The 43,031-nt window shown below is 46.2% G+C and carries 40 protein-coding genes (1 of these 40 cut by a window edge); 36 read left to right on the top strand and 4 right to left on the bottom strand.

The genetic code is table 11. From position 1 onward, the window contains the following. Positions 1 to 451: N-formylglutamate amidohydrolase (locus BUA83_RS05595; RefSeq protein ID WP_072935219.1), on the top strand; the 451-nt coding region annotated here is incomplete at its 5' end. Positions 452 to 563: 112 nt separating this feature from the next. After that, a complete protein-coding gene (locus tag BUA83_RS05590; protein WP_072935218.1) occupies positions 564 to 1,235 on the top strand; it encodes a hypothetical protein in 672 nt (223 codons plus the stop codon). A 46-nt stretch (positions 1,236 to 1,281) separates the two neighbouring features. On the opposite strand, the gene BUA83_RS05585 is transcribed toward BUA83_RS05590, so the two are convergent. Further along, positions 1,282 to 2,352 carry an HD-GYP domain-containing protein gene (locus BUA83_RS05585; protein ID WP_234988273.1) on the bottom strand — a complete coding sequence of 357 codons (1,071 nt, stop codon included), beginning with the start codon at positions 2,350 to 2,352 and terminating at the stop codon, positions 1,282 to 1,284. A 235-nt stretch (positions 2,353 to 2,587) separates the two neighbouring features. Between BUA83_RS05585 and BUA83_RS05580 the strand changes: the two genes are divergently transcribed. The 11 genes from BUA83_RS05580 (at position 2,588) to ftsH (ending at position 16,614) form a co-directional block, all read left to right on the top strand. Continuing rightward, positions 2,588 to 3,622 (top strand): calcium/sodium antiporter, encoded by a 1,035-nt coding sequence (locus tag BUA83_RS05580; RefSeq protein WP_072935217.1) that lies wholly within the window; start codon positions 2,588 to 2,590, stop codon positions 3,620 to 3,622. 86 nt (positions 3,623 to 3,708) lie between these two features. Next, entirely contained in the window at positions 3,709 to 7,026 is a 3,318-nt protein-coding gene (gene mfd, locus BUA83_RS05575) for a transcription-repair coupling factor (protein WP_072935216.1), read from the top strand. Continuing rightward, positions 7,027 to 8,487 carry a bifunctional methyltransferase/pyrophosphohydrolase YabN gene (gene yabN, locus BUA83_RS05570; RefSeq protein WP_072935215.1) on the top strand — a complete coding sequence of 487 codons (1,461 nt, stop codon included), beginning with the start codon at positions 7,027 to 7,029 and terminating at the stop codon, positions 8,485 to 8,487. A 14-nt stretch (positions 8,488 to 8,501) separates the two neighbouring features. Continuing rightward, the gene (locus BUA83_RS05565; protein ID WP_072935417.1) at positions 8,502 to 9,251 is read left to right on the top strand and encodes an SDR family NAD(P)-dependent oxidoreductase; all 750 of its coding nucleotides are present in this window, start codon (positions 8,502 to 8,504) and stop codon (positions 9,249 to 9,251) included. A gap of 84 nt (positions 9,252 to 9,335) precedes the next feature. After that, positions 9,336 to 10,469 (top strand): MGDG synthase family glycosyltransferase, encoded by a 1,134-nt coding sequence (locus BUA83_RS05560; protein WP_072935214.1) that lies wholly within the window; start codon positions 9,336 to 9,338, stop codon positions 10,467 to 10,469. Between the two features lie 113 nt (positions 10,470 to 10,582). Further along, positions 10,583 to 11,389: a hypothetical protein gene (locus tag BUA83_RS12810; protein WP_234988271.1), complete on the top strand. Its 807-nt coding sequence runs from the start codon at positions 10,583 to 10,585 to the stop codon at positions 11,387 to 11,389. 106 nt (positions 11,390 to 11,495) lie between these two features. Continuing rightward, positions 11,496 to 11,783, top strand: coding sequence for an FtsB family cell division protein (locus tag BUA83_RS05550; protein WP_072935213.1), 288 nt, complete (start codon positions 11,496 to 11,498; stop codon positions 11,781 to 11,783). 78 nt (positions 11,784 to 11,861) lie between these two features. After that, entirely contained in the window at positions 11,862 to 12,368 is a 507-nt protein-coding gene (locus tag BUA83_RS05545) for a S1 domain-containing RNA-binding protein (protein ID WP_072935212.1), read from the top strand. A 64-nt stretch (positions 12,369 to 12,432) separates the two neighbouring features. Beyond that, a complete protein-coding gene (tilS, locus tag BUA83_RS05540) occupies positions 12,433 to 13,833 on the top strand; it encodes a tRNA lysidine(34) synthetase TilS (protein ID WP_144340507.1) in 1,401 nt (466 codons plus the stop codon). A 24-nt stretch (positions 13,834 to 13,857) separates the two neighbouring features. Beyond that, the gene (hpt, locus tag BUA83_RS05535; RefSeq protein ID WP_200795993.1) at positions 13,858 to 14,394 is read left to right on the top strand and encodes a hypoxanthine phosphoribosyltransferase; all 537 of its coding nucleotides are present in this window, start codon (positions 13,858 to 13,860) and stop codon (positions 14,392 to 14,394) included. Positions 14,395 to 14,628: 234 nt separating this feature from the next. Beyond that, a complete protein-coding gene (ftsH, locus tag BUA83_RS05530; RefSeq protein ID WP_072935210.1) occupies positions 14,629 to 16,614 on the top strand; it encodes an ATP-dependent zinc metalloprotease FtsH in 1,986 nt (661 codons plus the stop codon). Between the two features lie 52 nt (positions 16,615 to 16,666). Here the strand turns inward: ftsH and BUA83_RS05525 are convergent, their stop codons facing one another. Both BUA83_RS05525 and BUA83_RS05520 read right to left on the bottom strand, forming a co-directional pair. Then, complete coding sequence (locus BUA83_RS05525) at positions 16,667 to 17,452, bottom strand: tRNA 2-thiocytidine biosynthesis TtcA family protein (RefSeq protein ID WP_072935209.1); 786 nt, start codon at positions 17,450 to 17,452, stop codon at positions 16,667 to 16,669. Positions 17,453 to 17,540: 88 nt separating this feature from the next. Beyond that, a complete protein-coding gene (locus tag BUA83_RS05520) occupies positions 17,541 to 18,524 on the bottom strand; it encodes a site-specific integrase (RefSeq protein WP_072935208.1) in 984 nt (327 codons plus the stop codon). Positions 18,525 to 18,750: 226 nt separating this feature from the next. Here BUA83_RS05520 and BUA83_RS05515 point away from each other — a divergent pair, with 226 nt between their 5' ends. Then, positions 18,751 to 19,536 (top strand): response regulator, encoded by a 786-nt coding sequence (locus BUA83_RS05515; protein WP_072935207.1) that lies wholly within the window; start codon positions 18,751 to 18,753, stop codon positions 19,534 to 19,536. A gap of 47 nt (positions 19,537 to 19,583) precedes the next feature. Here BUA83_RS05515 and BUA83_RS05510 read toward each other — a convergent pair whose 3' ends face one another. Continuing rightward, the gene (locus BUA83_RS05510) at positions 19,584 to 23,099 is read right to left on the bottom strand and encodes an ATP-binding protein (RefSeq protein ID WP_072935206.1); all 3,516 of its coding nucleotides are present in this window, start codon (positions 23,097 to 23,099) and stop codon (positions 19,584 to 19,586) included. A gap of 354 nt (positions 23,100 to 23,453) precedes the next feature. Here BUA83_RS05510 and rpsB point away from each other — a divergent pair, with 354 nt between their 5' ends. From rpsB to aroQ, 22 genes are all read left to right on the top strand, one after another. Continuing rightward, positions 23,454 to 24,182: a 30S ribosomal protein S2 gene (gene rpsB / locus BUA83_RS05505; RefSeq protein ID WP_072935205.1), complete on the top strand. Its 729-nt coding sequence runs from the start codon at positions 23,454 to 23,456 to the stop codon at positions 24,180 to 24,182. Between the two features lie 89 nt (positions 24,183 to 24,271). After that, positions 24,272 to 25,144, top strand: coding sequence for a translation elongation factor Ts (tsf, locus tag BUA83_RS05500; protein ID WP_072935204.1), 873 nt, complete (start codon positions 24,272 to 24,274; stop codon positions 25,142 to 25,144). A gap of 145 nt (positions 25,145 to 25,289) precedes the next feature. Further along, on the top strand, positions 25,290 to 26,012 hold the full coding sequence (pyrH, locus tag BUA83_RS05495) for a UMP kinase (protein WP_072935203.1): 723 nt from the start codon (positions 25,290 to 25,292) through the stop codon (positions 26,010 to 26,012). Then, positions 26,009 to 26,566 carry a ribosome recycling factor gene (gene frr / locus BUA83_RS05490; RefSeq protein ID WP_072935202.1) on the top strand — a complete coding sequence of 186 codons (558 nt, stop codon included), beginning with the start codon at positions 26,009 to 26,011 and terminating at the stop codon, positions 26,564 to 26,566. Before pyrH ends, frr begins: the two co-directional genes overlap by 4 nt. Positions 26,567 to 26,784: 218 nt before the next feature. Beyond that, a complete protein-coding gene (locus BUA83_RS05480; protein WP_072935200.1) occupies positions 26,785 to 26,955 on the top strand; it encodes a DUF362 domain-containing protein in 171 nt (56 codons plus the stop codon). A 58-nt stretch (positions 26,956 to 27,013) separates the two neighbouring features. Further along, positions 27,014 to 27,802 carry an isoprenyl transferase gene (locus BUA83_RS05475; protein WP_072935199.1) on the top strand — a complete coding sequence of 263 codons (789 nt, stop codon included), beginning with the start codon at positions 27,014 to 27,016 and terminating at the stop codon, positions 27,800 to 27,802. A gap of 13 nt (positions 27,803 to 27,815) precedes the next feature. Beyond that, a complete protein-coding gene (locus BUA83_RS05470) occupies positions 27,816 to 28,646 on the top strand; it encodes a phosphatidate cytidylyltransferase (protein WP_072935198.1) in 831 nt (276 codons plus the stop codon). Between the two features lie 4 nt (positions 28,647 to 28,650). Further along, positions 28,651 to 29,802, top strand: a complete 1,152-nt coding sequence (locus BUA83_RS05465) for a 1-deoxy-D-xylulose-5-phosphate reductoisomerase (RefSeq protein WP_072935197.1) — start codon at positions 28,651 to 28,653, stop codon at positions 29,800 to 29,802. Positions 29,803 to 29,846: 44 nt separating this feature from the next. Then, on the top strand, positions 29,847 to 30,884 hold the full coding sequence (rseP, locus tag BUA83_RS05460) for an RIP metalloprotease RseP (RefSeq protein ID WP_072935196.1): 1,038 nt from the start codon (positions 29,847 to 29,849) through the stop codon (positions 30,882 to 30,884). Between the two features lie 15 nt (positions 30,885 to 30,899). Then, positions 30,900 to 31,967, top strand: a complete 1,068-nt coding sequence (ispG, locus tag BUA83_RS05455; protein WP_072935195.1) for a flavodoxin-dependent (E)-4-hydroxy-3-methylbut-2-enyl-diphosphate synthase — start codon at positions 30,900 to 30,902, stop codon at positions 31,965 to 31,967. 33 nt (positions 31,968 to 32,000) lie between these two features. After that, entirely contained in the window at positions 32,001 to 33,707 is a 1,707-nt protein-coding gene (locus BUA83_RS05450; protein ID WP_072935194.1) for a proline--tRNA ligase, read from the top strand. A gap of 99 nt (positions 33,708 to 33,806) precedes the next feature. Beyond that, positions 33,807 to 35,876 carry an ATP-dependent DNA helicase RecG gene (recG, locus tag BUA83_RS05445; protein ID WP_072935414.1) on the top strand — a complete coding sequence of 690 codons (2,070 nt, stop codon included), beginning with the start codon at positions 33,807 to 33,809 and terminating at the stop codon, positions 35,874 to 35,876. Between the two features lie 50 nt (positions 35,877 to 35,926). Then, positions 35,927 to 36,619, top strand: coding sequence for a TVP38/TMEM64 family protein (locus BUA83_RS05440; RefSeq protein ID WP_234988269.1), 693 nt, complete (start codon positions 35,927 to 35,929; stop codon positions 36,617 to 36,619). 96 nt (positions 36,620 to 36,715) lie between these two features. Beyond that, entirely contained in the window at positions 36,716 to 37,507 is a 792-nt protein-coding gene (dapB, locus tag BUA83_RS05435; RefSeq protein WP_072935193.1) for a 4-hydroxy-tetrahydrodipicolinate reductase, read from the top strand. 25 nt (positions 37,508 to 37,532) lie between these two features. After that, positions 37,533 to 38,564 (top strand): aspartate-semialdehyde dehydrogenase, encoded by a 1,032-nt coding sequence (locus tag BUA83_RS05430; RefSeq protein ID WP_072935192.1) that lies wholly within the window; start codon positions 37,533 to 37,535, stop codon positions 38,562 to 38,564. A gap of 66 nt (positions 38,565 to 38,630) precedes the next feature. Continuing rightward, the gene (locus BUA83_RS05425; RefSeq protein WP_072935191.1) at positions 38,631 to 38,894 is read left to right on the top strand and encodes an IreB family regulatory phosphoprotein; all 264 of its coding nucleotides are present in this window, start codon (positions 38,631 to 38,633) and stop codon (positions 38,892 to 38,894) included. Between the two features lie 4 nt (positions 38,895 to 38,898). After that, positions 38,899 to 39,321, top strand: a complete 423-nt coding sequence (ruvX, locus tag BUA83_RS05420; RefSeq protein ID WP_200795996.1) for a Holliday junction resolvase RuvX — start codon at positions 38,899 to 38,901, stop codon at positions 39,319 to 39,321. A gap of 65 nt (positions 39,322 to 39,386) precedes the next feature. Continuing rightward, on the top strand, positions 39,387 to 39,728 hold the full coding sequence (locus tag BUA83_RS05415) for a DUF1292 domain-containing protein (RefSeq protein WP_072935412.1): 342 nt from the start codon (positions 39,387 to 39,389) through the stop codon (positions 39,726 to 39,728). A 62-nt stretch (positions 39,729 to 39,790) separates the two neighbouring features. Further along, complete coding sequence (gene mltG / locus BUA83_RS05410) at positions 39,791 to 40,864, top strand: endolytic transglycosylase MltG (protein ID WP_072935411.1); 1,074 nt, start codon at positions 39,791 to 39,793, stop codon at positions 40,862 to 40,864. Further along, positions 40,864 to 41,490 carry an O-methyltransferase gene (locus BUA83_RS05405; protein ID WP_072935189.1) on the top strand — a complete coding sequence of 209 codons (627 nt, stop codon included), beginning with the start codon at positions 40,864 to 40,866 and terminating at the stop codon, positions 41,488 to 41,490. Before mltG ends, BUA83_RS05405 begins: the two co-directional genes overlap by 1 nt. Then, complete coding sequence (locus BUA83_RS05400) at positions 41,480 to 42,706, top strand: peptidase U32 family protein (protein ID WP_072935188.1); 1,227 nt, start codon at positions 41,480 to 41,482, stop codon at positions 42,704 to 42,706. The genes BUA83_RS05405 and BUA83_RS05400 overlap by 11 nt, the downstream gene beginning before the upstream one ends. A gap of 16 nt (positions 42,707 to 42,722) precedes the next feature. Continuing rightward, positions 42,723 to 43,031, top strand: partial view of a type II 3-dehydroquinate dehydratase gene (gene aroQ, locus BUA83_RS05395; protein WP_072935187.1) — the 5' portion only. The gene runs 138 nt beyond the window's last position; 309 of the gene's 447 nt are visible here — the first part of the coding sequence; the start codon lies at positions 42,723 to 42,725; its stop codon lies off the right edge, out of view.

The raw sequence follows: 43,031 nt of genomic DNA, 5'->3' as shown, positions 1-43,031 counted from the left end.
GTTTTCCGAGGAAAAGAGGGAAGAGATTTTGACACGTTATTATGACCCGCACCACGGAAGACTTGCCGCTGCTGTGGCAGAAAGGCTGAAAACTCACGGAGAATGTCTCATCATCGACGGCCATTCCTTCTATCCTGTGCCGCTGCCCTATGAGCTTGACCGCGAGGATAACCGTCCTGATATCTGTATCGGTACTGATGACTTCCATACTCCGAAGGCTTTGGTGGAGAAATGGGTAGATTACCTGAAGGGCTGCGGACTCTCGGTGAAAATCAATTCTCCCTTTGCAGGGGCTCTTGTTCCTATGGAGTATTACATGCGCGATGCCCGCGTCGGTTCCGTAATGATTGAGGTAAACCGCAGGCTTTACATTGATGAGAAAGGACAGAAAACCGCTGATTTTGACAGGGTGAAGAAGGTTCTTAATGACATGATTCTGATGGCGGAATAAGAGACGCGTAAGATATACAATAGTAAGAAAAGATAGGAAAATAGCCAATGATGAATGTTTCGGCTGCAATGCGTATGGTAAAATAAGAAAGAATGAAAGGGGGACGGGTGTATTGCCCGTGCTTGATATGAAGAGATTGTGTATGATTATGATTGCCGCGTGTGTCCTGTTTTTGGGGCACACGGCGGAGGCTTACAGGCTGGATGTCCGCACGCCCGGCGGGCAGACAGTATCTATCCTCAGACTTAGGATTGTGCTTTTTGTCAAGGATTATTATGGCGACAGCAAGTTCAGCCTGTTTTATGACGAGAATGAGCGTGCGCTTTATTTTGATTGTCATGGAAGCAATGACGGGAAAATTCATTTTCAGGAGAGGAGGGAGTCTATCCCGGACACGGTAGACAGGAAGATTCTTGAGTTTTATTCTTCTGTAAGCGACCTTCCGATTGATAAGATATATTTGATGTCCTGCTATCAGGCATCACGTCATAAGAAGAACCCGAAGGAGCTGTATATCGGGGAGTCAAAGGCTTTCCGCTGTCCTATCGTAGAGATGTTTCAGTTTTACGGTGTGCTGACTTCTGTATGGGAGAGTAATAAAACGCATTTCTATGCAATCTGCTATGACGGTGATTATAACGATTTGTCGGATAAGTATTACAGGAAAAATTTCAATGCAGTAATGGATGCTGCGAAGGATGCCAAACTGAAGTGGGCAGTCAGAATGCTGCGGAATATCAAAAAGGGCAGACTGAAAAATCATGATTTTGAGGAAGCTTATTAAAAAAGGACTCGCAATGAATTGTTCATTGCGAGTCCTTTTGCTGTGTTCAGTTTTTCGGATTGTACTCGATAATTTTCATATCAGGGTACTGGTTGAGGTCGAGGATATCGTCCTGTGTCAGGCGGACGAGAGGCCGTGCCGCGAAATCGTTTCTGTAGCGTACGATTGTTCCGACTAAGCCGTTCTGGAGCATGACACGGGAGCCGAGGAAGGCTTCTTTGATGTGTTCGAGGAAGGGAACGCAGACAGTCGGGTCAAGCTTCGTATACATATCGGCTGTTATGCGGTCAATTGCCTCGAACGGGGTGCTCTTGCGTGCTCCTTCACGTTCTGTTGTGATATTGTCGTACAGGTCGCAGACTGCGACAATGCGCGCGTAGAGGTGGATATTATCCGCACCGGACAGATTGAAGGGGAACCCTGTGCCGTCCATGCATTCATGATGCTGCATTGCTGTAAGCTTTACTCCGTCGGAGAGGTTGGGGCTTGAGTTCAATATCTGCTGACCGTCCATAGTATGCTGAATATATGCATCAAGGTCGTCTCCGCGAAGGTTTTCTATCTGTTTGTCAATGAGGCGCTGCGGGAATTTTGTTTTGCCGATATCGTGAAGGAATCCGGCAAGAATGATATCCTGTGTTTCTGCAGCACTTTTGTGCATCCATTTTGCAAGAACGCCGGCAAGTATGGAAACACGTACGGAATGGTTATAAACATCTGTAGCCAGATGATTTACCTCAAGCAGGTAATCAATGGCGCCGCTTTCCTTTGCCATTGGAGCCAGAGTGCTCGCGACCATTTCACGTGATTTTTCTACAGGAGCCTGATTTGATTTTGCTGTCTCATCAAAAATAGAACGCGCAGTGCTAAGAACCTCTTTGTACTCAGTTACGAATGCGTTGCTGGGATTGAACATTGCTGAAACATTCTGGAATGTTTCACTAAGCTCATATTCGTCCTTAATATAGACAGTAGGTATGTCCAAAAAACCTAAACGTGTGATGTGAGCTTTTGTCAGGAGTGTTCCTTCCGAAAGCACGACGACCATGTCGTCATTGATGATGGAGCGTGCGAGGATCATACCGGGACTGAGTTCTTCCAGAGATACAGAACGCACAATTATTCCCCCTTTATGAGATATATTTTCACTAGCTTCAAAATAAAAACACTTCAACAAATACTATATTCGTCAGAAATTTAAGAATTCCTTTTTTTATAATAAAATTTTTTGTAACTTCATAAATATCACTAAAATAATTGTATCGAAACAATAAGACAAACATATTCTTGTTTGTTAAAATTCTATGTGATAGAATGGTACGAGTTGTTTATTATCATAAGGAGAGTGCAAGATGCTGACATCAATTATTACGTCCGTAATATCACTTGTGGTCGGATTTATGTTTCTTATTAAGGGGGCAGATGCTTTTGTAGATGGAAGCTCTGCTGTTGCAAAGAGGTTGAATGTCCCGCCGCTTATTATAGGTTTGACTATCGTATCTCTCGGCACAAGCCTTCCGGAGCTGGCGGTAAGCGTTACGGCTGCGCTTGCGGGAAGCAATTCACTGGCAATCAGTAACGTTATCGGCTCTAACATGTTTAACACGCTCGTCGTTTTGGGAATGAGTGCTGTTTTTGTGCCGCTTGTTGTTGATGGCTCCACGCGGTCCTTTGATATTCCGTTTTCGATTTTAGTTTCTGTCGCCATGATTGGTCTTGCTCTGACCGGTGCGGCACCTGAGGACGGCTCGGCAGGTATGCTTGACCGCATGGACGGTATCGTTCTTTTACTGCTTTTTGCATTCTTTCTTGTCAGGACGGTATATTCTGCATTGAAGTTCAGAAGCGCAAAGATGCAGATGGAAGCAGAACAGATGGAGGAGGATATAACCTCCGAGGGCCCGAAGTCCATGGGTACGGCTGCTGTTTACATCGTACTTGGAATTATTGCGATTATTGCCGGCGGTGACCTCGTTGTCGGTGGAGACCGTATGGTGTTCGGGATGGAATTTCACTATGGTGCAACAACTCTTGCCCGTCTCTTCGGTTTGTCGGAAACGCTTATCGGTCTTACTATTGTGGCCTGCGGCACAAGCCTTCCTGAGCTTGTTACATCCGTTGTTGCCGCAAAAAAGGATGAGGTGGATATGGCAGTAGGAAATGCCGTGGGTTCAAATATTTTCAACGTATTGGGAATCCTTGGCGTGGCGACGGTAATCCAGCCGGTTGCTCTTATTGCTGAAAATATTATTGATGCAGGGGTTCTGCTGGCAGTCAGTGTGATGCTTCTTGTGTTTGCATGGACAAAGGGAACAATTTCACGCAATGAAGGTATTTTGATGCTGGCCACATATATGATATATTTAATGTATATCTGTATGCGTTGATTTGCGCTGCGGTTTTAACATATTTGTAAAAAACGGACTACTGATAAATTTATCAGCAGTCCTTTTGGTGTTTCGGGAGGAAAGTAATGAAGGCTCTTTTTGCTGCGATGCGGCAGGATAAAAATATAGCTGAAATATGTGAGGCATTTGCAGGGAAAAACCGGCAGAATTTCGTGTACGGTCTTGCAGATGCTCCGAAGCATGCGGTTTTCGCTGCTGCCTATGATGAGGCTGACCGCCCCTGGGTTATAATTACTCCCGACCAGGCGGCTCTTTCCGAGTGGAGGGAGAATCTGGCGTGGCTGCTTCCGAAGACAAAGGTAGTGGAGCTTCCTGAGGTGGATCAGGCAAATTTTGCGGTTGCCGCAAAAAGTATTGAGCTGATGGCAAAAAGGATGGATGTTCTCGGACGTCTGATGCGTCATGAGCCTGTCGTTGTGCTGTCAACGGCGGCTGCTGCTGTTCAGAAGGGAATGTCAAGGCAGGAATTTGCGCGGCTCAGTCTTTCGCTGAAGCTGGGAGACGTCATGAAAAGAGAGGAGCTTATGCGGCGCCTTTCAAATCTTGGGTATGAGCATGCGCCTGAGGTTGAGCGCATGGGACAGTTCAGCGCCCGCGGAGGTATTGTTGATGTTTTTCCAATCAATCTGCTTCGTCCTGTACGTATTGAGTTTTTTGATGATGAAATAGATTCTTTAAGAGAGTTTGAAATAGATTCGAAGCGCTCGACAAATAATATCGGTGAGCTTCGTGTTCTTCCACTGGCTGATACTGATGCCGCCGGGCGTCCTGAGATTTTTCTTTCATATCTTGAAGGTAACGGAGTCGTTCATTTTGACGAGCCGATGCGCATACGTGAAAGCATCCGTCAAAGTGTGCGTGAAAATCCTGATATCAAATCCCGTATATTTTCATGGGAAGAGCTCATCGAATCAAGTGCCCCGAACAATGTTTTCTTTTCCGCGCTCATGCTGCAAAAGGTACACAATGCGGAGCCTGACGCAATCTACAGTGTTGTAGTAAAAGCAGTCGCACCGTATCAAAAGCAGTTTGACCTTTTTACGGGAGACGTAAGAGAGTGGCACGGCAATGGCGGAAAAGTACTGATTCTCCTCGGTGACAATGTAAAATGCTCCTCGATGAGAGAGCTGCTGGCTAAAAACAGGATTCCCTCGGCGGTGATTCCAAATCCCGATACCATTGAAGCCAAGCTTGTAAATGTGGCGGAAGGATTCTTGTCGGGAGGCTTTGAGTTTCCTGATGCAGGTCTGGTTGTTATTACTGAAAAGGATATTTTCGGGCATCAGAAAAAGAAGCGCAGAATTTCGTCTTCCTCAGAGGGAAGTAAAATATCCCACTTCCGGGAAATCCGTGTCGGGGATTACGTGGTACATGTAAATCACGGCATAGGAAAATATCTCGGTGTAATCACGTTGGATGTAGGAGGAGTGAAGAAGGATTATCTCCACATAAAATATGGCGGAGATGATAAGCTCTTTGTACCAACGGACCAGGTGCAGCTTCTCCAGAAATATATAGGTTCGGAGGGTGAAACACCGCGCCTGCATAAAATGGGTGGCACGGAATGGGCAAAAGCCAAGGCGAAGGCAAAGGCTTCAGCGGAGGATATTGCCCAGGACCTTATAAAGCTTTATGCAAAGCGCAGAGAAACTACGGGTTTTGCATATCCTGAGGATACGCCTTGGCAAAAGGAGTTCGAGGATGCATTCCCGTACGAGGAAACACCTGACCAGCTTGCAGCCATACGGGATATAAAACAGGACATGGAAAAGCCTGTTCCTATGGACCGCCTTCTTTGCGGTGATGTTGGTTTCGGCAAAACCGAGGTTGCAATTCGTGCGGCATTTAAGGCCGTTATGGGCGGAAAACAGGTAGCTGTGCTTGTGCCTACGACTGTTTTGGCACAGCAGCATTATCAGACCTTCTCCGAGCGCTTTATGAAATTCGGCCCGAATGTTGATGTTATCTGCCGTTTCAGGACTGCAAAGGAACAGAAGGAAACGCTGGAAAGAACTGCAGAGGGACGGGTAGATATTCTCATAGGAACTCATGCGCTCCTGAACTCCCGAAAAGTAAAATTCCGTGAGCTCGGTCTTTTGATTGTGGACGAGGAACAGCGTTTCGGTGTTAAACAGAAGGAAAAGATAAAAAAATTATCCGCAGGGATTGATGTACTTACCCTGTCGGCTACTCCGATTCCGCGCACGCTGCACATGTCTCTGGTGGGGGCAAGGGACATGAGTATTATTGAAACGCCCCCTGCAGAGAGGTTCCCTATACAGACCTATGTCATTGAATCCAACGAAAGCATTATCGCAGGAGCTATAAGACGTGAGCTCAAGCGTGGCGGACAGATTTATTTCATATACAATCGTGTTGAAACAATAGACCGTATGAGGCAGAAGCTGGAAGAGCTGGTTCCTGAAGCAAGAATACAGACTGCACACGGGCAGATGCCTGAGGACATGCTTGAACGGGTGATGATGGACTTTTACGAAGGAACCTATGATATTCTTCTGGCAACGAGTATTGTTGAAAACGGTCTCGATGTTTCAAATGCCAATACTATTATTGTATATAATGCTGACTATTTCGGATTGTCACAGCTTTATCAGATGAGGGGACGTGTCGGACGAAGCAGGCGCATGGCGTTCGCGTATTTCGTTTATCAGAGGGATAAGGTGCTCACTGAAACGGCTGAAAAAAGACTGCAGGCAATGAAGGAATTTGCTGAGCTTGGCGCAGGCTTCAAGATTGCCATGAGGGATCTGGAAATACGCGGAGCAGGAAATCTTCTGGGTTCTCAGCAGCACGGTCATATTGCCAGCGTAGGCTTTGAGATGTACTGTCAGCTTCTGGATGAAGCCGTGCAGCAGCTTCGTACAGGAAAACCGATTGTTGAGAAGCCTGAGCCTGTGATAGAGCTTGCGGTTGAGGCTTATCTTGATGGCGGATATATTGACGATGCCATGCACAAAATAGAAATCTATCAGAGAATTGCTGCTGTAAGAAATGAAACTCAGATTTCACGCCTGATAGATGATTTGATAGACAGATTCGGAGAGCCTTCAAAGCCTGTTATGCGGCTTATTGAGGTTGCGCGCATAAAAAATTATGCAAGAGAGCTTGGAATCCGTTCAATGGTGCAGAAGGGAGTTTTGCTGGAGCTTGTTCTTCTGCCTGAGCATAAAATCGCACCTGAGCATCTGATGGGGCTGAAAAACAAACTTGGTACGGCACTGAAGCTGCTGCCGCTCCAGCAGACGCTGCGGATACGCATGACTGAAAATCAGAAAGCAAACGTGTTGTTCTTCCTGAAGGCAGTTATTCTGAATCTGTCAGGTGAAGAAGCAGAGCTTTCAAAAAGAAAGGAGAAACGGTGAATGGGAAGTATTACGGTAGTCGGAATGGGCCCCGGCTCCTTTGGGCTTATGTCGATGGAAGCCTGGGAGCTTATGCAGAATGCCCCTCAGCTTGTGCTTCGCACGGCAGTTCATCCGACAGCGGATGAGCTGAAAAAGAAGGGAATACGTTTTTCTTCATTTGACGAACGATATGAAAGCGCAGATGACTTCGAATCTCTGTACAATTCTATAGCCGAGGAGCTTACAGACAGAGCTGCTGAAGGAGAGGAGCTTGTTTATGCTGTGCCCGGAAGCCCGCTTGTTGCGGAACGGACTGTTGTTTTGCTGCGGGAAAAAGCGGAGAAGAAGCATGTTGAGCTTAAGATTCATCCTGCTATGAGCTTTGTAGAGGTATTGTATACGCGCCTTGGAATTGATCCTATCAGCGGTCTTACAATTGTGGATGCTGCGGACCTGGAACGCCTGCCGCTGGATATACCGACAGGCATTGTTATTACTCAGGTATACAGCCCGATGATCGCATCTGAAGCCAAGCTGAGTCTTATGGAGCTTCTGCCGGATGAGTTTGAGATAATTTATACGCATAATCTCGGTCTTCCTGATGAATCAATCCGTAAAATTCCTTTGTATGAGCTGGACCGTCAGCCGGATATAGATCATCTCACGAGTGTCTACATTCCTGCAAGAGAAAAAGATGAGCGATTCGATTTCGCTCCGTTTACGGAAATAATGCGCCGTCTGCGTGAACCTGGCGGATGTCCCTGGGACCGTGAGCAGACACCTGAATCTCTGAGAAAGCATATTCTTGAGGAAGCCTATGAGGTAATCGAGGCAATCGACAAGGGAGATAAGGAGCTTCTCTGCGAGGAGCTGGGAGACCTTCTTCTGCAGATTGTTTTCCAGGCGCGTATTGCCGAGGAAACAGGACATTTTTCAATGCAGGATGTAATCGATGGAATTGCAGATAAAATGATACGCCGCCATCCCCATATTTTTGGAGATATTGAGGCGTCTGACGCGGCGGCTGTTATGGTGAATTGGGAAGCTATCAAACGCAGGGAGAAACCTGAAAGAAGCTCCGCTATTGACGGACTTCCTCCTGAGCTTCCGGGGCTTATGGCTGCGGCCAAGCTTCAGCAGAGGGCGGCAAGTGTGGGCTTCGAGTGGCCGGTCATAGATGATGCCTGGGCAAAATGCAGGGAAGAAGCAGAAGAGCTGAGGGAGGCTGTCAAGAACGGCGAGAAAGCCCATATTGAAGAAGAAATGGGAGATCTCCTGTTTGCATGTGTCAATCTGGCGAGACTTCTTGATGTTCCGGCTGAGCTTGCGGTAAACAAAGCGAACAGGAAATTCAGAAGCCGCTTCTCATATGTTGAGAAAAAGGTTCATGAACACGGAAAACGCTGGGAGGATTTTGACGTTGATGCTTTGATATCCTTTTGGGAGGAAGCAAAAGCACAGGAAAGGATTTCCATTTAAGGGATAGTGATATGATGGAAAGAAAAGCGGTTTTAATCACCGGGGGGACCTCCGGAATAGGTCTTGCTGCCGCAAAAATTTTTCTTAAAAAAGGCTATGCGGTATCTATCGCCGGACGTGATGAGAAAAAGGGGCAGGATGCGGAAAGTTTGTTGAAAACTGAATCCGAGAATGTCAGCTTTATAAGACTCGATGTCAAAAATCCGAAGGAATGCGAAAAAGCCGTTCGGGATGCGGAAATAAAGTGGGGACGGCTCGATTGTCTGGTGAATTCGGCAGGTGTCTATCTTGAAGAAAGTGCTGAGGAGCTTACGGAAGAATCCTATTCCCATATTATGGACACAAACATAAAAGGGACTATGTTCATGTCAAAATATGCGCTGCCGCTCTTAAAAAAGCAAAAGGGAAATATAGTCAATGTTTCATCCGACGCAGGGCTTCACGGCAATTTCGGCTGCAGTCTTTACTGCGCCTCCAAGGGAGCAGTTACGCTTTATACCAGGGCACTGGCATTAGAGGCGGCGCCTTACGGCGTGCGTGTTAACTGCATCTGCCCGGGGGATATTATGACACCGCTGACGGAGAAACAGATTGAGAATGAACCGTCGAAGGAAGAGGCGCTGCGTGAAATGGCTTCTGTATATCCCGTTGGCCGTATAGGTACCGCAGAAGAAGCTGCAGAGGTAATCGTGTTTCTGGCATCGGCAGAAGCGGCCTTTGTGACAGGTGCGGCATGGTCGGTAGACGGCGGTATAACCGCATGACTATATATTAAGTTTCTGTTTACGTGCTTTGCGTGATTATGCTAAAATTACTTGGCGGAATTTTTGAGTTTTACGGAGGAAAGCATGAAGAGAAGAAGTATTCTCATCATTGCCGCTTCAATCGGTTCGGGACATATAAAAGCAGCCGAAGCAGTTTCTGATGAACTTAAAATACAATATCCGGATGCATCAATTGAGATAGTTGACTTCACAAAATGGAAGATATCCTGGGCAACAGCCTTCATGAAGGCGTGCTATCTGTTCATGCTGAGATTTATTCCGAATCTTTACGATTTAATGTACCGCTTCACCGGCGGAAAGTCGGGCGGTATTTCTGTTCAGAGCTTAATATCCGCGATAACCTCTGCTGATATTGCATCACTTGTAAAAAAATATCAGCCGGATGTTATACTGTGTACCCATCCTTTTCCGGCAGGCGCAGCCTCATGGAGAAAGAAACGTCATCCCAATGAGTTTCTTTTTTCCACGGTGATAACAGATTACTCGGTTCATCAGATGTGGATTTACAAGAACGTAGACTGTTATTTTGTGGCACGGGAAGCAATGAAGACTGACCTTATAACAGCAGGTCTTCCGGCAGAAAATGTATGGGTTACGGGGATTCCTGTAAAGGCGGGCTTTCATCAGGCGGCTGATAAAGCTGAGGTGCTTTCTGACCTCGGTCTTGAGGCAGGTATTCCAACAGTACTGATTATGGGCGGCGGTCTCGGCCTTGGAGGAATGGAATATACTCTAAAGACTCTTGGGAAAATCGAAACAAAGCTGCAGCTTATTGTAATTGCCGGGCGGAATGAAGAACTGAAACGCCGTATGGAAGAATCATCAAAGGACTGCCGGCACTCTGTCTGTGTGCTTGGATTTACCCAGCGTGTACGGGACTATATGATGGCGGCAGATTTGCTGATAAGCAAGCCCGGCGCTCTTACCATAACAGAAGCTCTTTCAGCGGAGCTTCCTATGGTGCTTCATGAGCCTATTCCGGGGCCTGAGACTGAGAACGCGGTTTATATCGCACGTCTGGGGGCTGCGGTCTGGGTTAATAAAGAAAGCCGTCTCGAAGAGGAGCTGAAAAATATTTTCGCTTCTCAGGAAAAGCTGACAGAGATGCGTAAAAGAGAGCATCTGATAAAACGTCCTCTGGCAGCAAAGGAAATCGCAGAAATATTATCAAGGGAATTGGAAAATTTTATAAATTGACATAAAAAAATCGTATTTATAAAAGGTTTTTTTGCACGGATAGCGAATAATATATATTGCGAGTAGTTTTGCAGGATACATACTTTATATCAGGAAATTATTCGGGTGAGATTATGACGCTAAAAAAGCTTCAGCGAAATGATGATACATATCAGTGCCCCAACTGCGGAGGTCCGTTGGAATATTCCGACGGAGGTTTTGTTGCGATTGTTAACGGACGGCTTGATATGGAAAATTATAAGCCACGTTACAACTGTAAAAAATGCGGTGTTTTTTACAGAGAAGTAATGTCAACAGGATATTATGATGTGTTTCCTATGGAAGCAGCACAGCAGGAGCAGCCGGAGGAGTCCGGGGACACGGCCGGGGCAGAAAAAACTGAGCCTGTGGCAGAGGAAAACACCCTTGCGGCCAAATCGGGACCTGTCGCGCTGGAAAAGGATGCGGATGGAAAACGGCACTGTCCGAAGTGTGGAAGAGAATTTCGTGTCGTTGACGGCGGAGCTGTACGCGTCGTGAACGGCAAGGTTGACATGGAAAATACAAAGCCGAAATATGAGTGTGATTCCTGCGGCGTATTTTATCGTGAGGTTCTGACATCCGGCTTTTATCTTCCGTACCCGCAGGAGGAAGAAGATAAACCGAAGCAGAGCACAAAAGCAGAAGCTTCAGGTGCTTCCCCGAAAAAGATGGTTGCCACGGGTGAGTTGTCTCCTATGCAGCTGAAGCGTGATGAAAATGGTCAATGCAAATGCCCACGCTGCGGAGAAATGATGAAATACGTTGAGGGTGGTGCTGTAACACTGGTTGACGGCAAACCCAACATGGATGACGTTTTGGATCGTTTTGCCTGTGATTCCTGCGGCTCGGTATACCGCCGCATAGTTAATACAGATTATTTTCAGTGGTTTGAAAAATAAGAAATTACTATTTTATCCTTGCATATTGGGACAAATATTAGTATGATTAAATTGATATTTTATTTTAAAAAACGTGAAGTGAGTTTGCGGAGCTGAGAGGATAAAAATGGAACGGAAAAAGAATACGCTTTGTTTCAACTGGTTTGTTGCAGCGCTTCTTGTAATCACTGTATATTTTTCCTATACCTTCATAGAGCAGCAGATTCATCTGAATGCTTTGAACAGGGATTATGAGGCAGCACAGGCTCGTCTTGAAGCAGCAAGGCTTAGAAACGCAGAGCTTAAGGAACAGCGTGCGGGACTGGAAGACCCGACATATATAGAGAAGGTTGCACGAGAGGATCTGGGCATGACACGTCAGGGTGAAATGCCGTATATATCCGCGCGCAGATGATTTGTATATTTTCTTGACACTCAAAGAGCGGCAAGAGTATAATAAATTCAACTTTTAGCTTAAGGGGGAAAGAGTATTTTGGCCATTGAAGTTGGCGGAGTAGTGGAAGGCACAGTTACCGGTATTACAAAATTTGGTGCTTTCGTGGATTTAGGAGACCACAAGGTAGGTCTTGTCCACATCTCAGAGGTTGCAGATGTTTATGTAAATGATGTTAAGGATTTTCTCAATGAGGGCCAGAAGGTAAAAGTCAAGGTTCTCACAATTGATGAAAACGGGAAAATCGGTCTTTCTATAAAAAGACTGCAGCCAAAGAAACCTGAACAGACACAGCCGCAGGCACCACGTGCGGCAGCCGCAGGGACTGGCAATCGTTTTTCACATGCACCGCATGCAGCACATGCGCCGCATCGTCCAATGGGTGGAGGAGATTTCCATCGTCCTGCAGGACGGTTCAGCAGCGGGCCTCTTTCCTTTGAAGATAAGCTGTCTAAGTTCTTGAAAGACAGTGATGAGCGGCTTACGGATTTGAAGAAAAAAACGGATTCCAAGCGTGGAGGACGTGGCGCTCGCCGTTCGAGTTAAGCCTTTAAGAAAGGGAGAAATTAAGCACTCTGCAAAGGGTGCTTTTTCTGATTATGGGGACAGCATGGAAGATTTAGAATCTTTAGTCGAAAGATATGCAAAGAAATGGAAGCTGTGGGAGAAAAATGCACAAATTCTTGTTGCCTGCTCAGGCGGACCTGATTCTATTGCACTGCTTTCCATTCTTGATGCTGTATCCCGAAAAGGTGAAAGCTGTATAAAGGTTGCCGCGGCTCATTTTAATCACGAAATACGCGGCAGGGAATCAGATGCTGACGAAGAATATGTAATGACGTTCTGTCGGGAGCATGACATACCATGCTATACAGGCAGGGGAAATGTTCCTGCTTACGCAAAGGAACACCGCATATCAATAGAAACAGCAGCCCGAGAAATGAGATATGCCTTTTTGTACGCGACTGCTGGAAATATAGGGGCGTCCTGCATCGCTGTTGCTCATCAGGCAGATGACCAGGCTGAGACGGTCCTGATGCGTGTTTTGCGCGGCACCGGTATCGACGGGCTGGCTGCAATCAGACCTAAAAACGGCAGGCTGATAAGGCCGATTCTCTTTGCGTCACGAAGGGCGATAGAGGATTACTGTGAGCAAAAGGGCATTGTCCCGTGTCAGGATCTGACAAACAATGAGGAGACGGCAACACGCAACCGCCTGAGACTTTCACTCATCCCACAATTAAAAAAAGAATATAATCCATCCCTTGGAGAGGCATTGTGCCGACTGGCATCAATTGCCGCTGAGCAGACAGATTATATTGCAGAGCAGGCGCGTGCCGCATGGAACAGGGTTGTATGCGGCAGCGGAGATGATAAGATTGTTATCTCACGGGAAGAATTTCTTGCCCTTCATAACACTATGCAGATGGCTGTTTTGAGGGAAGCGGTTGACAGGCTCGGCGGACAGATGAATTTTTCGTACGTTCAGTATGAAGCAATACAGGAGCTCTTTCTGCCGGAGCATAAAGGAAAGGCTCTGCATCTTCCGGGAGGACTGTTTGCTTCATCATCGTACGAGAAAATTACTCTTTCAAAGGGTGAGGAACAGCCGACGCTTTGGATTGAAAGACCTCTTGAGCCTTCGGGAATTACACGGATTGATGAGCTGGGACTGTCTATTGTCTGTGAGCCTGCAAAGCCTAATGAAGAAGTCAAAGGCCGCATGGAAATACTTGTTGATGCAGGCGGCTTTTTGAATCCGCGTGTACGTCCAAGAAAAAATGGCGACCGCTTTGCAGTGGGGAGCGGCAGTCAGACTGTAAAAAAGCTTTTAATAGACAGAAAAATACCAAAAGAGAAAAGAACGGAAATTCCAATCATAGAATCCGAAGGAACTATATTATGGATTGCCGGAATACGTCAGGCGGATACTGCGCGTCCGATAAACGGAAAAGCCGCGCTGCGTCTGAAGCTTATATATGACAAACTGCCTGAATGGCTAATGGATTAGTAGAAAAAGGAGTTGTAATCTATCATGATGGAAGATTTAGAAAGTATTATGTTCACAAAGGAACAGCTTGCCAATAAAACAAAAGCAATGGGCCGTATCATCAGCCGTGATTATGAGGGAAAAGACCTTGTCGTTGTCGGAATACTGAAGGGCGCAGCTATGTTCACGATGGACCTTGTTCGTGAAATCACATGCCCAGCACGTCTGGACTTTATGTCCCTTTCCAGCTATGGAAGCGGAACAACTTCCTCAGGTGTCGTCAAAATCAGAAAGGACCTTGAGGCAGATATAAAAGGAAAAGACGTCCTTATTTGTGAAGATATAATTGATTCCGGACTTACAATGAAAAATCTTTTCCCGATGCTCATGAAACGTGAGCCTGCAAGCCTGAGACTCTGCGCACTGCTTTCAAAACCGTCCCGTCGCGAGGTAGATGTCAATATTGACTATCTTGGCTGGGAAGTTCCTGACGCTTTCCTTGTGGGATACGGACTTGATTATGCGGAAAAATACCGTAATCTTCCGTTGATTGGTGTTCTGAAGCGAGAGATTTACGCGTAAAGTGAGATTTATTCAGGTGGAGTTTCAGACTCCATCTGGATTTAGTCGAACTTATCCAGAACTTTATAGGTGCTGACTCCCACCCTAGAGGTGGGAGTCTTAGCACCTGTTAGTATCGGATAAATATTTCATTTTGTCGAAGCATTGACGTATTTTATAGTAGCCAAATATTATTTCTAGCATTATACTAATATCGACTATGAAAATGCATTTCGGCGTAAGGAGGAAACTCGTTTGAACCGTTTTATACGTAATGTATTGTTTTACGTTATGGTTGTATGTGTCGCTGTGATGATTATCAACTACTTTCAGGCACAGACCACAACAAAGCAGGAGATTGGCTATACGGCATTTATGCAGCAGGTCAATCAGGGGAATGTAGCGAAGGTTACAATCACGAACAACGTTATAGAAGGCGTTATGTCTGATGGTACGGACTTCATGACAATAACACCGAACGTACCGAATATTGATGTAACGCTGGTGCAGCAGCTCAATGAAAAGCATGTGGATATCCGCGCGAAGAATCCGCCTGAACCGCCATGGTGGGCGACTATGCTTTCCTCCATGCTTCCTGTGCTGGTACTGGTCGGCGTACTCTTCTTTATCATGCAGCAGACGCAGGGCGGCGGAGGACGAGTGATGTCCTTTGGCAAGAGCCGCGCAAGAATGAGCGGAGCAGACAAGGTAAAGGTCAACTTCGGTGATGTTGCAGGTGCTGATGAAGCGAAGCAGGAGCTTGAGGAAGTAGTTGAATTTCTCAAGCAGCCGAAGAAATTTAACGATTTGGGAGCACGTATTCCTAAAGGCGTGCTGCTTTTCGGGCCTCCGGGTACAGGCAAGACACTCCTGGCACGTGCTGTAGCAGGTGAGGCAGGAGTACCGTTCTTCTCTATCAGTGGTTCTGACTTTGTAGAGATGTTTGTCGGTGTTGGTGCTTCCCGTGTCCGCGACCTTTTCGAGCAGGCCAAGCGCAATGCTCCGTGTATCGTATTTATTGATGAGATTGATGCTGTAGGACGTCAGAGAGGCGCAGGCGTCGGAGGCGGTCATGATGAACGTGAGCAGACACTCAACCAGCTGCTTGTCGAGATGGATGGCTTTGCCGCGAATGAAGGAATAATCATCATCGCCGCAACTAACCGTCCTGATATCCTTGACCCGGCACTGCTTCGTCCGGGACGTTTTGACCGTCAGATTGTCGTTGACAAACCGGATTTCCGTGGACGTCAGGCAATCCTTAAGGTACATACAAAAGGGAAACCTATTGATAAAGACGTGGATTTGGAAATCCTTGCACGCCGTACACCGGGCTTTACAGGTGCAGACCTCAGCAATCTTGTCAACGAAGCGGCGCTGCTCTCGGCACGTCACGATAAAAAGACGATTGCCATGCATGCTATGGAGGAATCCATCGAGCGCGTTATGGCAGGGCCTGAGCGCAAGTCTCATATCATGAACGATAAGGAAAAACGCCTTACCGCATATCATGAAGCAGGACATACGCTCGTTGGAATGCTTCTTCCGAACGCAGACCCTGTTCACAAGGTCACCATCATTCCGCGTGGACGTGCAGGCGGATATACGCTCATGCTCCCGAAGGAAGACCGTTCCTATGAAACCCGCAGCGAGCTGATGGATGAACTCAAAACGCTGCTGGCAGGACGTGTTTCAGAAGAAATCATTCTGAAGGAAATCAGCACCGGAGCACAGAGTGATATCCAGCGCGCATCACAGATTGTCCGCAAGATGATTACACAGTACGGAATGAGTGACGTTCTCGGACCGATTTCATTTGGCGAGGGAGCAAACCATCAGGTATTCCTTGGCAGAGATATCAACAATCAGCGCAATTACTCCGAAGAGGTTGCCTGTGAGATTGATAAGGAAGTACGTAAATACATAGAAAGTGCTTATGAAGAGTGCCGCAGCATTCTTAATGAACACATTGAACAGCTCCATCTGATAGCTCAGGCACTCATCGAAAGAGAAACTCTTGATGCCTCCGAGCTTGAGCAGCTCATGACAAAAGGAAAGATTTCTGATGATGCAGAGGTCAAGGAAGAAAAGCCGGATGATAAAAACGGAAACGAACCGCCTTTGACACCGATACCTGTTGATGAGCCTGCTTCGCAAAATGTAACGGAGCAAAAGACAGAATCAGTGCCAACAGCTCAGGAGCCTGAACTGAACCTGAACATTACAAAACATAACGTCTGACCGACGATAACAAAAAATGCGATGTCGTATAATCGGCATCGCATTTTTTATGTCATGAATCAGGGTACATATAGCTTTTATAGACATCCGCCATTTCCTTGCGCGTCTTTGAAGCAGGCCAAAGCTCTCCAACATTGTTCTTTCGCATAGCAGAAGCCAGATGGTCGTACAGGGCAGGATTATCCTTGCTGAGAGAAGCAATCAGCTCTTTAATCGTCTGACGTGTGGTTTTTCCGTCATGTGGGCAAGGTGACGGCACAGGCTGAACCTTGTGGTATTTGACGGCCTCGCGTGTTTCGTATTCACGAAGATATATGAGAGGACGTATCACAGTAAGTCCCGTGCGGTCCAAGTAAGTTTTGGGAGTGAAGGTCTGAATCTGCCCAGAGTAAAAGAGTCCCATAAGAAGCGTTTCCACGGCATCATCATGATGGTGGGCGTATGCAATCTTGTTGAAATTGTGCTCCAGCGCATAGCGGTTGATAGAGCCCCGGCGGAAAAAAGCACAGCTGAAGCATGGACTTTTTTCAGGATGTTTTTTGATGATATCATTGATATCTACATCAAATGACTCAAAAGGAATATCCAATGAACGGCAGAAATCGGAGAGACGGGCAGTATCGAAATCATCGCTGAACATGGGATTGATAGTGAGCACCCCAAGAGAAAATTTCTTCTTCAGACGCTCACGCATCATAGCCATAGCATACGTCAGAAGAAGACTGTCCTTGCCACCGGAAAGCCCTATAAGAATACGGTCGTTATCCTGAATAAGGTCAAACTCTACAATAGCACGCATGATTTTGCTGAAATAAATCTGCGGCAGCTCAAATTTCATATAAAAACACTTCCTAAACAAGAATGGTTATATTATAAAAGAGTTAAGTACAGCCCAATGTGATTTTTTGAATCCCATTGGGCTGATTTTATTTGTCGAACATGCGGTTCAGAGGGTTTTCTTTGAATATATTTCCCTGTTCTATATAGCGGTGAACCATTTTTTCGGATTTATGACGTGTCTGACGCATGATGGAGAGGGCGTCTACATCATGCTGTGCGGCGCTGGTAGCGAATCCACGGCGCAGGCTGTGCCCCGCAAAATCTTTTGGGTTGAGTCCTGCGGCAGCAATGTATTTTTTTACAATCAACGCCACGGATTTGTCGGACATCTGTATATCACGAAGCTCGTGGTTTTTTTTGAAGGGACGGAACAGGGGGCCTTCCTTAAGTCCTGCGGACTGAATCCATTCCTGTACAGCACGGACCGCGCATATGCTTTTGTCGGGGGCATAGGGGATAGCTATGGTACTTCCTTTTCCCAGCTGGTCCCCCTTTGCACGGGGGATGAAAACAATGAGTCCCTGGGGAGTGAAGGTAAGATCTTCAATCTGTACGTTTACCAGCTCCGAACGTCGGAACGCGCCTGCGAATCCGAGGAAAAGGAGTGCACGGTCACGAAGCCGGGCAAGGTCGTCAATGTTTTCAAAGCAGCCTGCAAGAAGGTGTATTGTTTCAAGAAGTATAGGAGCTTTTCCGTGCTGAAAGGTTCCCTTCTCGCGACGTATTGAGGCTATCGCGGCGCGGACGAGCGCACTTTTCGCCGGGTTGTTTTCACGGGAGTAGCCAGCGGCGATATGGTTCTCGGAAATCGCTGTGATACGTCGCGCAACGGTGTTGGCTTTTGCGTTGTCTGCCAAATCGTTTACATAGTTGACGATGGTTTCAGGAAGTGCTGGCAGAGCCTCGACTTTATTGTAGGCACACCAGTCAACGAAATCACGCCAGTCGGAGTTATATGCTTTTATTGTATTTGCCGCCTTTGCGTTTCTGAGGCGGCGTTTGCTTTTTAAGGAAAGTCCGTCATTTTCTTCAATATTTTCATTGTTGGTGAGGACAAAGGAATCGTTCAAATTTGTTCACTTCCCCTTTGAATATATCAATGTAATCATATCGCTATCACGGTGGAAGCGCAAGATGAAAAGGGGTTAATAGAAAACTGATGGAAATGCTGTAAAATAAAGCCCTAGGGGTAAATTGTGTGGACACTTTTGTGTTGAATTTGACAAAAAATTTGGTAAAATTAAGGTAATAGACTACGGGTAGAGAATGTATTGCCGTGGCAGGAAGGGGCCGGTTATGGAAAAGAAAGCTATATTGATACGAAATGGTTCCCCGTTTTTGGTTAATGCGGTGCAAAAAAATCTGGAGGAGGCAGGCTATGAGGTTTTGCCTGCAGATGCTACGGTAGCCTCGGTGAGCGCAAAACGCAAAGAGGCAGATGTGTTGATTTTTTACTTGGGCAGCTTCGTGTCTGATGCTGCTGAGCTCCTTGTTTATCTGAAGGATCTCTGTGTTGCGGAGGACAAGCTTCTTGTTCTTATAGGCAATCCTGACGAGCTTGCAACGGTGAGTGCGACAATTCCTGCGAGACTTACTGCGGCCAGGTTTGAGCGTCCGTTTGATGTTAATAAACTGATTGACGGACTTGACCGTCTGGTACGTGTCAATGATGAAAGCTCACGAAGGAAAAGTATTTTGCTTGTGGATGATGATAATGTCTTCCTGAAAACAATCAATGAATGGCTGTCCGTTACCTATCGCGTAACTATCGTAAATTCCGGCGCACAGGCGTTGATGTACCTTGCTGAGAATAAACCTGATCTCATCCTGCTGGATTATGAGATGCCGGTGACAAGCGGCCCTCAGGTATTGGAAATGATTCGAAATGAGACAAATGTAGATTCGATTCCTGTCATCTTTTTAACAGGAAAGGGAGACAGGGAAAGTGTCATGAAGGTTCTTGAACTGAAGCCGGACGGATATCTCCTGAAATCTACGGAAAAGGCGGCTCTGTTAAAGTCCATTGCGGATTTCTTCGAGAAAAAGAAATATGAGCAGCTGCAGGAGATGCAGAGTGAATAAAAAGAGTTGTGACAGATGCGAAAGCGTTTGTCACAACTCTTTTTTGATTATTCTTCAAAGATTTTTTTCAATGCATCCCAGTCAGGTTTTTTGGCGGCGTTAACAAGCCGGTTGTGCCGTTCAGCTAATTCAGCGGGCACGCGTGTCTTTTCCAGCTCTGCCAGAATCATTTTGATACTGTTGTAATCAAAGGAGGAAGCGAGCTCTTTTATCGCTTCATAGGCTTCGGTCAGAGATTCACGGTCGATTTCCGGCAAATCTGCATCGTTATTGTCTGCTGTTTCGAGCATTGGCAGGAGTTTACTGCAGCTTCTGTAGAGTTCCAGCAATGCAGGTGTTTTTTGTGTGATTTCTTCGATTTGAAGCCTGTTGCCTGCGTCCTCCAAATGCATTGCCTGTTCTGAAAGCTCTGCTGCGCCTATGATACGTGCTGAGCTTTTGAGGGCGTGTACCTTCGTGGTGTAGTTTTTCCAGTCCTGCGCTTCAAAAAGCTGTTGGATTTCATCAGCTTTTTCTTCGGCGGATTCCAGGAATATACGAAGTACTGACATATAGTCCTCTGCCGAGCCGCAATGCTGTATGCCTGCGTCAATGTCCAGTGGAATGTCTGAATAACGTATTTGCTCCAAGGTTTCATTTCCTGTATAGTTTTTGTTTTTGACATTGTTTTCCGCTGCTTCATTATCCTCCGAAAGAGAAACAAGCTCCTCGGGCAGGTATTTTATAAGCATGGCTTCGAGGTGGTCGCTGTCTACAGGTTTTGTGATATAGTCGTTGAAGCCGCGTGCGAGATACCATTCTCTTGCGCCTGAGATTGCGTTGGCAGTCAGACAGATTACGGGAGTTTCTTTGTTTTTCCCGTTTGTCTGGGCACGTATTGCTTCGAGAGTTTCTACCCCGTCCATATCCGGCATACGGTGGTCGAGGAATATGATGTCGAATTGTGTGGCATCAGTCAGAGCCAATGCTTCGCGACCGCTGTTGGCGTCAGACAGCTGTACCTGAGTTGTTTTAAGAAGTCCCTTTATTACTGTGATATTCATTGCCGTATCGTCTACGACCAGCACTTTTGCATTTGGTGCGGTAAAGCGTTCTTTGTAGACTTTTTGTCTGGCGACAGCACGGCGGAACGCATTTTCAAAATCTCCTATAGGAGTCCAGTCTATTACCGGCTGCGTCACAGTAAAGGAAAATTTGGAGCCTTTGCCGTAAACACTTTCGACCTCAAGATGGCTATCCATAAGCTCAAGCAGGCGTTTGGTGATGTTCATGCCAAGCCCTGTGCCCTCAATTGTGCGGTTGCGTTTTTCTTCAATACGCTCGAAAGGATTGTAAAGCTTTTTGAGGTCTTCGGGCTTGATGCCGATTCCTGTGTCTTCAACAGATACCTTCAGTCTTATAGTTTTATCGTCTGTTTTTTCGGAGGAAATACTGAGGGTAACTGAACCTTCCTCCGTGTATTTTACTGCGTTTGTCAGTATGTTGGTTATAACCTGTTTAAGGCGTATTTCGTCGCCGTAAAGCAGTGTCGGAAGCTCAGAGGAGGCCTTAACATGGAGGGCGAGTCCTTTTTTGTCGGCGCGTGTCTTTACCATGTTTACAAGGTCGTTCAGCAGAGAGCTGATTTCATATTCCACAGGAATAATTTCTATTTTTCCTGCCTCAATTTTTGAAAAATCAAGGATGTCGTTGATAATGCCGAGAAGGCTGGAGCTGGCCGTGCGTATGTTTTCCGCATATTCACGGATGTTGGGAGCACCGGCTTCGCGGCAGATCATTTCATTCATGCCCATTATCGCGTTGATAGGTGTCCTGATTTCATGAGACATGTTAGAAAGAAACTGGGATTTTGCAACATTTGCCGCCTGTTCCTTCTGGGCGGCCTCAGCGAGTTTTTTGTTGGAGGCTATAAGTGCCTGCTTGTTTTCGTCAAGTTCTCTGTTCTTGGCTTCAAGGATCTTCCCGGCTTCTTCTTTTTCTTTTATGCGCTGTTTTGCATTTCGGGATTCACGTGCGAAAAATGCTATTATCAGCAGTGATATTGCTGCCAAAGCCAGTCCGGCAAGCCACATGTTATCCATGAGCATATCGTACATGCTGCGTTTATATAGTCCCTCAAGGTATTTGTAGGCGAGGGGTTCTATCTGGTCTCGTCCTATTACATTCACTCCCCGGTTAAGGAGCTTCAGCAGTCCTTCGTTGCCGATTGTTACACCGAAGCAGCGGGAGTCCAGAGCACTTAGCGGTTTTATGGAAAGCCCGCGGAACTGGCGGTTTTTGAGGAGGTCATTTACTCTTATTCCGTTTACTGTGGTACAGTCTACGGTTCCGTCTACGACTGCCTTCAGACATTCGTCAATTGAGGAGTAAAAGTAGATTTCTGCGTCGGGGTAGTTTGTCTTTATGAAATAATATTGCATGAGATTGTTCTTGTTTGCCGAGAAGCTCTTGGGGTTTTGGCTGGCATTTTCATCAGCAAAAACAAGGTTGGGGTTTATTGGGAGAACAGGATTTGATTGGAAAATACCTCTTTCCTCCGTAAAAAACAGGCCTCCACCGACAGGAAAAGCTACGTCTATATAGTCGTCGCCTAAATCCATGAGCATATCGTCGTAGCTGTCGTAGCCGCTATAGGTCACCTTGAGACCGGAAATCTCCAGCTGCCCGAGAATCTGAGGAATGAGGTCCTTTATAAGTCCCGTAACCTTTCCTTTGCCGGTCGTATCGCTGTATGGAAGATAATTGTTGAGATAACCTATACGCAGGGTATCATGCTCTGCAAGCCAGTTTTTTTCTTTCTCTGAAAGGTTACGGTTAACGACATCATATTTTATTTTGAGGGAATTGATAAAATGTGGTTCCTCGACCATGAGCTGCACTTGTGCTTTATTCAAATCTTCCAGCAGGTCAGGGCGGGAATGGCTCACACAAAGGTAATAGTCTGAAGTACCGAAGGCATACAGAAGCTCTGTATCGTGTCGTTCGCGGCTTCCATCGCTTTCAGCAACCATTGCATCCACATTGTTTTTTTCAAAGGCGGTGAGCATGCTTGAATAATCATTGAATACTACAAGATTCGCATTGATGTTATGGTCGTTTAAAAATTTTTTCAGCACCTGTACGATGGCACTGTCCAATACGCCGATACGTTTTTCGTTCAGCGTTTCATAGGCACTTGTGATTCTTTCGTCGCCATTGTGCTTTATGAGGTTATATGTCTCGTTGCCCATAGGGAAATCAGGGTAACCTATAAGACCAATTCTTTTATCAGTCTTTGCAAGCCCGGCCAGCAGGTCAATCTGACCGTCTAAAAGCATTTTATATAAATCGGTAAAGGTTCCGTATACGTATTCATAACGCCAGCCCGTATATTCTGAAATTTTCCTATAGTATTCATAGGCATAACCGCGCCGTATGTCACCGGGATTTGCGCCTGTTTGAAAGGCACCGTTTTCGTAATATCCGACACGTATCCGGGAGGAATTTTTTTCGGCGGATATCGGCTGCGCTGCTGTAAGCAGAATCAAAAGAACAGTGGATAAAATGAATAAAATTTTACGCACGAAAATCACTTCCATTCAGCTTTATTCACGACCGGGCTTAGATAAGTAATGCAGTATAGTCTGTTTTACATAATTCGACAGGGCAATTTAAATTCCTGCATGTAAATGGTTGTGTAATTCTTAAAAGCTTCATTAAATAAACAGAAATATTAAGTCCTGATGAAAGAATGGAAAAGGGTAAAAAATGTTTGCAGCATGCATGCTTCGGGCTTGTTTTATTGTAAAAAGTGTGATAAAATATTTCGCGGTGTTATAAATCACACGCGTTCTGAGGTCTGTGCTGTGCTTTGCGGTTTCGCAGAGTTGATCAGACGATGAGGGGTGCGGAGGAAAAAAACAGGAGGTGCACCAATCATGGCTATGATTTCCATGAAACAGTTATTGGAGGCTGGTGTCCATTTCGGTCATCAGACGAGACGTTGGAACCCGAAGATGGCAAAGTACATCTTCACGGAGCGCAACGGTATCTACATTATCGACCTGCAGAAGACAGTTCGCAAGGTTGATGAGGCGTACAATTTCGTACGCAGCGTTGCTGAGTCCGGCAAATCTATCCTTTTCGTAGGAACGAAGAAGCAGGCTCAGGAAGCTGTCAAAGAAGAAGCTATCAAGGCTGGTCAGTTCTTTGTCAACGAGCGTTGGCTCGGCGGCATGCTGACGAACTTCCAGACAATCCAGAAGCGTATCAAACGCCTTAAGGATCTCGAGAAGATGGAAGAAGACGGAACGTTTGAGGTTCTGACGAAGAAAGAGGTTCAGGGTCTCCGTCATGAGATGGAGAAGCTGGAGAAGTTCCTCGGCGGTATCAAAGATATGAACAAACTTCCGGGTGCTCTTTTCATCGTTGACCCGCGCAAGGAGCGTATTGCTGTTGCTGAGGCACGCAAGCTCAACATTCCTATCGTTGCTATCGTTGACACGAACTGCGATCCGGACGAGATTGATTATGTTATCCCGGGCAATGATGACGCAATCCGTGCTGTCCGCCTGCTGACGGGCCGTATGGCTGATGCTGTTCTTGAAGGCCGCCAGGGTCAGGGCGAAGAGACGACTGAGGCTGAAGCAGAAAAAGCTGCAGAATAATCGTTTACTCACTTAATAAGTACAGTTTAAAGAGGGGTAAGGGAGTTTATCCCTTACCCTTTATTTTTGAGAAAAGGGGATTTATTCATATGGCACAGATTACGGCTGCTATGGTTAAAGAGCTGCGCGAGAAAACGGGCGCAGGCATGATGGACTGCAAGAAAGCTCTTGCAGAGACTGACGGAGATCAGGCAAAGGCTATTGATTATCTGCGTGAAAAGGGAATTGCTAAGGCCGGCAAAAAAGCAGACCGCGTTGCTGCTGAGGGTGTTGTAGGCGCTTATGTTTCCGATGATGCAAAAGTTGGCTCCGTTGTTGAGGTTAACTGCGAAACAGACTTTGTTGCAAATACGGACAATTTCCATGCAATGGTTGATAAGATTGCAAAACACATCGCTGATACGAACCCGGCTGATGTTGATGCGCTGAACGACAGTGTTATGGACGGTAAGAAGGTTTCTGATTTCATCACTGAGCAGATTGCTACAATCGGTGAGAAGATTTCTATCCGTCGTTTTGCACGTTATGAGACTGCAGGCCGCGTTGCAAGCTATATCCACATGGGCGGCAAGATTGGCGTTCTCGTTGAGCTTACCGGTGGCGAGGCTCAGCTTGGCAAGGATGTTGCAATGCAGATTGCTGCAGCAAATCCGTCCTGCGTTGACCGCGCAGGTGTTGATCCGGCTGCTCTTGCACATGAGCGTGAGGTTCTCAAGGCTCAGGCTCTTGAGGAAGGCAAACCGGAGAAAATCGTTGAGAAGATGGTCGATGGCCGTATCAACAAATATTACAAGGAAGTCTGTCTTGTTGAGCAGTCCTTCGTTAAGGACCCGGAACAGACAATTAAGCAGGTTCTCGGTGATGTAGAGGTTAAGGGCTTCGCTCGCTTCATGCTTGGTGAAGGTATCGAGAAGAAACAGGAAGATTTCGCTGCTGAGGTTATGTCTCAGATTAAGCAGTAATTTCCAATTTGATATTTAAGAGAGGGGACACGTACTGTGTTCTCTCTTTTTTTTGCGGAAATGATAATAAAAACTCATTGCAGGCAAGGTTTGAGAGGTGCTATACTAATAAAAGGTATGGATTCAGAAAATGGAGGTCTGACTTTTGGCAAAATATAAGCGTGTTATTTTAAAGCTGTCCGGTGAATCGCTGGCAGGAGATCAGGGATTTGGAATAAATCCGTCTGTCGTAGAGGATATTGCTCTTCAGATTCGTGAGATTCGAAAGGCCGGAATAGATTGTGCTGTTGTTGTCGGCGGCGGCAATATCTGGCGCGGTCTTGCCGGAAGCGCAAAAGGAATGGATCGTGCCACGGCAGATTATATGGGAATGCTTGCAACGGTTATGAATGCGTTGGCTCTCCAGGATGCGCTGGAGAAGGCAGATGTTGATTCCCGCGTACAGAGCGCCATTGATATGCGCCAGGTCGCAGAGCCGTACATCCGCCGTAAGGCTATCCGTCATATGGAAAAGGGACGTGTCGTAATCTTTGCAGCCGGCACGGGCAATCCGTATTTCTCTACGGATACTACGGCAGCATTGAGGGCTGCTGAAATCGAGGCAGAGGTAATTCTTATGGGTAAGAAGAATACCGATGGTGTATATGATTCTGACCCGAATAAGAATCCTGATGCGAAGAAGTTCGATGAGCTTGACTACATCGAGGTTCTGCAGCGCGGTCTGCAGGTAATGGATTCTACTGCGACAAGCCTTTGCATGGATAACAAAATACCTATTGTTGTATTCAATATTGATAATCATGAGAATATTGTAAAGGCCGCAATGGGTGAAAATATTGGCACAACGGTGGGAGGAAACCAAAAATGATTCAGGACATTATGAATGAGCATGAAGAGCGGATGAAGAAATCTATTGAGGCTTTGAAACGTGAATTTGCTTCTCTTCGTGCAGGTCGTGCAACGCCGTCTCTGCTTGATAAGGTAATGGTCGATTATTATGGAACGCCGACACCTGTTAATCAGGTTGCGAAGGTTGCTGTTCCTGAGCCGCGCATGATTTTGATTCAGCCGTGGGAAAAGCCGATGCTTCATGAAATCGAAAAGGCTTTGATGAAATCTGATCTCGGACTTACTCCGAATTCCGATGGAACGGCTATCCGCCTTACGATTCCGCAGCTTACGCAGGAACGCCGTGAGGAGCTTAAGAAAAGCGTTAATAAGAAAGCTGAGGATGCCAAGGTTGCTCTGCGTAATCTTCGTCGTGATGCAAATGATGCCATCAAAAAGCTTGAAAAGGCCAAAGAGATTACAGAGGACCAGTCCAAAAAGGGACAGGATGATATCCAGAAGCTTGTCGATAAATACGTGAAGCTTGTTGATGCATCCAAGGCAGCAAAAGAAAAAGAAATTATGGAAGTCTGAGATGCAAGAGATTGATGTACTTGGGAGACTGTTGGAGGAAGCGGAGGCTTTGCTTAAAGCATCCGGTATACCCTATGTTGTCGATAGAACAGAACCGACACACCATAAGTTTCCCGTTGATGAAACACACCTATATGTTGTGCGACAGATAGCTGTGCCCGAGGATGGGCTGATTCATATTTTAGCAGCTGCAAAACAACGAAAGGAGGTGTTTGACGATGGCATACAAAATCAACGATGACTGCATTTCGTGCGGTTCCTGCGCTGCAGTATGTCCTGTAGGTGCTCCTGTAGAAGGCGATTCACATTATGTGATCGATCCGGATAAGTGCGTTGAATGCGGTGCTTGCGCTGCCGGATGTCCGGTATCTGCAATCAGCGCTCCGTGATGGAGAGGGCCCCTCTTGGGTTTTGGAGGGGCTTATTTTTTTGTAGGAGTTATTCTTTATGTGGGATAAGTTATTTGGGTCAAAGGCGCCGACAGGGGAAAATGCGGCGCAGAGCCCACTTTATAATGATATAGATAGGTCAAGACTTCCGCGTCATACTGCAATAATAATGGACGGAAACGGCAGATGGGCGGAAGGAAAAGGCCTCATAAGGACAGCAGGGCATACAGCGGGGGTGGATACGCTAAAGCAGGTTCTTAAGGTTGCTATTGACCTTGAGCTTCCGGCGCTTACGGTGTATGCGTTTTCCACGGAGAACTGGAAACGGCCTCACGCTGAGGTGGATTTTCTCATGAATCTGTTCTCGGATTATCTTGCCAAGGAAATCGACGAGATGGATGAGGACAATGTGAAGCTGCGTTTTCTTGGACGCATTGATGAGCTTTCACCTGCCCTGAGAAAACAGGCCCGAGAAGCAGAGGCACAGACTGCGGATAATACCGGAGTTCATTTTAATGTTGCAATGAATTACGGTGGGCATGACGAGCTTATTCGTGCAGTGAGGGCTGTTTCCGGGAGAGTTCTGTCAGGGGATTTGAAGCCTGAAGACATTGATGAGGCTTGTCTTGAAGGTGAGCTTGATACGGCAGGGCTTCCGCCTGTGGATTATGTTATCCGCACAAGCGGAGATCAGAGGTTAAGTAATTTTCTCCTGTGGCAGACTGCTTATGCGGAGTTTTATTTCACTGATGTAAACTGGCCTGATTTTACACCGGCATGCTTTGTGAAGGCGCTTCGTGAGTTTGGAAATCGTGACCGCAGATTCGGCGGATTAACTAAGAAATAAAAGGGGTATTATTTTGGCTATCAGAGTTGTTACGGGAATTGTCGGCATTGCTTTAGCCGCTTTTATCATACAGACAGGCGGAGTCGTTTACAGTGCGGCAGTTCTTTTGCTCATGCTCATCGGATGGCATGAGTATGCTAAGGCTTTTTCTTCCTTTGGAAAGCCGCTTGCTTACTTCAGCGGAATGCTCGCCATGCTGAGCTTTTGGGCGTGCGCGTGGAAGGGAAATGCAGATGAGTTCATGGCTCTTTCTACCTTTTGGATACTTTGGACTCTGCTGCAGGCTGTTTTTTTTCATCGTTCCTTCTCTGTAGAGCAGGCATGCTACAGTGTTGCGGGAATTGTTTATTTGGGTTTTTCGTTTTCGCATCTGATTCTTTTGCGATTCTTTGATACAGGAGAAATGATGAGTACCCCGGTTGGCAATATGGATGCAGGCTGTGCATGGCTTTGGATTGCCCTGATCGGAACTTGGGCAAGCGATTCCTTTGCGTACTTTGCCGGCTGTACTATGGGGCATGTAAAGCTGTGTGAGGCAATCAGTCCGAAGAAAACCGTTGAGGGACTTATCGGCGGCGTGGTTGGAACAATGGCATCTGTTGCGGCTTTGGGATATGCGCTTTCGCTGCCGATTGTATATATGGCAGTTCTTGGTTTCTTTATTGCTTTGGTGGCAACAGTGGGAGACCTTGTTGAGTCTGCAATGAAGCGGTATACGGGTATCAAGGATTCCGGAAATATCATTCCGGGACATGGCGGCGTATGGGATCGTTTTGACAGTGTGCTGTTTGTAGTCCCGTTTGTTTATTATTTTGTTCAGGTATTTACTTTCCTTAACAGGTGATTTGATGAAAAATATTGCGATTTTAGGTTCTACGGGTTCGATTGGAACACAGACTCTTGACGTAGTTCGAAGGAATCCTGATGAATTTCATGTGTCTGTAATTGCGGCAAATTCTTCCGATGAGATGCTTGAAAAGCAGATTGAAGAGTTTTCGCCTGAAGCGGCGGTTCTTTTTGATTCTGCGGCTGCGGCGCGTCTGCGTTCACGGTATACTGGCAAGACAAAAATTTTAGACGGTAAGCAGGGCCTTATTGATGGAGCTGTTTATCCCGATGTTGATACTGTAGTGACATCTCTTATGGGATTCGCAGGTCTTGCACCGACACTGGCCGCGCTTGATGCCGGAAAGAATATTGCTCTTGCGAATAAGGAGACACTGGTAGTCGCAGGAGAGCTTGTTATGCGCCGCGCCGAAGAGAAGGGAGTATCAATCCTTCCCGTAGACAGCGAGCATTGTGCGTTGTTTCAGTGCCTTGTAGGAGAAAAACGGGATACTGTCGAAAAGCTTATTCTGACAGCATCAGGAGGTCCGTTCCGCGGTAAAAAGCAGGAAGAGCTGAAAAATGTTTCGATAAAAGACTGCCTCAGCCATCCTACCTGGTCTATGGGAAAAAAGATAACCGTGGACTCAGCTACGCTTGTTAATAAGGGCCTTGAAGTTATTGAGGCGCATTGGCTGTACAATATGCCCTATGAGAAAATAGATGTTGTGGTGCATCCGCAGAGTATTGTTCATTCGATGGTTGCTTTCCATGACGGTGCTGTTATGGCGCAGCTGGGTATGCCGGATATGCGCCTTCCTATTCAGTATGCGCTGACGTATCCGAATCGTCTTACGTCTGCGTTTCCTCGGCTTGATTTCAGCGAAATCAGCAGTCTTACCTTTGAACAGCCGGATACAGATACTTTCCGCGGGCTGAAGCTGGCGTATGAAGCAGGTATGACCGGAGGAACTATGCCGTGTATTCTCAACGGCGCAAATGAGGAAGCCGTTGCTGCTTTTCTGCAGGGAAAAATCGGATTCCTTGATATTTATGAATTGATTGAGCAGGCAATGAATAAACGTGAGGTCAAATATGCACCTACGTATGAATTGCTTTGCGAAGAGGATGAATGGGCAAGGGAATTTGTTAAGGCACGTATTGCCGGGAAATAAAATCTCTTGGCTCAGTTCGGGTTATATTTTGAAAGGGAAAAGGTATGGTATATACAATAGCCGCATCAATACTGGTTTTTGGTTTTCTTGTGCTTTTTCATGAGTTGGGACATTTTGCGCTCGCAAAGTGGACAGGAATGCGCGTGGATGAGTTCGCAATAGGGTTTGGACCAAGAATCTGGAGCAAAAAATACGGTGAAACTGAGTATTCGATTCGCTGCATCCCTTTAGGCGGATTTAATGATATTGCGGGAATGAATCCGGCGGATAACGATGCAGGGGATAGAGGCTACTGCGCAAAACCTGTATGGAAGCGAATGCTTACAATTCTGGCAGGACCTGGAATGAATCTGATTCTTCCTATTTTTATTTTCGCAGTTATTTTCTTTTCGGTTGGTGTGAGCACACCGTCTACACGTCCGGAGCTGGGTGATATTCTTCCTGACAAACCGGCAGCAATGTCGGGATTGAAGAAGGGCGATACCATCCGCAGAATTAATGATGTGGAGATTCACGAGTGGAGTGATATTGTCCGCGAGATTCTTGCCAACGGGCAGAAGTCCATGACGGTTGATTACGTTCGTGACGGAAAAGAATATCAGACTACAATGGTGCCTGAATACGATAAGCAGAACAACCGTCCTGTTGTCGGAATCATGAGTTCGTCGGATATCCGTCAGCCGGGCTTGTTTGAGGCTGTTTATCTCGCTGTATATAAGAACGGCGTTATTATCTATGAAATGCTGAACGGTCTTGTGAAAATTTTTAGCGGCTCAGCAGCTGCAGAGTTGGCCGGACCTATTGGCGTTATGCAGATGACGGGTGAGGTTGCGCAGATTGGTTTTGTTCCGCTGCTTCACTTTGCGGCGGTATTGAGCCTGAATCTCGGCATAATAAATCTTCTTCCTGTTCCTGCCTTGGACGGTGGGCATTTCGTGACGCTTATAATTGAAGCTCTGAGAGGAAAGCCATTGGGCGATAAAGCACTCCATTATACACAGATGGTAGGCATTACTCTTTTGATTGCGTTGATGCTTTTCGCAACGAAAAACGATATTGTTCGTATTTTCTTTGCCGGGTAAAGGAGATTTATTGGGATGGATAGAAAAAAGACCCGTCAGATTCATATAGGGGATGTTTTGATTGGCGGCGGCGCGCCTGTTTCTGTGCAGTCAATGACAAATACAAAGACACAGGATACAGAGTCAACAGTCCGACAAATACGCGCTTTGGCTGATGCCGGATGTGATATTGTACGTCTTGCTGTGCCGGATATGGACGCGGCACAGAATCTCGGTAACATAATAAAGCAGTCTCCTGTGCCGCTGGTGGCAGATATACATTTTGACTATCGGCTGGCCTTGGAGGCAATTCATCAGGGGATTGCGGCACTGCGGCTTAATCCCGGAAATATCGGCGGGGAAGAAAATGTACGAAAGGTTGTTACTGAAGCCAAGGCTGCAGGAATACCTATCCGTATTGGCGTTAATGGTGGTTCTTTGGATAAAAAGCTTTTGGCGAAGTATGGACATGTGACGGCTGAGGCTTTAGTGGAATCTGCCATGCAGCACGTAAGGATTCTGGAAGCTCAGAATTTTTATGATATGAAAATATCGCTGAAGGCCCATGATGTTCCTTTAACATTGGAAGCATACCGCCTTATGAGCAAAACTGTAGACTATCCTTTGCACCTGGGAATAACGGAAGCAGGAACTCCGCATACGGGAATGATTAAGTCGGCGGTTGGAATAGGAGCGCTGCTTGCAGAGGGAATCGGTGATACGATTCGTATTTCTCTTACCGGTGACCCTGTGGTTGAGGTAAAGGTTGCCAATGAGATATTGAAGTCTCTTGGGATGAAGGAGTACGGGCCGACTTTGATATCTTGTCCGACCTGCGGAAGGACAGCCATCGATCTGCCTGCGATAGCCTCTGAGGTAGAAAAGAGACTTGACGGAATAACAGAGCCGATATCAGTGGCTGTTATGGGTTGTGTAGTCAACGGTCCGGGAGAAGCCCGTGAAGCTGATGTGGGAATTGCCGGCGGGAAAGGCGAAGGACTGGTATTCCGCAAGGGTGAGATTTTGCGAAAGGTCAGCGAGGAAGATTTGGTTTCTGAGCTGTTCAAGGAAATAGATAAGATTTTGGAAGAAAGACACGCGTAATTCGCGAAAAATCATTTAATGGGGGTTTTTGTTTTGCGTACAACACAGCTTTATGCACCAACATTACGTCAGACACCGGCGGAGGCAGAGGTTGTAAGCCATCAGCTTATGCTTCGTGCAGGTATGATTCGTAAGGTTGCCGGAGGAATTTATACATATCTTCCGCTTGCATGGCGTACTTTGAAAAAGATTGAGCAGATTACTCGTGAGGAGATGGATGCGGCAGGCGGACAGGAAATCATGATGCCGATTATCCAGCCGGGAGAGCTTTGGGAAGAAAGCGGACGCTGGGGCGCATACGGTGATGAAATGATGAGAATTAAGGACCGCCATGACCGCGAATTTTGCCTCGGACCTACACATGAGGAAATGATTACGTCCCTCGTGCGTGATGAGGTCAAATCCTACAAGCAGCTTCCTCTTATGCTGTATCAGATTCAGGATAAATTCCGTGATGAGCGCCGTCCGCGTTTTGGTCTTATGCGCGGCAGGGAGTTCATCATGAAGGACCTTTATTCTTTTGATAAGGACGAGGCAGGTATGCTTGAGTCTTATCAGAAAATGTTTGATGCTTATACAAAGATTTTCACACGCTGCGGCTTGAAGTTTCGTCCTGTTGAAGCAGACAACGGTGCTATCGGCGGTGCTCATTCCCATGAATTTACGGTTTTGGCTGAATCCGGTGAATCCAATATCGTTTACTGTGAGTCCTGCGATTATGCGGCAAGTGATGAAAAAGCAGAGCTTAAACCCATTGAGGCACAGGCTGAGGAAGCGCAGGAGCTCAAAAAGGTTTCGACACCTGACGCACACACGATAGAGCTTCTCTGCAAATGTCTGAATGTTCCTGTTGAGAAAACAATCAAGGCTGTCGCTTTTCAGACGGAAACGAACGAGGTTGTTCTGACGTTTGTCCGCGGCGACCACGAGGTTAATGAAACAAAGGTTCAGAATGCCGTAGGCGCGCTTGAACTCCGCATGGCAGATGATGATGCTATCATTGCTGTTGGAGGCTGCCCGGGCTTTATGAGTCCTATTGGTATCAAAAAGGGAACGAAGATTCTTGTTGATAATACGGCAATGAATATCTGCAATGCTGTTTCGGGCGCGAACGAAAAAGATGTTCATTATACAGGAGTAAATCCGAAAAGAGATTTCACGGACGTAGAAGTTCTCGATATCCGCCTTGTCCAGAAGGGCGATCCGTGTCCGCACTGCGGAAAGCCGCTTGAAATGACACGAGGAATAGAAGCAGGACAGGTATTCACTCTCGGTACAAAATACAGTGAAGCAATGCATGCAACATTTTTGGACGAGAACGGAAAAGAGAAGCCATTTGTTATGGGCTGTTACGGCATTGGCGTAAGCCGTACAATGGCTGCAGCAATCGAGCAGAATAATGATAAGGACGGAATTATCTGGCCGCGTGCAATAGCACCTTTTGAAGCTGTTATCGTACCAATCAATGCAAAGGTTCCTGAACAGCTTGAAGCCGGAGAGAAGCTTTATGATGAATTGAAGGTATCCGGTGTTGATGTTCTGTTGGATGACAGAAAGGAACGTGCAGGAGTCAAGTTTAAGGATGCTGACCTTATAGGTTATCCTGTTCGTATCACAGTAGGTCCTAAAACAGTTGAGGAGAACACGGTAGAGGTTCGTATCCGCCGCACGGGAGAAACTGTTGTCTGTGAGAAGGAAAAAGTAAAGGAAACTGTTTTGAAGATGTTGGAGGAGCTCTGATATGATAAAAAGGCAGGGGTAACGTAATAATGCCCTTGCCTTTTTTCTATGCAGAAAAGCATTTAAGGTTCCTTTTGTTCGGGAGGAGTATGAATGGGAATGTCATGGGAAGATACGATTGACAAGGTCAAGGGTGTTGGCCCGAAAAAGGCACAGGCATTGAAAAAGCTTGGTATATCAACGCTTTATGACCTTCTTACATATTATCCCCGTGCATATATCGACCAGAGTCACAGGACACCGTTTGCAGAGCTGCGTGCAGGGGAGACCGCTACAGTATCGGGTGTAATAACAAATTTGAACGAGAGGCGCGGTTCAAGGCGCGGCATGACTATCCTTACCGCTGTTTTATCGGATGGGACGGGCTGGCTGCAGATGACCTGGTTCAATCAGCCTTTTTTGAAGAAAAAACTGCTTCCGGGCAAAAGGGTGCTGGCCACAGGAAAACTGACCTATGCTTTTGGCGGTCGCGGCGCTCTGGCTATGTCTCAGATGCAGACCTTTGAAGTATTGGAGGCAGAGAATAATACGTCCTTTGGAGTTTTGCCGGTATATTCGTCTACAGAGGCGCTGAATCAGAACTATTTCCGTAAGATTATACATGAGCTTCTGACAAATCATCCTGAACTGCCGGAGGTCATTCCCGGAGCAGTAATAGAACGTTTCGAACTGATAGATCGTTGGAAGGCTTTTGCTGCTATCCATTTTCCTGAATCGATGGAACAGCTTCGCAGGGCAAGAGCACGATTGGCTTTTGAGGAGCTGTATGTTATACAGTGCGGATTGCTGTTGATTCGCAAGGAAACTGTAGAAAAGGAAAAGGGAATCCGTCATTTGATGGACAGCCGTCTTATGAAGCAGGTATATGGTCTGCTTCCCTTTAAGCTGACTGCCGATCAGGCTGCAGTCTGGAAAGAAATTTCTGCAGATATGGAGAAAAACGTCCCTATGCGTCGGCTTGTGCAGGGTGATGTGGGCTCAGGAAAGACGGCTCTTGCTCTTCTGGCGCTTGCGAAAACAATAGAGAACGGCTATCAGGGCGCATTTATGGCGCCTACGGAAATACTGGCAAGACAGCATTATGAAAAAATAAGTGCGCTTCTAAAAGATACGCAAATCCGTGTTGGACTTCTTGTCGGTTCGCTTACTCCCAAAAAGCACAGGGAGATTCTGGAGCAGATTGGGAATCACGAGCTTGACCTGATTGTCGGAACTCATGCTTTGATACAGGAGAAGGTTGTTTTTGACGCTCTTGGTCTTGTGGTTACAGATGAACAGCATCGTTTTGGTATTTCTCAAAGAGCTGCGCTGTCGAAAAAAAGTGATGTTACTCCTGATGTTCTGGTAATGACAGCGACACCGATTCCAAGAACCATGACCTTGACTGTGTATGGTGACCTGGATGTTTCGCGTATAGAGCATCTTCCGCCGGGACGGCAGCCGATTCGTACCTTTCTGCGTCATTCTGACAGGCGCGGGCTTATATATGATTTTGTTCGAAAGGAAATCGAGTCAGGACGTCAGGCATACGTTGTATGTCCGCTTATCGAACATGATGATGAAAACGCGGATAACCGCCTGTGTGCGGCTGTTGATGTGTTTGAGGAGTTGTCACACGGAGTTTTCTACGGAATTCCCTGCGGCCTGGTTCATGGGCGGCTTCCTGCAAAGGAAAAAGAGCAGGTAATGACTGATTTCCATGACGGGAAGCTTAAGCTTCTGGTTTCTACCACAGTTATTGAAGTTGGTGTGGATGTTCCGAATGCGAGTATCATGGTAATTGAAAATGCTGACCGTTTCGGCCTTGCTCAGCTTCATCAGCTGCGTGGACGTGTAGGACGCGGAACAGCGAAATCATACTGTATTCTTGTCTCGGAAAATCGTTCGCCAAAGACGCAGGAACGATTGAAGATTATGGAACAGACATCAAATGGCTTTGTTTTGGCAGAAGAAGATTTAAGACTCCGCGGGCCAGGACAGTTTTTTGGCGCGATGCAGCATGGTCTTGGCGATTTGAAAATAGCAAACGTATTGACTGATACGGATATTCTGATGAAAGCCAGAAGAGCTGCCAAGGAGACAATGATTACAGATGATGAACGGCGCTATATGGAGCAGCTTCTTGCAATCCGATACAAAATGAATTTTGAACATATAACGGATTCCTGATATTTTCATTTTCGAATTCTATATTATAGTAAAAATATTCTGGAGGGAATTTGGACTTGCATGTAAAATCAGAAAGAATGGTTCAGATAATTTCAGGAATACTGCTTTTTGTTCTGCTTGGCGGAATATATATTCTAAATCCGGCTATATATCGTGATTTGTGGCATGTCATGACCTGCGGAAGTATGGAGGAGACTATTGCGTACATTAATCAGTTCGGTATATGGGCAATGGTTGTGAGCTTTTGGGTTGATGTGCTGATTAACGCATTGAGTGTTCTGCCGTCTATTTTCATCTCGACTGCCAATGGCGTGCTGTTTGGAGTAATTCCGGGAATTATTCTGTCCTGGCTGGCTGAGACGACAGGTGTAATCATCAGCTTTTTGTTGATGAGGACACTGCTCAGGGAAAGTGCTGAGAGGCTTATTAAAAAGAGCCCGTATTTAAAAAAGCTCGACGATTTCAGCGGCAAGAACGGTTTTAAGGTAATGCTGATTGCGAGAACTATTCCTTATTTTCCGTCAGGAATCCTGACTGCGCTGGGAGCTGTATCGAAAATAAGTGTTCGGGATTATGCTTTGTCCAATCTTATTGGAAAGTTTCCTTCTACCGCACTTGAAGTCATAATCGGGCATGACCTTGTTATGCTTGAGGAGAACATGATTAGATTAACCGTTATTGTTATACTGGCAACGGCAGTTTATGGCGGCATGTGGTACTGGCATAAAAAGAAAAATTGTTAAAATACACAATGAGAAATGTTTTGCACATGAAACACATATTGATTTTTAGAGTGTACATGCTGTACAATAAAGTTACTTTTTGGTGGAGGGGATATCGTGGTAAAGGTATTGGTAACAGGAGCCTGTGGGCGTATGGGACAGGCTGTAGTAAAGGCTGTTTTGGATGACAAGGATTTGGAGCTGGTTGCTGCCGTTGACCTCAAGGGCGGAATGGATGCAGGTACAGCGGCGGGAACAGCTCCCTGCGGTGTTGTTGTCAGCACAGAGCTTTCAAAGGCTATACAGGAGACAAAGCCTGAGGTTATGGTAGATTTTACACGCCCTGACGTTGTCTTTGAAAATGCAATGACTGCAATAAAACTGGGGGTTTCTCCTGTAATTGGTACGACAGGATTATCGGAAGAAGCCAAAAATGAGATAAAAAAGCTTGCAGAGGAAAAGAAGGTTCCGGTGTTTATTGCACCTAATTTTGCTATCGGTGCTGTTCTCATGATGCTTATGGCACGGCAGGCTGCCAAATATTTGCCTGATGTTGAGATTATTGAGCTTCATCATGATAAAAAGCTTGATGCACCATCCGGAACTGCAGTTCAGACGGCACAGCTTATCCAGGAGGTTCGCGAAGCGCATAAACAGGGGCACCCTGATGAGAAAGAAAAAATGACAGGAGCGCGTGGTGCAGAATATGAGGGTATTCGCATTCACAGTGTAAGACTTCCGGGTTATGTCGCGCATCAGGAGGTTATTTTTGGTGGACTTGGACAGACTTTGACAATCCGTCATGATTCACTGGACAGAGAGTCATTTATGCCGGGCGTTGTTCTGGCATGTAAGAAAGTCAGGGCGCTTTCCGGACTGACGGTTGGATTGGAAAAGATATTGGATTAATTCTGAAAAAGGAAGGGTTGGCATCATGAGGACATATAACACGGCGATTTTGGGAGCTACAGGAGCAGTTGGACAGGAATTTATCAATCTGATTGAGGAAAGAAATTTCCCGTTTAAGAATTTGAAGCTTTTGGCCTCAAAGCGCTCTGCAGGAACGAAATTGATGGTCAAGGGAAAAGAGTACGTTGTAGAGGAAGCTACGGACGATTCCTTCAAGGATGTAGAGATTGCTTTGTTTGCCGGAGGATCGATAAGCAAGCATTTTGCTCCGGTTGCCGTTAAAGCAGGTGCTGTTGTTATCGATAATTCCAGCACATTCCGCATGGACCCTGAGGTTCCTCTGATTGTCCCTGAGGTAAATCCGGAGGCAATTAAAGACCATAAGGGAATCATTGCTAATCCTAACTGCTCAACTATCATTATGGTAATGGCTTTGAAGCCGCTGGATAATATCGCAAAGATGAAACGTGTTGTTGTATCTACGTATCAGGCGGTTTCCGGTGGAGGAAAGGAAGCTATGGAGGAGCTTGAGGAACAGCTTCGTGCCATTGCAGAGGGGACTCCTATCGAGCCGCATATTCTTCCGGGGGCAAGCATGCCGAAGCATTACCAGATTGCCTCGAATCTGATTCCGCAGATTGATGTTTTTCAGGATAATCTGTACACAAAAGAAGAAATGAAGATGATCAATGAGACCAGAAAAATCCTTTCTGACGATAAGCTGCGCGTAACAGCGACAACAGTTCGTGTTCCGGTTTTGAGAAGCCACGCTGAATCAGTTAATGTAGAGTTTGACGATGCAATATCTGTTGAAGAAGCAAAGAAGGCACTTCAGGCATTCCCGGGGGTTGTTGTCAGGGATAATCCGGATGAAATGGAATATCCTATGCCGCTCTTTACTTCCGGCAAGGATGATGTTGAGGTTGGACGTATACGCCTTGACGAATCCGTAGAGTATGGTCTGAATTTTTGGGTTTGCGGAGACCAGATACGAAAAGGCGCGGCATTGAATGCTTTGCAAATTGCCGAATACATGATTGAGCATGATATGATATAATGTAGTGTAATAGAATGTCAGACAGATGAAATAAGCAAAGGATGGCTTATGAGAGGAGGCAGCGCCATGGTCACTGATGAGACAATGATGTTTCGCCTTGGAGCGGATGAAAACAAAGCACAGTCTATAATTCGTAAGGTTTGCGCGGCAATGAAAGAAAAAGGGTATAATCCTACAAATCAGCTTGTCGGATATATTCTTTCCGGAGATCCCGCGTATATTACCAGCTATAAGGATGCGCGGAGTATGATTCGGTCGCTTGAACGTGATGAACTTTTAGAGGAGCTTGTTCGTTCATATCTCAAGGAAACCGGAGCGGAGGAAGCCTGAGATGATAAAAAGGTATCTCGGGCTTGACGTAGGGGACAGGACAATAGGAATCGCTGTAAGTGATGCGCTTGGATTAACAGCACAGGGTGTTGAAACAATTCGACGTACTTCATTGAAGGATGATCTTGCCCGTCTTAAAACTCTTATGGATGAATACGATACAACGTCCCTTGTGATAGGATTGCCGAAAAATATGGATGGCACAGAGGGTGAGCGATGTGCTATTGTTAAGGCGTTCTTTGAAGAGGTAAAAAAGGCTGTACCGGAGTCTGATGCGGTTTTTTGGGATGAAAGACTGTCAACTGTTGCAGCTGCAAAATCTTTAATTTCTGCTGATGTGAGCAGACGAAAACGCAAAAAGGTTATTGATAAGATGGCTGCGGTATTTATCCTGCAGGGCTTTTTGGACAGCGGGGCCAAAGGTTGACAAAACCTGTAAGCGTACGATACAATCATGAGAGATTTGAAGATTTTGTATGTGAGGTGATTTCTATGGCAGACGAAGTAAAAGAAGCTTTAGAAGATGATGAAATCATCGTAGTGATGACAGATGATGAAGGAAATGAATATTATTACCGCCAAGAGATGATTCTGCCGGTAAACGGTGAGAATTTTGCACTGCTTGTTCCGACAGCTTCTGATGAAGAAGTAGAGCATAATCATGAGCATGGAGATGGCTGCGGCTGCGGCTGCGAAGATGAGGACGAAGCATTCTTCGCAAAAATTGTTCCGGGCGAAGATGGCGAAGATGAGTACATCGAGCCTACCGATGAAGAGTTTGATGCCGTTTGTGCTGCTTATGATGCCTTGGTTGATGAAGAAGATAAGGACTGAAATTTTTGATTTTTAAGCCTCGGCCTGGGATGTCCCGGGCAGGGGCTTTTCTATTGAAGGAGATGAGAGATGTGCCGGAGTGGCTTCGTGATAAGCTTGACAGGCTTGCGGATGCGATAGGTGCATTTGAATGGCCTGATAAGATGAGTAGAAAGATTGTTGCCGCTGCTGCTTTGTTTTTATTGCTGGCAGCTGTTTTGACTGGCTGTATTCTGGCAGGTTCAGGAAAAAGTCCTATTTCTGATCAGGTAATATATGTCCGTATTTCTCCGGGTATGACATCAAGCTCGATCGGGCGGGTGCTTGAAGATAAAAAAATCATCGGAAGCCGGCACTGGTTTTGGCTTGCAGCCAAAATGAAAGGGGCAGATGATAAATTTAAGACAGGTATGTACAAATTTAACCCGGGAATGGATTCGTCTGAGGTTATGCAGATTTTACTGGATGGACGGACTTCCACGGTTAAGTTTACTATTCCGGAAGGATATAATGTAAATCAGATTGCTGAACGCCTTGAAGAAGAAGGAATTGCCAAGGCTGCGGATATAAAATCAGCAGCCCGGGATTTTGCACCATACAGCTACATGGAAAAAAATAAAAATGCTGTTTATCGTGCAGAAGGCTTTTTGTTCCCGGATACCTTTGAGGTGGAGGATGAGCTTTCCGCCAAAGAGATTCTGTCGTTGATGACGAACGACTTTGATACACGTATGACAGCGGGGCTTAGGGCACGTGCAAAGGAAATGGATTTATCGATTTATGAGCTTGTAATCCTTGCATCACTTGTGGAAAAAGAAGCCCGCTATGACGAAGACAGGCCTATTATTGCACAGGTGTTTTTGAAGCGCCTTAAAATGAATATGCCGCTGCAGTCGGATACGACAATCCAGTATCTTTTGGATGCACCCAAGGAAGATGTGACATACGCGGATACGGAGATAGACTCTCCGTATAATACATATCAGCATTATGGGCTTCCTCCCGGACCTATTGCCAGCCCGGGAATGGATGCTATAGAAGCGGTACTGTACCCGGCAGATACGGATTATTTATATTTTGTTGCAGATCGTCAAGGCCATAATCATTACTCGAAAACTTACGATGAACACCTTGAGATTGTTGAGAGGGTTCGTTAATGAAATCCGGTGGTGAAAAATGGGATAGGCTTCTTGGCGAGATGGAGCAGTATGCGGAGGACAATCATATTCCAATCCTGCGTTCTTTGGAACGGGACAAGTTTCTTGAGATTGTAGGGGCTTTTCGGCCACACCGCATTTTAGAAATCGGAACCGCAATCGGGTATTCGGCGCTGCTTACCATGTCTATTGCGGCGGAGGATGCGCGGCTTGTAACGATTGAAATAAATGATGATGATGTGAAACGTGCAAGGGAATTTTTTGCACGGTCTCCGTATAATGGCAGAATTGAGCTTTTTGAGGGAAATGCGGGGGAAGTACTTCCACAGCTGTGGGGCCCGTTCGACTTTGTGTTTATTGATGCGGCAAAAGGTCAGTATCCTGATTATTGGCGTAAAATCCAGCATCTTCTTACTCCCAATGCTTTGGTTATTGCTGATAATGTCCTTTTTCAGGGGATGGTTGAAGGGCCTGATTTTGTTCCGCATCGTTTTCGCACACTTGTGTATCGTTTGAGGGAATTTATTAAAACTGTAAAATCTGCTCCGGGTTATCACACTGAGTTGTATCATATTGGAGACGGAATGACAGTTTCTTGGAGGAATGCAGAGAATAATGAGAATTAAACCGGAACTTCTGGCGCCGGCGGGCACAATGGAAAAAATGAAAATGGCTGTGCTCTATGGTGCGGATGCAGTATATATGGGCGGCCCGTCATTCGGACTGCGCGCTATGGGCGGGAATTTCACAAAAGACGAGCTTCGTGAAGCTGTAGCTTTTTGCCATGAAAAAGGGAAAAAAGCTTATGTCACTGTGAACATTTATGCGCATAATTCAGACCTTGAGGCTCTGCCTGATTATATGAAGTTTCTGTATGAAATTGGGGCAGATGCTGCGCTGGTGGCTGATTTGGGTGTTTTTTCAATCGCACGTGAAGCTGCACCGAAGCTTCCCCTTCATGTCAGCACTCAGGCTAACAATACGAACTGGCGGACAGTGCAGGCATGGGCGGCTATGGGCGCCGAACGTGTAGTTCTTGCCCGCGAGCTTTCGTTGAACGAAATCCGTGAAATTCGTGAACGTACTGATGTAGAGCTTGAAATGTTTGTTCACGGTGCTATGTGTATGTCATACTCAGGCCGATGCCTCGTGAGCAATTACCTTACGGGACGTGATGCAAACCGCGGCACATGCGCACAGGCGTGTCGTTGGAAGTATTCGCTGGTAGAGGAGACACGTCCGGGACAGTACTTCCCTGTAGAAGAGGATGAGAGAGGGACGTACTTCTTTAACTCGAAGGATTTGTGCCTTATGCCGTATCTCAAGGATTTGATGGATGCGGGAGTTAACAGCCTGAAGATAGAAGGACGCATGAAGAGTGTTCACTATGCTGCAAGTGTAACGAAGGCTTATCGTGAAGCGATTGACTCATGCTGGGAAAATCCTGAATCCTATGAGGTAAAACAGGAATGGGCTGATGAACTGAATAAGGTATCCCATAGGGCCTATACCACAGGATTCTTATTCGGAAGGCCGGGGGCTGAAAGTCAGATTTACGGTTCGTCCTCCTATGAGCAGACATCTGATTTTGTCGGCCTTGTATTGTCGTATGATGATGAATCTAAGCGTGCTAAGGTAGAACAAAGAAATCACATGGAGCTTGGTGAGGAAATAGAGGTTTTCCAGCCCAGGGCAAAAGGATTCCGTCAGAGTCTTTCGGATATGCTTGACGAAGAAGGAAATCCCATTTCCGCTGCTCCTCACCCGCAGCAGATTATATACATAAAAATGGAACAGCCGGTTGAACCATATACAATTTTGCGCCGTGATGTGAAGTCTTGATTAGGAGATGGCTATCTTGAAAAAAATATTAGTGCTGCATGGACCGAACCTGAATCTCTTAGGGACTCGTGAACCACAGATATACGGAAGTACGACATTGAATGATATTGATGTAATGCTCAAGGAGCGTGCGAAGGCCGCAGGTGTTGAGCTTGTTTCTGTTCAGTCAAACTATGAAGGCAAACTGATTGATGAGATACAACAGGCAGGAAAGAACGGCTATGAATTTATACTTTTGAATGCAGCGGCATTTACTCATTACAGTATCGCAATCCGTGACGCCATTGCTGCTGTGGATGTTCCTGTTATAGAGCTTCACATTTCA

It is taken from the genome of Schwartzia succinivorans DSM 10502, assembly GCF_900129225.1.
GTDB lineage: Bacteria > Bacillota > Negativicutes > Selenomonadales > Selenomonadaceae > Schwartzia > Schwartzia succinivorans.
This window is presented reverse-complemented; position numbering and strand designations above follow the sequence as displayed.

Coding starts and splice junctions, on each gene's coding strand:
- BUA83_RS05580 (WP_072935217.1), top strand. CDS start 2,588: ATGCTGACATCAATTATTACGTCCGTAATATCACTTGTGGTCGGATTT.
- mfd (WP_072935216.1), top strand. CDS start 3,709: ATGAAGGCTCTTTTTGCTGCGATGCGGCAGGATAAAAATATAGCTGAA.
- yabN (WP_072935215.1), top strand. CDS start 7,027: ATGGGAAGTATTACGGTAGTCGGAATGGGCCCCGGCTCCTTTGGGCTT.
- BUA83_RS05565 (WP_072935417.1), top strand. CDS start 8,502: ATGGAAAGAAAAGCGGTTTTAATCACCGGGGGGACCTCCGGAATAGGT.
- BUA83_RS05560 (WP_072935214.1), top strand. CDS start 9,336: ATGAAGAGAAGAAGTATTCTCATCATTGCCGCTTCAATCGGTTCGGGA.
- BUA83_RS12810 (WP_234988271.1), top strand. CDS start 10,583: ATGACGCTAAAAAAGCTTCAGCGAAATGATGATACATATCAGTGCCCC.
- BUA83_RS05550 (WP_072935213.1), top strand. CDS start 11,496: ATGGAACGGAAAAAGAATACGCTTTGTTTCAACTGGTTTGTTGCAGCG.
- tilS (WP_144340507.1), top strand. CDS start 12,433: ATGGAAGATTTAGAATCTTTAGTCGAAAGATATGCAAAGAAATGGAAG.
- hpt (WP_200795993.1), top strand. CDS start 13,858: ATGATGGAAGATTTAGAAAGTATTATGTTCACAAAGGAACAGCTTGCC.
- BUA83_RS05525 (WP_072935209.1), bottom strand. CDS start 17,452: ATGAAATTTGAGCTGCCGCAGATTTATTTCAGCAAAATCATGCGTGCT.
- BUA83_RS05515 (WP_072935207.1), top strand. CDS start 18,751: ATGGAAAAGAAAGCTATATTGATACGAAATGGTTCCCCGTTTTTGGTT.
- rpsB (WP_072935205.1), top strand. CDS start 23,454: ATGGCTATGATTTCCATGAAACAGTTATTGGAGGCTGGTGTCCATTTC.
- tsf (WP_072935204.1), top strand. CDS start 24,272: ATGGCACAGATTACGGCTGCTATGGTTAAAGAGCTGCGCGAGAAAACG.
- frr (WP_072935202.1), top strand. CDS start 26,009: ATGATTCAGGACATTATGAATGAGCATGAAGAGCGGATGAAGAAATCT.
- BUA83_RS05480 (WP_072935200.1), top strand. CDS start 26,785: ATGGCATACAAAATCAACGATGACTGCATTTCGTGCGGTTCCTGCGCT.
- BUA83_RS05475 (WP_072935199.1), top strand. CDS start 27,014: ATGTGGGATAAGTTATTTGGGTCAAAGGCGCCGACAGGGGAAAATGCG.
- BUA83_RS05465 (WP_072935197.1), top strand. CDS start 28,651: ATGAAAAATATTGCGATTTTAGGTTCTACGGGTTCGATTGGAACACAG.
- rseP (WP_072935196.1), top strand. CDS start 29,847: ATGGTATATACAATAGCCGCATCAATACTGGTTTTTGGTTTTCTTGTG.
- ispG (WP_072935195.1), top strand. CDS start 30,900: ATGGATAGAAAAAAGACCCGTCAGATTCATATAGGGGATGTTTTGATT.
- recG (WP_072935414.1), top strand. CDS start 33,807: ATGTCATGGGAAGATACGATTGACAAGGTCAAGGGTGTTGGCCCGAAA.
- BUA83_RS05430 (WP_072935192.1), top strand. CDS start 37,533: ATGAGGACATATAACACGGCGATTTTGGGAGCTACAGGAGCAGTTGGA.
- BUA83_RS05425 (WP_072935191.1), top strand. CDS start 38,631: ATGGTCACTGATGAGACAATGATGTTTCGCCTTGGAGCGGATGAAAAC.
- BUA83_RS05415 (WP_072935412.1), top strand. CDS start 39,387: ATGGCAGACGAAGTAAAAGAAGCTTTAGAAGATGATGAAATCATCGTA.
- mltG (WP_072935411.1), top strand. CDS start 39,791: ATGAGAGATGTGCCGGAGTGGCTTCGTGATAAGCTTGACAGGCTTGCG.
- BUA83_RS05405 (WP_072935189.1), top strand. CDS start 40,864: ATGAAATCCGGTGGTGAAAAATGGGATAGGCTTCTTGGCGAGATGGAG.
- BUA83_RS05400 (WP_072935188.1), top strand. CDS start 41,480: ATGAGAATTAAACCGGAACTTCTGGCGCCGGCGGGCACAATGGAAAAA.